Annotated in this window: 46 protein-coding genes, 1 rRNA gene and 1 riboswitch (2 of these 48 only partly in view); of the genes, 5 read left to right on the forward strand and 42 right to left on the reverse strand. The window is 35.5% G+C overall.

What is annotated here, in order from left to right; genetic code table 11:
* From C1724_RS22310 to queC, 4 genes are all read right to left on the reverse strand, one after another.
* Nucleotides 1–1,023, reverse strand: a 16S ribosomal RNA gene (locus C1724_RS22310) (it extends 526 nt beyond the left edge of the window).
* A gap of 509 nt (nucleotides 1,024–1,532) precedes the next feature.
* Nucleotides 1,533–2,258 (reverse strand): 7-carboxy-7-deazaguanine synthase QueE, encoded by a 726-nt coding sequence (gene queE / locus C1724_RS22315; protein ID WP_142386584.1) that lies wholly within the window; start codon nucleotides 2,256–2,258, stop codon nucleotides 1,533–1,535.
* Nucleotides 2,251–2,739: a 6-carboxytetrahydropterin synthase QueD gene (gene queD, locus C1724_RS22320; RefSeq protein ID WP_102348954.1), complete on the reverse strand. Its 489-nt coding sequence runs from the start codon at nucleotides 2,737–2,739 to the stop codon at nucleotides 2,251–2,253. Before queD ends, queE begins: the two co-directional genes overlap by 8 nt.
* Nucleotides 2,729–3,403 carry a 7-cyano-7-deazaguanine synthase QueC gene (gene queC, locus C1724_RS22325; protein WP_102348955.1) on the reverse strand — a complete coding sequence of 225 codons (675 nt, stop codon included), beginning with the start codon at nucleotides 3,401–3,403 and terminating at the stop codon, nucleotides 2,729–2,731. The genes queD and queC overlap by 11 nt, the downstream gene beginning before the upstream one ends.
* Before the next feature lie 55 nt (nucleotides 3,404–3,458).
* Nucleotides 3,459–3,503, reverse strand: a riboswitch (PreQ1 riboswitch).
* A 276-nt stretch (nucleotides 3,504–3,779) separates the two neighbouring features.
* On the opposite strand from queC, the gene C1724_RS22330 reads away from it, so the two are divergent.
* The gene (locus tag C1724_RS22330; RefSeq protein ID WP_102348956.1) at nucleotides 3,780–5,495 is read left to right on the forward strand and encodes a sensor domain-containing protein; all 1,716 of its coding nucleotides are present in this window, start codon (nucleotides 3,780–3,782) and stop codon (nucleotides 5,493–5,495) included.
* 63 nt (nucleotides 5,496–5,558) lie between these two features.
* Here the strand turns inward: C1724_RS22330 and C1724_RS22335 are convergent, their stop codons facing one another.
* The 5 genes from C1724_RS22335 to C1724_RS22355 all read right to left on the reverse strand — a co-directional run bounded on the left by C1724_RS22335 (nucleotide 5,559) and on the right by C1724_RS22355 (nucleotide 13,355).
* Nucleotides 5,559–7,646: an S-layer homology domain-containing protein gene (locus tag C1724_RS22335; protein ID WP_102348957.1), complete on the reverse strand. Its 2,088-nt coding sequence runs from the start codon at nucleotides 7,644–7,646 to the stop codon at nucleotides 5,559–5,561.
* Between the two features lie 30 nt (nucleotides 7,647–7,676).
* Nucleotides 7,677–9,503 (reverse strand): LysM peptidoglycan-binding domain-containing protein, encoded by a 1,827-nt coding sequence (locus C1724_RS22340; protein WP_180994412.1) that lies wholly within the window; start codon nucleotides 9,501–9,503, stop codon nucleotides 7,677–7,679.
* Between the two features lie 153 nt (nucleotides 9,504–9,656).
* Nucleotides 9,657–11,846, reverse strand: a complete 2,190-nt coding sequence (locus C1724_RS22345; protein ID WP_102348959.1) for an SEC-C metal-binding domain-containing protein — start codon at nucleotides 11,844–11,846, stop codon at nucleotides 9,657–9,659.
* Between the two features lie 387 nt (nucleotides 11,847–12,233).
* A complete protein-coding gene (locus tag C1724_RS22350; RefSeq protein WP_102348960.1) occupies nucleotides 12,234–12,800 on the reverse strand; it encodes a maltose acetyltransferase domain-containing protein in 567 nt (188 codons plus the stop codon).
* Between the two features lie 213 nt (nucleotides 12,801–13,013).
* A complete protein-coding gene (locus C1724_RS22355; protein WP_102348961.1) occupies nucleotides 13,014–13,355 on the reverse strand; it encodes a zinc ribbon domain-containing protein YjdM in 342 nt (113 codons plus the stop codon).
* Between the two features lie 564 nt (nucleotides 13,356–13,919).
* Here C1724_RS22355 and C1724_RS22360 point away from each other — a divergent pair.
* Nucleotides 13,920–15,335 (forward strand): hypothetical protein, encoded by a 1,416-nt coding sequence (locus C1724_RS22360; RefSeq protein ID WP_102348962.1) that lies wholly within the window; start codon nucleotides 13,920–13,922, stop codon nucleotides 15,333–15,335.
* A gap of 110 nt (nucleotides 15,336–15,445) precedes the next feature.
* On the opposite strand, the gene C1724_RS22365 is transcribed toward C1724_RS22360, so the two are convergent.
* Entirely contained in the window at nucleotides 15,446–15,958 is a 513-nt protein-coding gene (locus tag C1724_RS22365; RefSeq protein WP_102348963.1) for a type 1 glutamine amidotransferase domain-containing protein, read from the reverse strand.
* Between the two features lie 180 nt (nucleotides 15,959–16,138).
* Here C1724_RS22365 and C1724_RS22370 point away from each other — a divergent pair, with 180 nt between their 5' ends.
* Entirely contained in the window at nucleotides 16,139–16,432 is a 294-nt protein-coding gene (locus C1724_RS22370; protein ID WP_102348964.1) for a hypothetical protein, read from the forward strand.
* 104 nt (nucleotides 16,433–16,536) lie between these two features.
* Here the strand turns inward: C1724_RS22370 and C1724_RS22375 are convergent, their stop codons facing one another.
* From C1724_RS22375 to C1724_RS22410, 7 genes are all read right to left on the reverse strand, one after another.
* On the reverse strand, nucleotides 16,537–17,997 hold the full coding sequence (locus C1724_RS22375) for a CoA-acylating methylmalonate-semialdehyde dehydrogenase (protein ID WP_102348965.1): 1,461 nt from the start codon (nucleotides 17,995–17,997) through the stop codon (nucleotides 16,537–16,539).
* Nucleotides 17,998–18,043: 46 nt separating this feature from the next.
* Nucleotides 18,044–20,017 carry a TRAP transporter permease gene (locus C1724_RS22380; protein ID WP_102348966.1) on the reverse strand — a complete coding sequence of 658 codons (1,974 nt, stop codon included), beginning with the start codon at nucleotides 20,015–20,017 and terminating at the stop codon, nucleotides 18,044–18,046.
* 43 nt (nucleotides 20,018–20,060) lie between these two features.
* Nucleotides 20,061–21,200: a TAXI family TRAP transporter solute-binding subunit gene (locus tag C1724_RS22385; protein WP_102348967.1), complete on the reverse strand. Its 1,140-nt coding sequence runs from the start codon at nucleotides 21,198–21,200 to the stop codon at nucleotides 20,061–20,063.
* A 285-nt stretch (nucleotides 21,201–21,485) separates the two neighbouring features.
* Nucleotides 21,486–21,839, reverse strand: a complete 354-nt coding sequence (locus C1724_RS22390; RefSeq protein WP_102348968.1) for a Rieske (2Fe-2S) protein — start codon at nucleotides 21,837–21,839, stop codon at nucleotides 21,486–21,488.
* On the reverse strand, nucleotides 21,817–22,938 hold the full coding sequence (locus C1724_RS22395; RefSeq protein ID WP_102349025.1) for an amidohydrolase family protein: 1,122 nt from the start codon (nucleotides 22,936–22,938) through the stop codon (nucleotides 21,817–21,819). The genes C1724_RS22390 and C1724_RS22395 overlap by 23 nt, the downstream gene beginning before the upstream one ends.
* 55 nt (nucleotides 22,939–22,993) lie before the next feature.
* Nucleotides 22,994–24,304 (reverse strand): glycine/betaine/sarcosine/D-proline family reductase selenoprotein B, encoded by a 1,311-nt coding sequence (locus tag C1724_RS22405; protein WP_258000501.1) that lies wholly within the window; start codon nucleotides 24,302–24,304, stop codon nucleotides 22,994–22,996.
* Between the two features lie 21 nt (nucleotides 24,305–24,325).
* Nucleotides 24,326–25,606 carry a glycine/sarcosine/betaine reductase component B subunit gene (locus C1724_RS22410; protein WP_180994414.1) on the reverse strand — a complete coding sequence of 427 codons (1,281 nt, stop codon included), beginning with the start codon at nucleotides 25,604–25,606 and terminating at the stop codon, nucleotides 24,326–24,328.
* Nucleotides 25,607–25,777: 171 nt separating this feature from the next.
* On the opposite strand from C1724_RS22410, the gene C1724_RS22415 reads away from it, so the two are divergent.
* Nucleotides 25,778–26,662, forward strand: a complete 885-nt coding sequence (locus tag C1724_RS22415) for a LysR family transcriptional regulator (RefSeq protein ID WP_102348972.1) — start codon at nucleotides 25,778–25,780, stop codon at nucleotides 26,660–26,662.
* Nucleotides 26,663–27,165: 503 nt separating this feature from the next.
* On the opposite strand, the gene fabF is transcribed toward C1724_RS22415, so the two are convergent.
* From fabF to C1724_RS22430, 3 genes are all read right to left on the reverse strand, one after another.
* On the reverse strand, nucleotides 27,166–28,404 hold the full coding sequence (fabF, locus tag C1724_RS22420; RefSeq protein WP_102348973.1) for a beta-ketoacyl-ACP synthase II: 1,239 nt from the start codon (nucleotides 28,402–28,404) through the stop codon (nucleotides 27,166–27,168).
* Nucleotides 28,405–28,429: 25 nt separating this feature from the next.
* Entirely contained in the window at nucleotides 28,430–29,368 is a 939-nt protein-coding gene (locus C1724_RS22425) for a beta-ketoacyl-ACP synthase III (protein WP_102348974.1), read from the reverse strand.
* A 245-nt stretch (nucleotides 29,369–29,613) separates the two neighbouring features.
* Entirely contained in the window at nucleotides 29,614–30,132 is a 519-nt protein-coding gene (locus C1724_RS22430) for a phosphatidylglycerophosphatase A family protein (protein ID WP_258000502.1), read from the reverse strand.
* A gap of 106 nt (nucleotides 30,133–30,238) precedes the next feature.
* Here C1724_RS22430 and C1724_RS25835 point away from each other — a divergent pair, with 106 nt between their 5' ends.
* Complete coding sequence (locus C1724_RS25835; RefSeq protein ID WP_180994415.1) at nucleotides 30,239–30,382, forward strand: hypothetical protein; 144 nt, start codon at nucleotides 30,239–30,241, stop codon at nucleotides 30,380–30,382.
* A 55-nt stretch (nucleotides 30,383–30,437) separates the two neighbouring features.
* Here the strand turns inward: C1724_RS25835 and C1724_RS22435 are convergent, their stop codons facing one another.
* The 22 genes from C1724_RS22435 to C1724_RS22540 all read right to left on the reverse strand — a co-directional run.
* Nucleotides 30,438–31,526, reverse strand: coding sequence for a toxic anion resistance protein (locus tag C1724_RS22435; RefSeq protein ID WP_374703480.1), 1,089 nt, complete (start codon nucleotides 31,524–31,526; stop codon nucleotides 30,438–30,440).
* A 40-nt stretch (nucleotides 31,527–31,566) separates the two neighbouring features.
* On the reverse strand, nucleotides 31,567–33,183 hold the full coding sequence (locus C1724_RS22440; protein WP_102348975.1) for a YceG family protein: 1,617 nt from the start codon (nucleotides 33,181–33,183) through the stop codon (nucleotides 31,567–31,569).
* A 35-nt stretch (nucleotides 33,184–33,218) separates the two neighbouring features.
* The gene (locus C1724_RS22445) at nucleotides 33,219–34,013 is read right to left on the reverse strand and encodes an HAD family hydrolase (protein ID WP_102348976.1); all 795 of its coding nucleotides are present in this window, start codon (nucleotides 34,011–34,013) and stop codon (nucleotides 33,219–33,221) included.
* Nucleotides 34,010–35,119, reverse strand: a complete 1,110-nt coding sequence (locus C1724_RS22450) for a cysteine protease StiP family protein (protein ID WP_102348977.1) — start codon at nucleotides 35,117–35,119, stop codon at nucleotides 34,010–34,012. The genes C1724_RS22445 and C1724_RS22450 overlap by 4 nt, the downstream gene beginning before the upstream one ends.
* Nucleotides 35,112–36,518, reverse strand: a complete 1,407-nt coding sequence (locus C1724_RS22455; RefSeq protein ID WP_308410517.1) for a phosphoribosyltransferase family protein — start codon at nucleotides 36,516–36,518, stop codon at nucleotides 35,112–35,114. The genes C1724_RS22450 and C1724_RS22455 overlap by 8 nt, the downstream gene beginning before the upstream one ends.
* A complete protein-coding gene (locus C1724_RS22460) occupies nucleotides 36,460–37,650 on the reverse strand; it encodes an HpcH/HpaI aldolase/citrate lyase family protein (protein WP_102348978.1) in 1,191 nt (396 codons plus the stop codon). Before C1724_RS22460 ends, C1724_RS22455 begins: the two co-directional genes overlap by 59 nt.
* Nucleotides 37,651–37,810: 160 nt before the next feature.
* Nucleotides 37,811–38,521 (reverse strand): TerC family protein, encoded by a 711-nt coding sequence (locus tag C1724_RS22465; protein ID WP_374703483.1) that lies wholly within the window; start codon nucleotides 38,519–38,521, stop codon nucleotides 37,811–37,813.
* A gap of 111 nt (nucleotides 38,522–38,632) precedes the next feature.
* Nucleotides 38,633–39,211 (reverse strand): TerD family protein, encoded by a 579-nt coding sequence (locus C1724_RS22470; RefSeq protein ID WP_102348980.1) that lies wholly within the window; start codon nucleotides 39,209–39,211, stop codon nucleotides 38,633–38,635.
* A gap of 94 nt (nucleotides 39,212–39,305) precedes the next feature.
* The gene (locus C1724_RS22475; protein ID WP_102348981.1) at nucleotides 39,306–39,887 is read right to left on the reverse strand and encodes a TerD family protein; all 582 of its coding nucleotides are present in this window, start codon (nucleotides 39,885–39,887) and stop codon (nucleotides 39,306–39,308) included.
* 36 nt (nucleotides 39,888–39,923) lie between these two features.
* Nucleotides 39,924–40,535, reverse strand: coding sequence for a TerD family protein (locus C1724_RS22480; protein WP_102348982.1), 612 nt, complete (start codon nucleotides 40,533–40,535; stop codon nucleotides 39,924–39,926).
* A 387-nt stretch (nucleotides 40,536–40,922) separates the two neighbouring features.
* Entirely contained in the window at nucleotides 40,923–41,318 is a 396-nt protein-coding gene (locus tag C1724_RS22485) for a phage holin family protein (protein ID WP_102348983.1), read from the reverse strand.
* 232 nt (nucleotides 41,319–41,550) lie between these two features.
* Nucleotides 41,551–43,902 carry a UvrD-helicase domain-containing protein gene (locus tag C1724_RS22490; protein ID WP_102348984.1) on the reverse strand — a complete coding sequence of 784 codons (2,352 nt, stop codon included), beginning with the start codon at nucleotides 43,900–43,902 and terminating at the stop codon, nucleotides 41,551–41,553.
* 317 nt (nucleotides 43,903–44,219) lie between these two features.
* Entirely contained in the window at nucleotides 44,220–44,705 is a 486-nt protein-coding gene (locus tag C1724_RS22495; protein WP_258000503.1) for a pyridoxamine 5'-phosphate oxidase family protein, read from the reverse strand.
* Nucleotides 44,706–44,987: 282 nt separating this feature from the next.
* A complete protein-coding gene (locus tag C1724_RS22500; protein WP_102348985.1) occupies nucleotides 44,988–45,167 on the reverse strand; it encodes a hypothetical protein in 180 nt (59 codons plus the stop codon).
* 22 nt (nucleotides 45,168–45,189) lie between these two features.
* Entirely contained in the window at nucleotides 45,190–46,596 is a 1,407-nt protein-coding gene (locus tag C1724_RS22505; RefSeq protein ID WP_180994416.1) for a UbiD family decarboxylase, read from the reverse strand.
* Between the two features lie 106 nt (nucleotides 46,597–46,702).
* Nucleotides 46,703–48,565 carry a TRAP transporter permease gene (locus tag C1724_RS22510; RefSeq protein WP_102348987.1) on the reverse strand — a complete coding sequence of 621 codons (1,863 nt, stop codon included), beginning with the start codon at nucleotides 48,563–48,565 and terminating at the stop codon, nucleotides 46,703–46,705.
* Between the two features lie 429 nt (nucleotides 48,566–48,994).
* Nucleotides 48,995–49,900 carry a LysR family transcriptional regulator gene (locus C1724_RS22515; RefSeq protein WP_102348988.1) on the reverse strand — a complete coding sequence of 302 codons (906 nt, stop codon included), beginning with the start codon at nucleotides 49,898–49,900 and terminating at the stop codon, nucleotides 48,995–48,997.
* Between the two features lie 53 nt (nucleotides 49,901–49,953).
* Nucleotides 49,954–50,889 carry an AEC family transporter gene (locus tag C1724_RS22520; RefSeq protein ID WP_102348989.1) on the reverse strand — a complete coding sequence of 312 codons (936 nt, stop codon included), beginning with the start codon at nucleotides 50,887–50,889 and terminating at the stop codon, nucleotides 49,954–49,956.
* A 70-nt stretch (nucleotides 50,890–50,959) separates the two neighbouring features.
* Nucleotides 50,960–54,403 carry a pyruvate carboxylase gene (gene pyc, locus C1724_RS22525; protein ID WP_102348990.1) on the reverse strand — a complete coding sequence of 1,148 codons (3,444 nt, stop codon included), beginning with the start codon at nucleotides 54,401–54,403 and terminating at the stop codon, nucleotides 50,960–50,962.
* 254 nt (nucleotides 54,404–54,657) lie between these two features.
* Nucleotides 54,658–55,965, reverse strand: a complete 1,308-nt coding sequence (locus tag C1724_RS22530; RefSeq protein WP_102348991.1) for a TRAP transporter large permease — start codon at nucleotides 55,963–55,965, stop codon at nucleotides 54,658–54,660.
* On the reverse strand, nucleotides 55,962–56,516 hold the full coding sequence (locus C1724_RS22535) for a TRAP transporter small permease (protein ID WP_102348992.1): 555 nt from the start codon (nucleotides 56,514–56,516) through the stop codon (nucleotides 55,962–55,964). Before C1724_RS22535 ends, C1724_RS22530 begins: the two co-directional genes overlap by 4 nt.
* 98 nt (nucleotides 56,517–56,614) lie before the next feature.
* A protein-coding gene (locus C1724_RS22540) for a TRAP transporter substrate-binding protein (protein WP_102348993.1) crosses the window boundary here: on the reverse strand, nucleotides 56,615–57,671 show its 3' portion. The gene runs 8 nt beyond the window's last position; the window shows 1,057 of its 1,065 coding nt (coding positions 9–1,065); its start codon lies off the right edge, out of view; it ends in the stop codon at nucleotides 56,615–56,617.

A 57,671-nucleotide genomic window follows, 5' to 3' on the forward strand; every position in this document is an offset into this window, starting at 1 on the left:
ATCTCTAGAAGTAGCAGAGGATGTCAAGACCTGGTAAGGTTCTTCGCGTTGCTTCGAATTAAACCACATGCTCCACCGCTTGTGCGGGCCCCCGTCAATTCCTTTGAGTTTCAGTCTTGCGACCGTACTCCCCAGGCGGAGTGCTTAATGCGTTAGCTGCAGCACTGAAGGGCGGAAACCCTCCAACACTTAGCACTCATCGTTTACGGCGTGGACTACCAGGGTATCTAATCCTGTTCGCTCCCCACGCTTTCGCGCCTCAGCGTCAGTTACAGACCAGAGAGTCGCCTTCGCCACTGGTGTTCCTCCACATCTCTACGCATTTCACCGCTACACGTGGAATTCCACTCTCCTCTTCTGCACTCAAGTTTCCCAGTTTCCAATGACCCTCCCCGGTTGAGCCGGGGGCTTTCACATCAGACTTAAGAAACCGCCTGCGCGCGCTTTACGCCCAATAATTCCGGACAACGCTTGCCACCTACGTATTACCGCGGCTGCTGGCACGTAGTTAGCCGTGGCTTTCTGGTTAGGTACCGTCAAGGTACCAGCAGTTAACTGGTACGTGTTCTTCCCTAACAACAGAGCTTTACGACCCGAAGGCCTTCATCGCTCACGCGGCGTTGCTCCGTCAGACTTTCGTCCATTGCGGAAGATTCCCTACTGCTGCCTCCCGTAGGAGTCTGGGCCGTGTCTCAGTCCCAGTGTGGCCGATCACCCTCTCAGGTCGGCTACGCATCGTCGCCTTGGTGAGCCGTTACCTCACCAACTAGCTAATGCGCCGCGGGCCCATCTGTAAGTGATAGCCGAAACCATCTTTTATTCTTAAACCATGTGGTTCAAGAGATTATCCGGTATTAGCTCCGGTTTCCCGAAGTTATCCCAGTCTTACAGGCAGGTTGCCCACGTGTTACTCACCCGTCCGCCGCTGAATCAGAGGAGCAAGCTCCTCATCATCCGCTCGACTTGCATGTATTAGGCACGCCGCCAGCGTTCGTCCTGAGCCAGGATCAAACTCTCCGAAGAACAGGATGTTCAAGTGTCGACGTTCACAACAGGATGTTGTGGACTTTAGTCGACCGAAAAGGGTTTGATTGCTCAAACTTAAAACTGACTTGGTTGTTGAACTAAAGTTCAACTTGTTTTGCACGCTTGACATTTTGTTTAGTTTTCAAAAAACATCATTTTCTCATTTCGCTTGTTGCAGCGACAAGAATTAGTATATCACATCAACTTCGCGGAAGTCAATATATTATTTCGAAATAATTTAGTACTTCTTTTTTTATACTAGCTCTTTTTTAGCAACATATTACATAATACAATCCAAATAATATAAAATCAAGGAAAAACTAATGTTTTTTTTAGAAAAATTTATTTGAGATAGATTTTTTGTAAGACAGAATTAAACCTTACTAGGTATATTCGTAGAAGTCAATGAAATTATTTCATTAAGTATTTTATTTAATTTTAAAAATAAACGCTCAGATTTATATCCAAGCGTCCAATTTTTAAGTAAGTAGCATCTCAAGAAAATACTAAACTCCTCGCTTGTTTCCCCACACTAAGGCGTGAAGTTGTGGTAAAACTCGAACATCTTTCATATGAGAACTATTAATAACTTTATTAATAAGCCATTCATATTTATTAAGTAATATATTCGTTAGTTTGTGATTATCCTGCATACATAGGTCACTATTGCCAACTTGTAGAAATAACGGATACACCTTGTGATACCGCCTATAAATTTGATTGGCATAATCAAAATCATCATCATCAAAAATAACAATCTTTAGGCTAGCATTTTTTCGATATTTTTCTAATTTTGTAATGATGTCATCTAATATGTTAAAGTCTGTTACCATACCAGAGCTTGGTGGTTTAGGTGATAATGTCAAGTCATCAATATCAACCATCCATGGCTGCCATTTAGAACCCTGGGTTTCAAGGGCTGTTTTGATCCCGTTTTCCTTAAGTAGAGATAAAAGTTCTCCCAAATCAGATAACAATGCAGGATTTCCTCCTGAAATTGTAACATGATCAAAACTACCTTTCCCTAACTCATACAGCTTATCGTATATTTCTTCGGCTGTTATTAGTTGGATACTATTCTTGGCAGATCCATCCCAGGTAAAAGCAGAATCACACCATTTACATTTATAATCACAACCAGCCGTTCTTACAAACATTGTCTTTCTTCCGACAACCATTCCCTCACCTTGTATCGTAGGTCCGAATATCTCTAGCACAGGAATTTTAGTCAATATCCATCCACTCCCTTTTCACTTCAGCAAAACTTGTGGGAGTTTCAAATAAACGTACGAATTCTACTCTTGCTCCACAGAATCGCTCTTGTCTTTTCTCCAACGACTCTTTCATTTTTTCGTATATCCAGACAACCATATTTTCAGCTGTTGTATTCATTTTGGGAAGTGTTTCGTTTAAATATTTATGATCAAGATAAATCTCAATATCCTCCTTCCAGATCTTCTTAATATCAGAAAAATCAATGACAATTCCAATTTCGTTAACAAAGCCACTTATACCAAAAATGATTTTGTAAGTGTGTCCATGTAAGTTTTTGCATTTTCCATCATAGCAATGTAAGTGGTGTGCTGCGTCAAACGTAAACTCCTTACTTACTAACACTCGTTTGTTATGATACTTTAATTCAGTTGACTTTATATCCTTATCTATTTTTTGTAAATTATCCACTATTCTAAAACCAAATATACTATTTTCCATAATACATTCCACCCTTGTGAGTGTTTAAGTATTCATTTAGGCCTGCTTTTCTTAATTTACAGGCAGGACATACACCACATCCGTCTGAAATAATACCGTTATAGCATGTAAGAGTTTTTTCACGGACAAAATCTAATACATTTAGTTCATCAGCCAATTTCCAGGTTTCTGCCTTGTTTAACCACATTAATGGGGTATGAATCACGAAAGACTCATCCATTGATAAATTCAATGTAACATTTAACGATTTAATAAAGGCATCCCTACAATCAGGGTACCCACTAAAATCTGTTTCACAAACGCCTGTAACAATGTGCCTAAAACCTATTTGTCTAGCTAAAACCCCTGCAAATGATAGAAACAACAAATTTCTGCCGGGAACAAATGTGTTCGGCAATTCTCCGCTTTGGCCGTCTCTAACTTCAATGTCATCTCTTGTTAATGCATTGGGCGCTAATTGATTTAACAAAGACATATCTAGTATATGGTGCCTAATACCTAACTCCTCAGCAATATCCTGTGCGCACTCAATTTCCAAACGATGGCGCTGATTATAATCAAAAGTCACAACCTGCACTTCTTTAAATTGTTTCAATGCCCAAAATAAACATGTTGTACTGTCTTGACCTCCACTAAATACAACAATTGCTTTTTCATTCTTCATAGTAAATAACTCCTTTGTACAAGAAAAACCAGCATTCCTAAGAAAGAAATGCTGGTTCTTCTTAGTTTTTTAGAGAGGGTTAAGCTAGAACCTCTACCGCATCTCTGCGGATTTTCAATAAGTTGTTTCAGCCATGGTAATTCTTGTTGAACTACCTGTGAAATGTAATTTAATTTTACTATATCATAAATAATCATATAAATCCCCTACTAATTTATTCAACAAAATTTCATTTAGTCTAAACATCATAAAGAAAATTGATAAAATCAAACAAATTACCACTGCTAAAAATACTCCTTGATAAAAACAGGTAATATATGGGAATACTTAAATCATTAAAAGTATACACAGTTAGCTTTCTCATAAGGTGGTACATATGTCAAATTTCGATAAACATCAAAAAAAACTTGAAATCTCTTCAGATAATAGAGGCGTTCTTTATCAAAAATTATTTGAGACACACTCCGTTCCCATTTACATCATTGATCAAAACGGTAAATATTTAGATTATAATAAAGGATTTGAAAACCTAACAGGTTATGGTCCAAAAGAGTTAATTGGTCAAGGTTATGAAATGATTATCCATCCAAGTGATTTAATAGCAGTTGAAAGCTTTTTTAAGTCTTCGTTATTAGGGGACACACATACAAGAGAATTTCGAATAATACATAAAAATGGAGGTATAAAAACAGTTTCTACTGATGCTGTTCCAATTACAAGCTCTAACAGGGAGGATCAAGGTATTTTTGTAATAGGCAAAGATATTACGGAGCAAAAAAGAGCACAGCAAGCTGCAGAATATATGGCTTATCATGATTTCCTATCTGACCTTCCTAATCGAAGATTATTTGAGGAAACACTCGATAAAGAAATAAAGTATGCCACAGAAAATACCAGCTGTTTAGCCGTATTGTTCATAGATGTTGACCGTCTTAAATTTGTAAATGATACATTAGGACATGACATTGGTGACAAAGTCTTAAAAAAAGTTGCTTCTACATTAAAATTATGTGTAACTTCTAAAGATTTAGTTGCAAGATGGGCTGGCGATGAATTTATTATTTTACTTACCAAACTAGATGATGCACATGGTGCTGAACAAATCGCACAAAAGATAATTCAAAGTTTTAATGAGCCCTATATAATAGATAACCTTGAACTATACATGACAGTAAGTATAGGAATTAGTATTTTCCCAGAATCAGGTCAAGATTTAAACTCCTTAATAAAAAGTGCAAATTTAGCTATGTACTTAATAAAAGAAAACGGCAAAAATAATTTTCAATTGTATTACCCACGGTTAAATACTCATACTTTCAGGACATTTTCCTTGCAAAATGACCTACGAAAAGCATTGGCGAACAATCAATTCGAGTTATATTATCAACCAAAAGTAAACGCGATAACAAGAAGGATTATTGGTGCCGAAGCTTTGATTCGTTGGAATCATCCCGAATTGGGTATTGTTCCTCCTAATGATTTTATACCTTTAGCTGAAGAATTTGGATTCATTATACCAATAGGGGATTGGGTCCTGAAAAATGTTTGTTATCAAATTAGACAGTGGGAAGGTGAAGGAATAGAGCCAATTCCAGTTTGTATCAATTTTTCGGTTATCCAATTCTTACAACAAGATTTTATTGGGAAATTTGCTGCAACTCTTAAAGAATATAACATTGAAGGAAAAATGATTGAAGTAGAAATAACAGAAAGTATGATTCTAGATCGAGAATATGAAATGGTAAAAACATTTGAATCACTAAAAAAGTTAGGCGTACATTTGGCGCTTGATGATTTTGGTACTGGATATTCTTCATTAAGCTATTTAAGAAAATACAAATTTGACACCATTAAACTCGACAGATCCTTTGTTAAAGACATTCATTCCAATTTAGAAAGTGCATCAATCATTAAATTTATTACAATCTTATGTAAAGAGCTAGACATGATCATAGTTGCAGAGGGTGTAGAGGAAGAAAAACAATTAATATCCTTACGGGATCTAAAATGTGATGTACTACAAGGCTATTTATTTAGTAAACCAAAGCCTATAAACGAGTTTAAAACGTTGTTAATTAATAAATATTGCTAAAACATTGTTTTGTTAAAGAAATAGGTATCCTTTTGGGATACCTACTTCTTTTTTTATTATCAGTTAACTTTTCTTACTAATTTCTTCTTTTATTTTGCTTAATGTTTGTGGTCCGACAATCCCATCTACACTTAAGTCATGATCCTTTTGAAAAGCAATTACGGCATCGTATGTCGCTTGTCCAAAATACCCTGTAATTTTCTCATCGAAATAACCAAGAAAGGCTAGATCTGACTGCAGACTTTTTACTTCTTCCCCATAAACACTCACTTTGAGTATACCTTTAGTATCTTTTTCTATTTGAGGAGCGATACGATTTAATACAGATGCCATCTGAGCTCTTGTTATTTTTTCAGTTGGTTTAAATGTTTGGTCTTCAAACCCTTTGAATATTCCATGTTGATTCATTTTTTTGATAGCTAACTGAGACCACCGTCCAGATTCTACATCTTTAAAATCTTTTACTTCTGTTACCATGGCTGGTGATTCTTCTAAAATCCGGTCAAGAATAACCGCCATTTCTTCACGTGTTACAGCCTCATCTGGAGCAAATCGTCCTTTTGCTTTTCCCTTCATTAAGCCATGTTGATTTGCAATTTCTATATCGTGGTTTGCCCAGTGTCCTTTATTTACATCAGCAAAGGTAGAAGTTGTTGGATCGATAGGTTGTTTAGCTTTTAAATTTAAAGCTCTTACTAAAATGGCAGCTGCTTCAGCCCTTGTTAACGTTTTGTCTGGGGCAAACACATTGCTTTCAATTCCATTCATCCACCCTTTACCCGAAATTGAAATAATGTCATTTTCTGCCCAATGCTTATTAATATCCCTAAATTTACTAGTAGGTGATGAAATTCCACTAGTCTGGTCTTTCTGAGTTTCAGGGATTGGAGCAGGTGCCACCAATTGATAATCATGATTTTTTACTAACATATCAAAGTTATACCATAAACTGGTATCCTCTTGCCCTAAACTCCAACTACCAGTACCCTTCAAATTGTATTTGTGAACAAGATCAATCTTCCTTGTTATAGATTCATTGTTCTCAAACCAAATGTGATATGTACCGGGCTTTAGCGCTTTACCCGCAATTGTTGTCACTGGATCGCTCGGTCCAATCGTAACGATTGCTTTTGGGGATTTTGCTTTCTCATCGTAAGTGACCTTACCATTATATTTTTTCACAAGCTCTTCAACGCGATAGTTGGAAATACCGTATCCTCCATAACTTTGCCCTTCAATCCAATACCGCCCAAAAAACGCAAGTCCTAATACGATTTTCTCGGGCGGAACTTCTTGGTTAATCGCATATTGTATCGATTTTTCTACCCAATCGTAACTTGCAACAGGGCCTTCTTCTCCACCTTGAAAACTTTCATCATAAGCCATAATCATTAAGTAATCAGCGTGTTGGGATAAAGCTTTATAATCATAAGAGCCATGCCAACCTTTTTTCCAACCTTGCGGATTGGCTGCCACTGCGACAGATACCTCTTTGTCCTCAGGTATTTTTTCACGTAGCAACCTCACTAAATCAGTATAATTTTCACGATCAGCATCAGTCACATTTTCGATATCAACATTAACACCGTCAAGATCGTACGTCTCAATCGCATCTGCAATTTGCTGCGCCAAATGTTCACGATTTTCAAGCGCCTCTCTTCCTAAGTTCCTGTCCCAATGATTAGATAAGAAAGGTACTACCTTAATACCTTGTTTATGCATCTCATTAACAAATTTAGGGTCCTTCAAGTCTGAAGATAATTTTAAACTTCCGTCCGAGTTAATATCAAAATAGCTCGGGGAGGTTACATTTAAATTCCCTTGTGTTCGTTCAACCTGTTTTATAAATGAATCAGTGGAACCAAAGTATAGGTAACTCATATTAAAATTAACTTGGTGTGCACTTGCAGTTTGTGTGTTTATATTCATAGAAATTGTCGTTAATAATGTTGCACCTAGCATAACTTTTACTGATTTTACTTTTATATTTTTAAAATTTCTATTTACAAACGCTCGAATTTTCTCGTCCTGACGTTTACCAAACGTATCTTTAATTCCTAATTCATTCGCAAATTCAGTCGAATTTGGTTCGATAAATAATATAACTGTGTAGCCATCCCCGTCTTTTACTAGGCGATATCTTTCAATCAAGAAAAACCCTCCTTCCTAATGAGATAATCATTACGTACCTGCAGCCACCTTAATTTTTGCTTGATGATCGGTATCAACTTTGCCGTCTTTATGGCGCGTGCTATTCTTAAAATGAATATCAAAATGTCCTTCAAAATTATTATCAGCTATATACTGAACATCATGTGGCATTGCACTCATCGAAGCTGCAATTTTCCTCCCATCAACTTCAACAATAACTGGCCGTGTTTTCCAAGACCAAGCTCCACCCCACACCTGTTTCATAGTCGCTGCGTCTGTAGCAGTTAATGGTTCACAATCAGCATGATTCGCACCTGTTGTTCTCTTAACCTTAAACGACTTACCCGTTTGAAAATCTGTTACCTTCGCTACTTTACCGATACCGAAAACATATTGTGCCTCAGTCCACCAATCAAGATATTCTCCATGTTTAGCACTTACTGTTTTCTGAACTGGAATATTGTGCACTGGAACCTTTATTATTTGACCAATAGATAGGGGACTTGATTGGGTCATCCCATTTGTTTTCAACAATTCCGACATCGGGACCCCATATTTCACGCTTAAATTCCACATATTATCTCCTTTTTGAATAATATGTGTATCATATGTGATGCTAGCAGTTCCTGTAGTTTGAGTTTGAGAGTTGGTTGTTGTAGGAGCTGGATTCAATTTATCATTAGTTAGTTTCAATACTTGTCCAACATAAATAGTATCCTTGGTTAACTGATTCCATTCTTTTATATTTGAGACAGATATATTAAATTTTCTTGCAATCGCTGACAATGAATCTCCAGATGTTACTATATACGTACTTGGGACCGAAGTTCCATTAGGTGTAGAAAGGGCAGAATCTGTTTGTATATTTAATTTTTGACCTACAAATAAAGCATCATTTGTTAGTTTATTATCTTGCTTAATTTGAGCGACAGTTGTATTAAACTTATTAGCTAAACTGTACAACGTGTCACCAGTCATAACTTGATATTGCAGATCACTTGTTGTTTGATTAGCAACCTTAGACGTCGTTAGGCCTGGTGTTTCCGATTGTTTAGGTATAGATTGAGGGATATTTAAAGTCTGCCCTACTGATATGTGATCACTAGTCAAATTGTTCATTGTTTTAATATCATTAACACTAATACCATATCTCTGTGAAATTCCCCACAATGAATCTCCGTTAACTACTTGATGTGTTTTCTGAGAGTTAGGTGACACAATATTAACTGTGCGTGTTTCTCCATTCCAATCCACGTTTAAGCCTAATGCAGTGCTAACAAAACGTAACGGAACCATAACAGTACCATTTACTAATATTGATGGCGGTACGTTTAATTTCTCACTATTTACATTTGCAACAGTAGAGCCCACTGTAAACGCTATTCGTGTATTTCCGCTGTTGATTCCAACTGTTTTAGAATCTCCGTTCCACCAAACCGATGCACCTAGTTTCTCTGCAACTCCTCGAATTGGAATATATGTAACTCCATCTTTTATGATTGGTGGTTGAGAAAAGGTTGTCGGCTCTCCATCGATGTTGATAATTACATCATTTGATTGCTCTGTAATCGCCCCATTATTTGAGTTCTCAGCGGCTAAAGTAGATGACTGATGATTGAGGGTTAAAGTTGCTATTAGGATAGACCCAAACATTATTTTAACAAGTCTAGCTTGTACATTACTCGCTACTCTGTTTCGAATGTATTGCTGTACTTGGCTTTCAATGCTTTTCGGAGTTCCTTCACGAACTCTCTCCCCTAATTCTTGTGCAAATTCGTATTTATTTGGATTTATATATAATATAATCGCATGACCATCTTGTGTTTCAACGATTTTATGTCGAAAAAACAAATCCATTCTATCACCTCCTTTATAAGATGGATTATTTATAGAAAAATAATGAAGGATAATTTTGGTATGATAAAACCTTAAATTTAGTGGATTGTTTTGTAAGGTGCGAGAACAGAAAATAGACCTATCTCGAATGAGATAGGTCATTAAATACTATATTTAAACTATTACTGATTGTTCATCTTCTATTGTCATATAATCCTTTGCACTTTGTGGGTAAACACGCTCCAAACTGACAATTTCCCAGTTGTCATTTACTTTCTTTCCAATTGTACCCTTAAGTAACATGCCAGTATGAACAAGTTTAGACTCTTTAGCAGATAAATTAATTTTATGTTTATCCATTAAATCGCTATCCAATGAAATCAAAGTTAGGTTAGAAGAAGAATTTCCTACCACTTCAAACAATCCACTTATACTCGCATTATAGCCAGAAACTGCTGTATGCTTTAAATGATCTAATTGATCTTTATCAGTATGATATTTTCTTTGATAATAATCGTTATAACAACTCAAGAAAGCAATTGCTTGTATGATTGGTTCTTCATAATATTGATTTAATGCTTTCACGACACTAGCTAACCTTGTGTTATATGTGTTATCAATATGCCTTGCAAAAGTATAAATAGTGGCGAATAGTGCTTTTGCTTGGCTGTTATTTGCATCTATATTTAAATCTAGGTAAGAATAAGCTATTAATTTCTCCCAGAAACCTTCAGTGCAATCACTCCAGCAGCTTATTTCCTCGTCGCATACATCAAAATAAGCAACTAGTATTTTTAATCCTGTTTCATATTTAGAGATCGTTGCTTTCGATTTCCCTTCAGTTTTTTCTTTAAAAAATTTTAGAATGTCATGACCATAAAATTTCATGGCTGAATTAATTGTCAAACCAAGTTGCTCAAAATATGGAAGATCACTTTCTAAAATATTCCCATCTCCGCTAGTTTGATTCCAGACTTTAATTGATGTTTTCCTAGTTTCATAATTGGTCACAAAAGGAGATACTGGCAATCCTAATTCATTACGAATCCAGTTAAAATCCTCAGTTTGTGGAGCAGCCCCTTTAAGTGTTAGAAAACTATGATATTCAAATTTTTGCAATAATGCTTCAAGTTCTTCAATTTTACCGCGTACTTTCATTTCACGCGGCGATAAACTGTTTGGCCCCATAAATGGCTTATTAAGGTCAAACCATCTTAATCGCGTTTGTGCGTAAAACGCAAAATGTTGTGGCGTATTCTCAGACAAAATATTATAGTAGCTTACATATTGGTCGGAATTAGGAATTCTATAAACAATTTCATCTCGTTTAGTTAAAGTGATATCGTTTTTATATTGTTCTAGCCAGTTTTCAAATTCATTTACCTTCTCCTTAGAAAAACCGGTAATGGTTATTTCGTTGTTATTCACAACAAGTTGGCCGTATGATTTTGATAAATAAATTGGATCTTCTAATTCACTATCTTCATAGCAATACCACTCACCAACCCAAACCATTTTTCCGTTGCCTTTATCCTCTTCCCATTCATCAATTTCAAAAGCTTTGTTCTTAAGAAGTTGTTCCACGACCTTGTCTTTATTTTTCACCTGATAAGTTAAAACTTGATTTGTAACGTCGCAAGACTTTGTAGAGAAGTTTCCATTCTCACCTATTACTATTGACAAAAGCTCTGGGTAAAAGTCCCTAACAACTTGCTCATATGTTTTATTGGTACTTGATAGTAGTCTATGTATTTCAGTTATTAAAGTTTCAGCAACCTCTGGCCCCGTCCAAGTTGATACCCCATTAATGTAGTAGCCATCATTAAACGGCTCCAGAAGACAGAAACTAATTTCCCAAGGTCGAACATTTTTAACATTTTCAGAATAGGGCATAAAGAACGTTTCATGTGTAAATAAATCCATTATAAACTTGCCTTCATCATTGTAGTTTATCGTTTTAATTACTTTTGGAACAAGCTCTATCCAATTTTCAAGAAGATCTTTTTCTTCCTTTGATAAAGATCTTCCTACTTCATTATAAAACCACTCAACTCCGCGGTAACCATTTGCAAATTCATGAAAAAATAACAGCCAAAATGTAACGTAAGACATCATGCTTTCATTTGAAAGATTTGCATTTAATCGTTTCTTAAATGTTTCTTTTAATATATTTTCTTCGTCAAATGTTAATTTAGTTGAAAGAAACGCTCTTAAGTTAAGCATCATTTGTTGTTTCAGTTCATCAAAACGATATTCCTTAAGCGCGCGAAGTTCGAATACACTTTCTTTTAACAAACAGCACTTCTTATACTTTTTACCACTCCCACACAGGCATGGGTCATTTCGTTTTATTCCCACAATCACTCATCACTTTCTATTCTAGTTTTAAATCTAACTCACTTACAATACAAGACACTCAAACAAATATGTACTCCCTTATAATACTAATATAAAATTCGCTAATTGTAGAGAGTTAAATTAAAATGAATCATTTACCCTTACTTTTATCTGCCAACTCGCATAGCTAAGCAGGGGGTTCTAGTACATAGTATCTCTGTATACCAAACTAACAAAATATTACTCTATTTGCCTATTTGAGATATTCTCCTAGCCTATCTAAGAGGAAAGTGAAAGGCTTAATCAGAGACTGATCCATAGATAAAGCCGATAAATTCACATCCTCTTTCTCTAGCAAAATCTTAGGTACTTATGAACCTTGCCTTCAAAAAGACTTTGAAAAAGACATACAACTTATACATGCGGTTTAATATGTTTAATGATTTTTGCTGGGTTTCCTCCGACAACAACATTATCCGGTACATTCCTACTTACGACTGCTCCAGAAGCAATCACTACATTATTTCCTATTTGAACTCCAGGATTTATAACCGCTCTTCCACCAATCCAGACATTGTGACCAATAAAAACAGGTTTCCCATATTCACTGCCTCCTATTCTTTCATCTGGATCTAATGGATGTGTTGCTGTATAAATGTGTACACCCGGTGCTATTAAACAGTTATCGCCTAATCGTATTTCACAAACATCTAAAAATATACAATCAAAATTGGCATAAAAATTCTCACCAACATGGATGTTATATCCATAATCACAACGAAATGTCGGCTCAATGTAAAGTCTTTTTCCAGCTGATCCAAGCAGTTGTTTTAATAACTTATTTCTTGTGTTCTCTTCTGTTTCACGTGTTTTGTTATATAATCTCGTTAATCTTCGGGCATTAATTCTATCTTCAGATAATTCGTTATCGTTCGGATTATAAAATTCACCATTCAACATTTTTTCTTTTTCGGTTTTCATTTTGGAATCTCCCCGTTTACAGATAATTTTCAATCATAATATTGAACAGCTAATCCATATCTTTCCCCTTAAATATATTTTAAAATTTTCTTAATCTACTTGAAAAAATATGCTTATAATTGAATACTATGTGCAATCAAAAAAATAAACGTTCATTAAGAATAATACATTTCCTAATAAACGTCTTATAAGTTTGTTGTATTAAACTATAATTTATCCCTTTTTAACAAATTCCGATTTTAGTTTCATTGCACCAAAACCATCAATTTTACAATCAATGTTATGATCACCGTCTACCAAACGGATATTTTTTACTTTTGTACCAATTTTTAAGACGGATGAACTTCCCTTTACCTTAAGATCTTTAATGACAGTAACAGTATCACCATCTGTTAAAATATTACCATTTGCATCTTTAACAAGGAGTTGATCTTCATTACTTTCAGTTTGAGTTTCTAATGACCACTCATGGGCACATTCAGGACAAATTAACAAATTTCCATCTTCATATGTATATTGTGAATTACATTTGGGACAATTTGGTAAGCTAGCCATATTCTTATTTTCCTCCTTCAGATGTATGCACTAAACTGACGATAAATCAGCATTATGTATTTATTACAAGATAGCTTGATAACCACAGCTTATCATAAACTCCATTTTTTTAGAACAGTAACTAATGAAAGTTTTGTACTTTTATATAGGTGAACAATGATTTTAAAGCCATGAGGACAGACCTATCGGGTTGGTTAATTTACTATGCTGTGCTTTGAAAACTAAAAACATAGGTTCTGCGTTAATCTGTTTATAGTTCTTGAATGGATGTTGGAATAACTCACCATTGGCTACCTTGATTTTTTTACATGCCACCAGTTTTTATAAAACAAATTGAATTTTTAAAATTTTTCGTTATCAATTACAAGACCATTATGGTATGCTATAGAAGTCACAATCTACATTTTACATACAGCATCCCTCTTATACTATTCAATACCTTCATCAGTGTATTTACTTTCTATTCATCTTACATTACAGGCACTCGGAGATTAAGTTCTTGAAAAGCACGATTATGAACAATTGCTAAATTCCTAGAAATAAAGAAATAAGGAGTTCATGTTTATGAAAAAAATCTCAGCATTGATATTTACTATTTCGATTTGTGTGTATAGTATTCTTCACTTCATAAATTTAGGCTATCCTTTTGCCCTCAGCTCTTTCCTTCTTTCACTCATTGGCTTTATCTCACTCTTATCTGGCTTAATTACTCTACATATAAAAAAAATGGCTATTCCTTTATTTTTGGTTATTGCTATGCTTACAATTACATTTGCAACTGACCTACCACTAATTGAAAGTATCCTTGAAGGAACAACAGAAATGAGCGGATTAATTTCACTTTTATTAATTGTGCCGATGATTAGTTGGACATTACGTGACGAGCCTTATATTGAATCAGTTATGAGTTGCGCTCGCAATATATTAAATACAAGCCAAAAATTTTATTTTGGGATGCTGGCAATTACACAAATTATTACCTACTTTTTACTATTTGGTTCAATTCCTATGGTATATCAGTTAGTCAACGATTTTCTTAGTGGTAAAAAAGGGGAAGCGTGGGATAACTATCGCAGTACAGCCCTTTTACGCGGGTTTGCATTGACAACAATGTGGGTCATCAGTATGCCTAGTTTCGTATTTGCTGTTGATCATTTAGGTGCGTCTTTAGGAATATCTATTTTACAAGGTTTTATCATTTCTTTATGCGGTATTTTGTTGGCTAGTTTGTTTTTACGTTTTCAGGAAAAACGGTATGGGATCGATTTGACTTCAGGAATAAAAGAAGAGATTCGGAGAATTGTAGACAATTCTACATCAATTAAAGATGCAAATAAAAAAGCACTGCAATTTGGTTTATTATTTATCTCGTTGTTTGGAAGTATTATTATTATACACAGTACTTTGAAATGGGAGCTTTTAGTTGTTATTCCACCTGTGATTGTAGTTTGGACATTTGTTTATTTCTTGGTTAAACGTAAAAGCACAAAATTCTTGCATCATTGTAAACAGTACATGTTTAAGGATATGCAGGGTCAGGCACAGCAGTTTAGCATAATGCTATCAGCTGGCATGTTTATTTATGCAGTCAATCAATCCGGTCTTGGCCATACCCTAGTTGATTTAATCTTCTTTATAGCTGATTCAATACCCTTTATTAACGTGCTTTGGATTATCCCTATCGTAGTTATTTTATTAGGCTATCTTGGTTTAGGACCATTAGTAGTAATTGTTTTGGTAGCAGGAATCTTGGAACATGTGAGCTTACCTTATCCACCAGAGCTTGTAGTATTATCAATTACATCGGGTAGTGTTTTGTCAGTTTTGCTGTCTCCATTTATCTTACCTGTAATAGTGCTTAGTGCTGCTAATGGGTTGAGCTTGTTTAAGAATGGCTTACGTTTCAATTTCGGGTATGCAATTGTTTTTTATATAATTGTCCAAACTTATTTACAAATTATGATTCACTTAAAAGTTTGAATACTTGAACTTATCCAACACGAAATACATGGACCTTCTAGAAGAAAATCCATGTGTTTTCGTGTTGATTTTATGCAATGTCAGTGTATGACCTTTATGTTTAATGTAAGTTATGTAAGTTTTGCTAGTAACTCACGAATAAAAGCAGGTTCGTCCTTTGGTGTACGTGAAGTTATTAGGTTTTCACTCACTACAACCTCTTCATCTTTATAATTCGCACCAGCCAGTTTTACATCATCTCGAATTCCTATATAACAAGTAACAGATTTGTTTTTTAGAATATCTGCACTAATCATAACTTGTGGTCCGTGACAAATACCAGCTATGATCTTATTTTGCTCGTTTGCTTCCTTTACAAATTGTACGATGCTGTCATTAACTCGCAATGCCTCTGGTGCTGAACCGCCTGGTATTACTACTGCATCATATTCATCCGCTTTAGCATCTGCAGCAGCTAGTTCCGCTGTATAAGATACTGTACCTTTTTTACCAGCACACTGAATTCCTTTTTCTAAACCAATGATGGTTGTATCATAACCCGCTTCTTTCACTGCATCATACGGATTTTTCATTTCTGAATCTTCAAAGTTATTAGCTAAAAGAAAAGCTACCTTTTTTGTCATGCTTATTACCTCCAAATTAAATTAGTTATATTGAAACTATAATAGAAATGTCCCGTGTTTTTCAATCTTTTTGTCTTGTAGCTAACATTGTCTATTTTTGCGCTTGCCCAGGAAATTAGGAAAAAATTTCACCTCACATAGAACATTACGTTATAATAAAGCTAAAAAAGGGCGCTCACAATGAATTCAAAAGATATAGAAAAAAAAATCATAGAAAATTATCAAACTGATGAAAAGATGATGATACTTGTATATGCTCAATGGTGTATAAATAATGAACTTGATCCAGAAGAATTATATAATCGTGCATATCCACCTCAACAAGCTAATTCGGCATTAAGACAAGCGTTGGACGTGGTGGTCTCTAAAGAAGAGAGCGCCGAAATTCATGACGAAACATTACTTAATTTATTGTCGGTATTTGGTAACGACGACTTGGCTTTTGTAGTAATGGAAGAACTAGAAAAAAAATAGTAAGATATAATGGATATTGCCACATTAAACAACAAAACCGACCAAAACGAGGACTGTTTGGTCGGTGGTATTAGTTTAATATTGCTGACGTCTATCAAGATTTTTTACCATCTGGAGGTTATCATTTTCTTCCTTGTATAAAATTCAACTCCATCTTGGCCATTGGCATGAAGATCGCCGTAGAAAGAATTTTTCCACCCAGAAAATGGAAAGAACGCCATTGGTGCTGGTACACCTACATTTACTCCTAACATACCTGCATCAATTTCTTCTCTAAACTTCCTTACGTGCCCTCCATCTTTGGTGTAAATGCATGCTCCATTAGCAAAAGCTGATTTATTCGTAAGCTGAATGGCTTCATCTAAATCACTTACTCTGACAATATTTAAAACAGGAGCGAATATTTCATCCTTCCATATTTTCATTTCTGTTGTCACATGGTCAAAAATAGTAGGCCCTACAAAAAATCCTTTATTAGAAACTACTGCATCTTTTCGTCCATCTCTTACTAATGCTGCCCCTTCATCTATACCTGATTCAATATATTGGATTGTTCTTGTTTTATGCGCTTTATTTATAACTGGTCCTAAAAATACACCATCATCCAATCCATTACCAATTTGTAGCTCGTTGGATGCTTTTATTAATTTTTCAGTTAATTCCGCTGCAATGTCACCCACAGCAACTACTACTGAACATGCCATGCATCTTTCTCCAGCTGACCCAAATGCTGAACTAATAATTTGGCTAACTGCAGTTTCTAAATCTGCATCCGGCATAACAATTGAGTGATTCTTCGCACCAGCTAAAGCTTGAACTCTTTTTCCATATGAAGTCGCAGTTTTATAAACGTACTCTGCTACCGGTTGGGAGCCAACAAATGAGATCGCTTTTATACCTGGATGTTCAAGTAATCCATTCACAACATCTCTAGCTCCATGTACAATATTTAATACACCATTAGGCAATCCTGCCTCTTGAAAGAGTTCTGCTAGTCTATTCGCCAGTAAAGGTGTTCGTTCTGAAGGTTTTAAGACAAATGTATTTCCACATACAATTGCTAATGGAAACATCCAGCAAGGCACCATCATAGGAAAATTAAATGGTGTAATACCCCCGACCACACCAATCGGATAGCGGTACATGCCAGACTCCATATTTTCAGCTATATCTGGTAATTGTTTTCCCATCATCAATGTAGGAGCTCCAGCTGCAAACTCAACACACTCGATCCCACGAAGAACTTCTCCATAGGCTTCATTTATACTTTTTCCGTTTTCCTTCGTAATTAGGGCCGCAAGTTCATTTTGATGTTCAACTAATAATTGTTGATATTTAAATAAAATTCTCGCCCTTTTAGGAACCGGAGTTTTACTCCAAGTAGGAAAAGCTTTCTCTGCAGCTTTAATAGCCACATTTAAATCCTCAATATTTGAGTATGGAACAGCGCACAGTGGCTCCTCTGTTGCCGGGTTTCTAACAATCTCCTCTTCCCTAGATAAGGGAGATACCCATTCACCATTTATAAAGTTTTTTAATTGGATTACGTCAGTTTTATTCACCATATTTCTCCTCCAAATGATGGGATACATGATCCCCATTATCAATACTTTAATCTGTTAAACTTAAATTTGGATTGTTTAAATCTTCCCCATCTTTACCTTTATTTTTATTAAGTCTCCACTCAAGCATTAAAAAAACTACGGTAAGCACAAGTGCAATAGTATTGAGCAACCAACTTAATGAAAATGCGCTAATTGGAATCATTAAGCAAATGCCTAGTATGCCAACAATAAATCGTTTGATCATACTTATCGCACTAAAAATATATCCTTCCACTGCAAATGCTAATAATATACAAGCAATAATCGCAGTAATAATAGTAATTGCTACATTCGTTACTGAATTTCCGTCCACTACTTTTAATAGCAATGACGGTGAATATACAAACATAAAAGGAATCAAATATGCTACCAAGCCCAATCTCATTGCTTGGAAACCTATCTTATGCGGACTCTCTTTCGCAATTGGCGCGGCAGCAAAACATGCAAGCGCAACAGGAGGTGTAAAATTTGAAATGATAGAAAAATAGAAAACAAATAGATGTGCTGCGATTGGCTCTACTCCATGTTCGACAATTGCCGGCGCGACTAAAACAGCCACTAATGTATATGCAGCGACTGAAGGCATTCCCATCCCCAATATAACCGAAACAATTGCGGATACAACTAGCAAAATAAAAAGGCCGTTCTGAGCAACTTCACTCAACATCATTGCAAGATTAAAGCCAAGTCCAGTTATTCCTGTAATCCCGACAACAAGCCCAGCTGCAGCAAGAACCACACCAATATCTATTAATGTTTTACCTGTATCGAGAAAAACATTATAAATATTTTTTAATACTTTCGTTCTAACATCACGCTGAATTAATAAAAACACTAATCCAAAAAGAGACGCATAAAGTCCGGAAATGGAAGGTGTGTAGCCTTTAAAGAATAGAGTGTAAATTAAAACTACAAATGCTGGAATAATCACCCAACCAGTACGAAACACTTTTCGCATTGAAGGAAGTTCACTTGCAGACATTCTACGTGTATTACTTCTTGCTGCGATTAAATCAACCTGAGCAAATGTACAAATATAATAAAGAACAGCTGGAACTAAGGCCGCCAAGGCAACTTCCGAATATGGAATACCTAAAGTTTCTGCAATAATAAATGCGGCTATGCCCATTACTGGCGGCATAATTTGACCACCTGTTGATGCAACAGCTTCTACTGCACCCGCTTGCGCTGACGTATAGCCGTTTTTTTTCATTAAAGGAATTGTTACATTACCTGTTAACATTACATTTGTTACTGGTCCACCGGTTATCGTTCCTACCAAACTAGAACCTAGAACAGATGCTTTTGCCGGACCACCTCTAAATCTACCAAAAGCAGCCAAAGCAAAGTTATTTAATATATCACCACCGCCAAATCTTAGTAAAATTTGACCAAATAATATAAACGATAAAGCAATAGTTGAGGCAATAGCTAATAAATTAAATAGGCTATTGGGATCGAGATATAAGTAGTTAAACAATTGACTTAATGATGTCTCACTACCTTTAAGAACTCCTGGAAAAGAAGGAGCAAAAAATCCATATAACATAAATGCCAAAACAACAATCATTAGAGCTAGTCCTACCGTTCTCCGAATCGCTTCCATTACAAGCAAGATTGCAATTACACTCAGGATGATTCTTTCTGTTGTAACATATCCAAATGTTAGTATAATATCTGGATAATAGATAACTACATAAAAGCCGACGATCAATCCTAGAACAGCCATAATCATGTCATACCAAGGGATTCTATCTTTTACAGCGTTTTTACCTGCTGGTACTCCTATAAAGACAGCTGATAGCAATAACGCTAAAAAGAAACCAACATATTGCTCTTTGTATAAAGTAATTCGTAAATATTGGTGAATTCCCAGTATATACAAAATACCAGATACCGGTATTAAGAAAAGGACCGCCTGCCAGAAAAAACTGGCAGGACGGCTATTGAAAGTTCGAAAGCGTAATTCCTGATTATCCATAAAATCCCTCCGCTTCTAACAACTCAACTCTGTTTAGAAAACGTTACTTTGTTAGCTCCATTAATTCTTGTTGAATTTTTTCAGTCTCATCATTCCAGAGTCCTTGTTCTTTAAAAAACTTAATTACTCCTGGATGGTAAGGTACACTTGGCTTTGGATCAAACATGAGCTCTGGAGTCCATGACTCTAACCAACTAAAGATTGGGTGAAGTTCTTCATAATGTTCCCATAGTGCTTTTACCATATTATACGCTGCATCTTCAGATAACTCCGCTGATACTGCTAACATTAATGGATACTGTCCCCCTATTGTATCTTCTTTTAAGTAACCTTCATTAAGGACTTTTAACTCCGCACCTGCTACTCGTGAAGATAGCTCTTTTAATACATCTTCAGAAACAGTATTTACTTGATCTGGTGAAAGATTATCGATAAAGTCTAATGGTTTTAGTCCAACGGCATTATCGGCTTCTACAACTAAAGCCGTTGTAGGACCAAGTCCAAACGCTGCATCCACACGACCATCACGAAGTGCCTCAATGCCCGCAGCTGCACTTGGTACAGGAACTTTTACTACATCATCCCAACTTAGTCCATTCATGACTAAGAGAGATTCAACTATATTACTTACAACAAGGTTACCGGCATAATCAGATGCAACTTTTTTCCCTTTTAAGTCTGCAACAGTTTCAATTCCTGAATCTGCTTTTACTACCGCACCAATAGTTGTTGTATAGTTACCACGCACTAATGTACGAAGATTTTTATTAGCTTGGAAACCATTTTCTCCTTTTAATGCCCAAACAGCTTCTCCATAAGAGATAAAGCCCATGTCAATTTCACCACTATTTAACATAGGCATCCACGCAGCTGGACCTGCAAACGGCTTTACTGATACATTCATGTCAGAATTAGAGCTAACAACACTAGCTATACCTGTAGTAACAGTATTAAATGCCGAACCATTCGGACTTGTACCAATACTTAGAGTAGTGGTTTCACCTTTAGAATCTTCTTTTGGAGCCGAATCATTGTTGGTAGCAGATTCAGAAGAATTAGTAGAATTAGAAGAACCATTATTAGATGTTGAAGAATTTTGACTGGTCGAACTACATGCAGTCATTATCGCAAAAATAAGCATTATAACCATTACTTTTCCTATAATTTTATTAAAATTATGCATTTAATCTCCTCCTATTTTTAACGTATTTAAACTACTTCCTACAATTTTTATTTATAATTCAATTAATAAATATGTAAGTCACCTCCTAATAGAATAATAAGATTGGGGTGGATCCTTATCTAGTTAGCGCTTTCATTTGTTTTCGTCTTTTCTATTGGCTAGCGCATTTTTTGGAATATTCTAACTTCATTTAAATTTAACACATACCTATTACTTAAACCAATCGATGTTATCTATATTATTTATTTGTTTTGTCGATAAACAACATATTAATAGTATTATTTGCTATTTTAATAGGAGGCAGATATCTTCACCATCTACTTCGACAGGATAGCCTCTAAGTTTTACATCGGGTTCAGCAAGGTGTTGACCCGTTTCAAGATTAAATTCCCAACCATGCCATGGACAACGAATAATTTGATCATCATTTCCATACTTATACTCATATACCATGGAAGGTAGACGTGTACCTGTAATTCTTCCTTTACAAATAGGTGCAGCCGCATGAGGACAGAAGTTTCGCCAAGCAAAATATTCTCCATTTACGTGAAAAATACCTATTTCCATCCCTTTAACCTCAACTATAATACGTCCATTTTTTTTAATTTCAGAAACCTTAGCGACTGGATACTTCGTCATTTGGTGTCTCCTCCCCGCTATTTATAACCTTCTCATCAAAAAAACCATACAAATCATTAGCATTTTTCCATAGCAGTTTTTCTTTCATATCTTTTGGGAACGGGGCAAATACCATATTTGGATTATCAAAATCCCAATGTGGATAATCGGAAGAATACATAGCTATATCATCTGCTCCACACATTCTATATAATTCTACGATGTCCCTCGGATTGTGAGACTCTTCAATTGGTTGCGTTGTCAAACGAATATGTTCTTTTATATATTCAGATGGGAATTTTTTCAACCAAGGTACTTGATCGCGTAATGCTTTATGATTTTTATCCATTCTCCACATTAAATGAGGAAGCCAAGCTACCCCACCTTCAATAGCTACGAATTTTAATGTAGGGAATTTTTCAAAGACACCTTCACATACCAAACTATTAACATGTGCCATATAATTAATGGGCAACATATTATGATATTCTACATATCTAGTAGGATACCCGGCTGGTGTAGGTGGTCCTGCAATACCAAGTCCTTCGGTCCCCGGATGAATAGCAACGGGTAACCCATGACGTTCTGCCGCTTCATAAATCGGATGATAAAATCTTTGTCCGTATGGAATTCTAGCAGCGCTACACATAATAACTTGAACAATGTCAGGATGCCCTCCCACACGGTCAATTTCCTTTGCTGCAGCAATAGGATCCGAATTATTAATCAATAATGAACCTTTAAATCTTGAATCAAAAGGTAACCATTTTTCAATAAGCAAATCATTGTACGCACTTGCAACAGCATTCCCAAAGTCCGGATCAATGTATATAGAAATCCCATTTAAATTTGCTGAAGTTAATATACCAATATCGATGCCATATCTATCAAAATGATCTTTCAATAAATATTCTGGATCACTTGCAGGCGCACCACCATTCTCTGGTGCAGCATCTTTTCTTAAAACGCCAACAGGACTCCACCATGTATTCGGGATATTAATACCACTACCAATATCCAGCCATTGTTGATGCCAAGCCTTTGGTAAGTATGGTAAAAGCTCTTCTCGGCTAACAAGCGCATTATGAACATCCGTATCAATTATTCGTGGTTTATTCATCATTACACTCCTCCTAAGGTTTGCTAATAGATTTAAAGTATTTGTGCTCTTCCTTTTAGGTCATAACCTCTAATATTGTTGGTTTATCTACTTCTGTTTTTAAAGCTTGTATAGCCTTATTAATAAGTTCCATACGTAAATTAGATTCTTCTTTGATAGTTATATTTGGGTTTCCTGTTGGATAAAGGACACTACTCGAAGGAACAATACGATTGGCTCCTAATGCCATAGCAACGTTTATCATAGTACAAATATGTGCAACAGGTATTGATTCCCGTTCTAACTCTTTAGCCATCACTGCACCGCAGCGAGTACTAGTACCTCAGGTTGAGGTTAGAATTACTGCATCTACTCCATCTTTTTTAATAATGGCCGCAATTTCTTTTCCAAATGTTGCAGCATCCTCGATAGCTGTTGCCACCCCTGCTGTAGAATAAATATATGGGTGTAGCTTTAATTCTCCAGACTTTTCTTTTTTTCTTAAAACATCTAATGGTACAAGCCGATTAGGATCTTCTATAACATAGCGGTTATCATATCCAAAATGTCTAATTTCAACTAAATCGCTTGTCAATTCATCTAACCCGTCCACATTAATTCTGCACCATCGTTTAGATCTTCCTGACGGCATACCTTCGGGGTTTCCTTTAAGCACCAACCCTCCATCAGTCACTAATGCTATTCGGAAATCTTGTTTATTTAGTGAACTTGCCGGTTTCACAGTTTCATAGCTTATCATCGATACTTCACTATGATATTTTTCGCCTCTGAACTTAGCGAGTGCCATATTAATTGCTCGTTCAGCTGCATTTTCTTTACAAACTATATTATCTTTTAAACCTTTTGAATATAATTTCTCTTGATCCGACTTTTCTAATGTATGGCCCCTTCCTAACTTAAGTAGTATTCTGCCCATTTCAGGCAAATCATTTTTCATATTTGCAGCTGTTTTTCCTGTTTTTAAGATATTAATATCTTTTCGAAACGTATTAAGTACTGGACTTTCCGGTGCTAATCCAGTAATTACAGGTATTCCTAAATTTTCTTGAACAGCTTGGCAAACTGCAGAACAAGCTTCACTATACCTTCCAGCCGCAAATGCAGGTCCTGCAATAAGAGCTTCTGGCTCGTATTCCCTTATTAGTTCTAGAATAGAGTTTAGTGCACTTGAATTTTCAACGTAATAATTATCACCACAAACAACTGTTCCTATCACTTCAATGTTTCCATTTGAAGTAGATTCTAGTAATCTACCTGGTCCAACACTACCATCTATTTTAAAAGGAGCTAAGCCAGCATGTTCTTCTCCGCCTTTACCAGCAAAAAATTGGTTAATATAATGTACTACTTTTAATGCTTGGGTCATAATATCCCTCCTTTACCAGTATTAAATTTCAACCATTGCAATATGGGAGGTTCCTAGTTGATTGATTGCTCCACTTATTTCACGACAGCGAATTTGAATGGCAGCGTTTGCAGGTTGTGGTTTATCGTCTTTTTTATCGGTAAACGGGCCAACTGTTTCACCGCCGATCACTCTCTCTTGTGATGAAAGGTCTACCCAAGCGTCGTTCACTCCGACTGACACTACAGCATTTGCGCTTAATGAGTGCGCAGTTAGTGAATCCTGGATCGTTCCATCGCCCAAATGTGACCATACTATTGCTGTTGTACACACTCCAAGTTTTTCTAAAGTTTCAACCGTTGTCATTAAATCTGATTCAGGAATGCCGCCACCAACTTTCGTAATAATGGCAATATCTGCATCTAAAATAGTTGATACGAGGTGTGATGTCATTTGTATAGACCGTTCTCGTTGTGACCTTGTAATGTGGGCCGCACAAACAACCACTCCTCTAAAATCTAGCTCTTTCCCATGCCTTTTATACAGACCCTCTATAACCGGGTTGTTTTGGTATGAGTATGTGTCTATACAAAGATTCCAATATGGCGAAATGACAGCACCATCTAAAACTTCATTTGGATGCAATATGGTAGGAAGAAAACCTGTAAGATCATCTCCGTACAGAATCGGTTCACCTCTCTCGGATCTCTGATGGGACGCGAGCATAAATACATACGCTACTTTTGGTAACTTTATAGTAGGAGGGTTTAATGAATAATTTACTACTTTTTCTGGAGACATCATCCCAACTTCTTTTGCCACATATGTTCCTATACGAAGTCCAATCTTCTTAAGTGCTCTATAATATTCTGCCTGACTCATATTTGTGGATTTGGGTTCAGCTTGAATAGCAATATGGCAATGCTCTGACTGTGGTGTTAATAGAGCACCAGGACCAGACTTATCTAGAATTTTATTGTAAGGGCTTTGCCGACTATTTAGTACAAGAATGGAAAAATTGGTTAATCTCGCCGAATTTCCGTTTCCTACAGGTTGAATTGGATCAATAAAACCAGGGTAATTAGAGGCCCCCTCATCTAACCTACTATAAGCTGGCATAACATCGAATATATTAACGACCCTTGTAGCTGTTCCTGGAGAAACAATTTCAAAGTTTGAAACTTCTAAATCATTTAAATCACCACAATTCTTTAAATGAGCTATAACACTCTCTTTACTTACAATCAGCCTTCCATTTATATATTCTATTTTCTCCCCCCACTCAATTTGTTGGATATGATACTCATGTAAAGTTAATTGCAAACTATGACCTCCTTTATTTTCTGTGTCACGTTTTAAAAATATTAAGTTTATTTAAATTTTTCTGAAAAATATATTACTAATTTAACAAAACTAATTGATCTATACAAGCGATTATATTTATAATATTTATATACAATATCTATAAATCAAAAGGGGCGTGAGCTTTTTAGCATGGAATTACATCAAATTGAATATGTAATTGCTCTAGAAAAATATATGAAATTTTCTATTGCAGCTGATGAGATTCATATTTCACAGCCAACATTATCACATCAAATAAAAAAACTTGAAAAAGAGCTTGGAGTCGACCTATTCGTCCGGAATACTCGTTCTGTTCAACTCACGCCTGCCGGTGAAGAATTTTTAAAACACGGAAAGAGAATCTTAGGAGAAATCGATTTGCTAAAAAATGCAATGGTTGAATTTACAAATCTAAATAAAGGACATATAAAAATAGGAGCTTTACCGATTATTACATCATTAGGCATAACACCCATACTTGCTGCCTTTCAAAATGCCTTTCCCGGTATTAATATGGAAATACGTGAAGAGGATAGCGATCGACTAATTAAAAAGATGAATTCAACAGAAATTGAAGTGGCTTTTATTGATTCAGCCATCATCTCAAAACAAGATCAAGATTTTGACTTTTACCCCTTAATCAATGATAAATTGGTCGTGTATCTCTCTAGTTCACATAAATTGGCCAGAAAAAGGTATGTAGAATTTTCCGAATTGTCAAACGAAAGGATATTGACGGTAAGTGGTTTACGCAATCTAGTAACTCATACTTGTCGTAACGTTGGATTTGAACCAAATATTATTATTGAAAGCAGTCAAGTCCAAACAATAAAGGGGCTTGTTGAGGAAAACGTAGGAATTGCATTTTTTTCATCAAAAATTGCATCATCTCTATTAAATGAAAAAACAACTTATGTGGATCTTTCAATACCAATTATGCGAGTAACGGGTCTTGCGATTGCAAAAAACAACAATCTACTAGTAACACAGTCTTTTAAAGATTTTGTATTAAGTAATTACTATGTCCAAATATAAATAATCTCTTTTTAGCGATTAAATAAAACAAAGTAAACCGACCAAAACATCTCTGTTCCTGGTCGGTTCATAATTTATGCTTTAGCTGTAACCTAAACGATAAAATTTCTTCGTTATTGGATAACCGATACCCGTACGATTGTCTGTAATCAAGGTTTATTTTTTCACCTATTACTTGTAAAGTTTCATCGCTTACTATAAATTTCAAGTCATCAATACTTACCTTTTGATCTGTTAGGTTTGGTTCATCCAGAACCAATGCGTATTCTGCATAGATACTTCATGAACCAATAAATGTGGCATGTATACGAATGGCCTTTTGTTGGTTATTCTCAATTTTTAATTGTTGAATCGCATTCTTCGTCACATTAAACTCCATTTTATGTTACTCCTTTCCACGCTGTTATTAAAGCTCTACAACTTGATACTACTTAATATTGCAATACTACTGCACAAGTTAGAAAGGTAGTAGACCATCCACATCTACTACCTACCCTTCTTTATTATGCTAACTTTTTAAATATTAATGTTGCATTGTGTCCTCCGAATCCAAGTGAGTTTGACAATACTATCGTACCATTATATGGTTTAGCAACATTAGGAACATAATCCAGATCTAGTTCCGGATCTGGTGTTTCATAATTAATAGTCGGAGGGATTACTCCATCCTGCATTGATAATAGAGAAAAAATTGCTTCAATGGCACCTGCGGCACCTAACAAATGTCCTGTCATCGATTTTGTTGAACTAATAGAGAGGTTATAGGCATGCTCGCCGAATACACCTTTAATTGCATTTGTTTCGAATAAATCATTATAATACGTACTTGTTCCATGTGCATTTATATAGTCCACTTGCTCGGGAGAAATCCCAGCATCTTTCAATGCTAACTTCATTGCACGTTGTCCCCCTTCACCATTTGGTGCAGGCGTTGTAATATGGTAGGCATCACCAGTAGCTCCGTACCCAATAAGTTCACCGTAAATTTTTGCACCACGTGCAACTGCATGATCAAGTTCCTCTAAAATAAGAATACCTGAACCTTCAGCAATAACAAAACCATCGCGATTTTTATCAAATGGGCGACTAGCATTAATGGGATCAGGGTTTGTTGATAGTGCAGTCATGTTGCTAAATCCTGCAACCGTCATCTCCGTAATTGCCGCTTCCGTGCCACCAGCGATCATAACATCTACTTCACCATTTTGAATGACACGAAATGCATCGCCAATTGAATTAGCTCCAGACGCACAGGCTGTTACAGAGCAATTATTAATTCCTTTTGCACCTAGCTCAATTGATACACGACCTGCCGCCAAATCTGGAATTAACATTGGAATAATAAAAGGACTGACCCGTTTAGGTCCTTTATCTAAATAGCGTTTATGTTGGACTTCGAATTCATCTAAGCCACCAATTCCCGATCCAATCCAAACACCCACACGCTCAGGATCCACAGTTTTTCCAATTTGCAGGTTTGCATCTTCAACTGCCATTTTACTGGCAGCAACTGCAAACTGTGTAAATCGTCCCATTCTTTTTGCTTCCTTACCATCCATATAAGCATCAGGTTCAAAACCTTTTACTTCCCCCGCGACTTTTACATTAAATTTCTCAGGATCTATTTTCCTAATAGGTGCTATGCCAGATACGCCACTTTTTATCTTTTCCCAAGTTGTAGAAATGTCATTTCCTAATGGCGTGATTGCACCGATTCCTGTAATAACAACTCGTTTTTTCACATTTGCTCCCCCATTCCTAAAAAGGTTATTTTCCCCATTTTATACAAACTGCCCCCCATGTAAGTCCACCGCCAAATCCAACCATAACAATAACATCATCATCTTTGATGTTTCCATTTTCAATTTCACTGAAGAGGGCCAATGGTATAGAAGCTGCTGATGTATTAGCATGTTGCTTGACCGTAACAGATACTTTTTCTTTATCTAGGCCCAGCCTTTCCCTAGCTGCATCAATGATCCGAACGTTCGCTTGATGTGGAACAAGATAATTAACCTCTTCCTTCGTAAGTCCTGCTTTTGCAACAACATTTAAACTAGTCTCAGGCATTTGACGAACGGCAAATTTAAATACTTCTCTACCATTCATAAAAACTTTATTATTATCTATTAACAAATGTTTTCCACCTGAACCGTCTGCACCTAATTCAAAAGATAATATTCCTCTATCTCCCGAAACCTCACTTAGTACAACAGCACCTGCACCATCACCAAAAAGTACGGAAGTTGAACGATCCTCCCAATCCAATACTTTTGTAAACTTTTCACTACCAATGATCAACACATTCTTATATGTATTTGTCTCAATAAATTGTTTACCGGTTACTAAGGCATAAACAAACCCTGAGCAAGCTGCACTTAAATCCATTGCAGGTATATTGTTAATACCTAGGGCTGCTTGCACCATACATGCAACAGACGGAAAAGGATAATCCGGAGTTGCTGTTGCAACTAATATTAAGTCAATTTCTGAAGGATCTAGAGCAGCATCGATAAGTGCATGTTTTGCCGCAATAATGGCCATATGTGAAGTATCAATATCATCACTAGCAATCCTGCGTTCTTCTATACCTGTACGAGTGCGAATCCATTCATCGTTTGTATCAATAATACTTTCTAAATCATGATTTGTAACAACCCGATCAGGAAGATACGTACCTATCCCGATGATACCAACACGTTTCATTCAACCACCCTATCGTTATTAAACTTATCCCCGTTCTGTGGGGATGGAGAGTACCACGAAGAGCCATTAGACCCCCAGTGTATTACTATAGCTAAAACCACCACTGAATGCAGCACCATTTTATGACTAGGTCATAATATCTCCTATTAATATATATTATAAACGTTTTCAAAGAAAGGTTGAAGAGCAAATTTTAAAAAGTGGCAATAGAAGGCTTGATAGCCGAATCCTATGCATTCATTTATTTAACTGATCTCAACGCCTTCCTCCCGGTCTCTCACACCATGTGCTAATCTGCTTGCGGCAGCTGCTGCAATAGCACATATAAGATCATCTAAAAATGTATGTACTTGATCTCCATCATGTTCATCCAGTTCTTTTATGATTCCTATTTTTTGTTTATCTAGATATCCAAAGTTTGTTAGTCCGATAGATCCATAGACATTAACAATAGACAAGGGAATAATTTCATCTATTCCAAATAGTGGCTCATCTGTTTCAACTAAATATTGCAGCGGCTCTGGTAATAAATTTTGTTCTGCTAAAGTGTCTAATGCTATCCCCGTAAGAACCGCATGAATTGTTTCACGTTTATCCAGTACTCTTTCAACATTATAACTGCATTCTTCAATCGTTAAATCAGGTATGTATCTTTTTTGAATTTCTAGCACTATCTTAGAAATATCCGTAATATCTACACCACGACTATTTAACATTTCAATTGCTTTACTTCGCATTTTTTTTGTTGTCATTGATTTAGCCATAATTCTTCTCCTCATTTCTCTTAAAGAACCTTTATCACGATTTACCACCGATTGAATACTATAAACAATACCTATTACTTTATTAAACATAAAGGGGATTAACTTTATGAGATTTAAACAGCAGCAACTGGACCAAAAAGCACTAGATGCTTTAGATGATTTAGAATCAATTGCCCACTCTAAGTGCGCTATTTGGGGTGAGTATTTCTTATTTTCATTATTATTTTTAGCTTATTTGTTAGCTAATTAATTTCATCTTATTTATTAGCGAAAAGAGTCCTCCTATACGGAGGGCTCTTTTCATGTTATTGACGGGCAAAGTTTTTCATATTATCTTGTAGCTGAAGAATCCGTTTTGTTCCCTCTTCTCGTAGGCGTTTATTCTCTTCCTCAATGGCTCTAGTTTCTTGCATACCTTTCATTATTGTATTCCAGGACTCTTCAATGGTCTCAATTTTAATGCTTGGTCTGCCTGAAAGCTTTGCAATTTCAACACTTTGATTGGCAATGTTTTGAGCGTTTCTCGTTAGCATTTCATTTGTACGACGGTCAAGTTCGCTCATTGAATCAGCTACTAATTTTTGACGTTTTGCGGTTACAGCCTGAATAATGCCATTTTTAAAGATCGGTATTGTAATTACAAAAGCTGAGTTAATTTTACCGATTAATTTCGTATTACCACGCTGTAGCAAGCGAATTTGAGGTGCAGTTTGGAGCGCAACCATCCTTGCCATCTCCAAATCATAAATACGTTCTTCTAATGTCTGAATGCCATTCTTTAACGTATCCAACTGTAATTGTGCCATTTGATCACCACCAGCAGCTTTTTGCTCAAGCAAAGTTAATTGCTGAGTAGCTTCCTCTAGCTTAATTTGACCAGCAACAATGTATTTCTCTAACGACGTAAAGTAATCAAAATTATTTTGGTACATCTCATCTAGTGTCATTGTTGACTTAGTCATTTCATCTTTATATTTCGAAATTTCGACATGAATCTTTTCAATTTCTCCACCTAATGTTTGATATTTCCCAAAAATCTTTTCAATCATATCGTTACTACGCTTAAATATTTTAGAGAGCAACCCTTTTTTTGGTTCTTCGAAATCTTTTTTATCAAACTTATCCATAATTTTTCCTAATTGCTTTAACATTTCACCCGAATCTGTGACACTTGTTGTTCTAATCATAGACAGAATGCGATCTGAGAATTGCGAGATTTGAATAGCTGGCTCTTTACCAAATTCTAATATAGCCATTTGATCTCTAACATCTATCTGCTGGGATATCTTTTGCACCTCTTGCTCTTGCCGTAGCTGTAGCCTAATATCATTGGCTTTTGCTTCTGTGATTATTTCAGTATTATTTAAACTATCTGTCGTTATTTCGTTTGACATATATATCCACTCCTCGTATTTTGTTTACAAACCGAGTACATTAAAATTTTATCGACTTTAATAACTTTTGGATAAAATTCGGTTCCTTAAATTCTTGCTCAAATGACATCTCCTCAAGCCAATGTGTATCAAATGCATTGGAATCAATATAATTTTCAACACAGTTATGCCCTGGTGGATTATATAATACAATATCAATGCCATATTCATTTAAAAGTAACAATAAAGCCGCATCAGATCGTGAAAGTGTTCCATTTAGCTCCGTATTATACAAAACGAGTTTCGGGACTTCCTGTGAAAAGTCAAAAACCTGCATTAAATTTAAAAATTGGGCTGGAATGTTTATTGCATGTGCAAATAAGTAAAGCTTAATTTGATCAACAGTTTCTGAATTTTTTTGTAATAGCCTAGGGTTTGCACACATATTCGAAATAGTATGGGCCAGCGCATTTTGCGTTCCACTTGGCAAATGCTTATATTGCCACCAATTTGACCGTTGCATTTTCTCAGGATCTAGCCTTCCGTTACTATTTAATGAATGCTGATAATGAAATTGTTGGTTAACATTAATTTCTTCCGTAAAGGGAAACTTTCGTATGAGCACAGTATTTTTGTAGTCAGATAGGGTTTGGAGCCGATCCCAATATTCTTTTTTATTTTTAGATACTCCCATGACTTTGGCAAAAATTGTTGGTATTTCAACCACTTCTTTTGTTGCATTAAATCCCGGCCGAATGAAAGCCCGCTCTTTCGCTATTAAGAACAACTCATCATAGGTTGTTTTTAATGTGACTGAACTTGGAATATGATTACGGAATTGCCATGGCTTATACAACTGAGACCCTTCATGATGTAATACATTATCCATTTCTTTTGTTGCCCGATATGCGACTGTCGATTGCCGTTCAGGTTTTTCAATCGGAAAAGGCTGTAATTTCGCTGTTGCAGGATACGTAACAATTTGCGATATATCATTACCAGGATCAATTTCTTGGAATTGATCCTTCCCTTCTGGATGAAAGATCAGAACATCACAGCCAATAAGCATTAAGTAGTAAAGGAAATATAGTTGACTTTTTGTAGCATCCCCATACCATATAACGTGGGGCATTTTTACTTTAACATCAAACCCCTCAAGCCACACATGTAGATGATTCCATGTCCATTTTATTAAATCAACCAGTACTCTCCTAAAATCTGGATCGTTAAAACCTTCCGTATGTTTATTCTTGAATGACTCAAGTACAGTCATCAACGATTGTCTTAGGTGACGGCGCATCGCATAGTTGGAGTGAGAAGGAATTAATCGTTCTCCATCTAAAAATGCTACGAAACGGTTAACAGACAATCCATTTTCCTTTTGATTAATCATGTGAATTCTTTGAATTGCTTGGAATCGTTCTGGTTGTATAGATTTGTCTAAACATTCGCTTAGTATATGGACTTCTTCACGATTGGACAATTCATGAAGATCAATAAAATAATCAGTTTCATCATAGGTGGTACCTAGTATTCTTGCGGACAACTGGCTAAAATGTAATTCACTTTTATTTATTTCATAAGGTTTTCTATCAGGAAGAGGTAAAAATAAAGAATCTTTCCATTTATCACCGTCTATAATTGATTGACTTATTTTGATACTGTGATATTCGTGCATGGTATCCTCCCCTCTTTACTCCTCTAAATTAACTTTTAAAATTTCATAAAGGCTCTATTTAGTACTAATTCTATAATATCATTTGATGCACCCATACCAAATGATTTCGTTCTCTGAACAGATGAATCATACTGTAACACTTCTCCATGTGCAGGAGAAACTCCGTAAGTACTATTTCTTATTAAGTCATAATCTAATAATGAATCACCCGCTCCATAAACTTCCTCTATCTTTAGTTGTTGACAAAGATATTCAACGGCATTCCATTTATTGATAGGATGAGGAATAAAATAAAGTTTTCTTCCTTGCAATGATGTTTGCCAACCATGATCATGAGCCCACTTCTTGATTGAAACCAGCTCATTGTTAGGAAGTTTATTTCGTTTAATGATAAGATAGATAAACAGCTGCTCTGCATCCCTAATTTGTTCAAGCCAATCAGCACTTGAAAGGCTTTCAATTTTTTTTATCATATCTATGATTGGCATGCATTTGTGTAATTCTTCATGGATGAAATCAGTCCATTCCTTAATTATCATTCCTTGTTTCAAAATCGTAGCACCATTACTCGTTATAGCATATTGAGGGATGATTTCATTATGGAATAATGAAATTCTCCTATATTGTTCAGCAGTCCGGGTTGTGACCGGAATGAATAACAATTCGTCAGTTAGTTTCATTAAAGCTATTTTTGTTGCGGTTGAGATATATGAAACTTCTTTCCCGTTATATGTTTCTATTAATTCATAGCCTTCGTTTGTGCCATACGTATCAATCATATGACTAGAATAAATTAACGTGCGGTCAAGGTCACTTGCAAATGCTCTCATCGGTCACTCTCCATTGGTTTAATTAAACCACAACAGCCATACGACATGTTTGCATATTTAACAATCTGTACTCCCCGCTCTTCAGCAAGCATTAAAATATGTTCTAAGTTGCTTGCTGCGTTTGGGTGAACTAGTATCTTCCACGGAACTCTGCGGAGCAATACGCGCGTTGTTTCTCCAACACCAGGTTTAATAAGATTAATATTATTTAATCCGAATTCGTGTTGAATTTTCTTAATTGATTGAAGACCATACCAATTTGGCAGTGTATATGCAGCTTTTTGTTCAGCTAGTTTGAGAGGTATCAATTGCAGCATTTTTGAGAACTGTTCTGTTATCATGTCAACATAAAAGTTAGATACGTCCTCATTTGCTAACTCTTGGTAATACTTTGCTCCGTGAAAATCATCCACACCAATCCATTTAGAATTAAGAACAGTCCGACTTACTAGTCCAGAAACAGTTGAGTTTAAACAAGCACTTGGAATCAAAAAATCTTCTCTAGTCCCAAATACTGTAGAGCAATAACCAGGGTCGGCTAACACCGCTAGCTCTGATGACAAATTGGTTCGATACTTTTCATTAAAAGCTCCAATCGCTAATTGAAGCTCCTTTGAAATTGCACCTTTCCCTGTCCAGCCATCAATGAATGTAATAGATGCCTTTGGGTGTGAACGCAGCATAAATTTCACAGCATTCTCATCTATACCTCGACCGCGGATAATTGAAATACTATAATGTGGCAAAGATCTATTATATTTTAATTCTATATATCTTTTAATAAGGATACCAATTGGTGTACCGCCGCGCGCAAGACTACACAATATTGTTTGAAAGCCCCTGCTTTCAACTATTTGTTCGGCTACTATTCCAACAGCTAAAGCCACCTTAGCTTTATTTTCTTCTAAAGAATCAAAAAATAACTTCATATATGCATTTGTTGGTTTGTATTCAATTGGAAGCATTTCAGAATAATGAACTCCATTTTGAATGGCCTTTTCTCTTTCAAATGTATCTATTTCGATGGGTAGGTTAGATAAGTTTTTTAATAAAAAAATTACATCTTGTTCTGCATAGCTCCCCATCTTAATCAATGTATTACTCACTGTAAACACTTCCTTTACACTCATTCGATAACGTTACGATAGTAATAGAATGAATGCCACGATCTGCAAACCAATCAAATAATGGTTCGAGAGACTGATTAGAGACCTTCCCTTCATAAAATACGAACACCTCGTCATAGAAATTCACTGGAATATTATAAACATAATGTAAAACTTTTTGATTCTCTGGGTTATTAAATTTAAAACCATTCTTTACCGCATAATGCTCTTGATCAACCGGATGTATTGGACTTCTAGTTGTAGAATGATAGAAAATATTATCCCCCATTTGGGCCGAGATTTTCAATGGCAAATACATGAGTTCTCCTGTTCCCAAACATAGCGTTCTCTTCCCTGTACGTCGTTTTTTTAAAAGCTTTCCAGCTTCATTGCAAGCTGTTTCAATTTGTGCTATATCCAAATCCGAAATCCCGAATCTTCCGGTTTCTTTAATATATGGAAATAAATTCAGTAAATCTTGATTATTATCAGGTTGATAATCTAACGGTGTAAAAAAGCTAGAAATATTTATAGATCTCGTCGTTAAATCTTGAGCTTTCCTCTTATTTTCATAATTAGACAGTGCTTTATGAAGCGGCCTGCCACGAAAGTTTATCTGACCTGTTAATAAAGCTACGGTTGTAATAGTGACATCTAATTCCTTTTCCAGCTGTTTAAACTTCATTTGATCTTCCAGTGAACGCCAATCTAATATTGACAAAACCGCATATTCTTTCCGTGGATAGTTTCGATGGATTTCTCTTATGATATTAATAGTTGTTTTTCCTGTTGTCATTTCATCATCTACAAGTATGACAGGGGCATCCCTATTCTTTAATAGTTCAGCTGGAATATAACACAACTGGTCAACAGCATGTGAGTGTTCTTCCTTAAAATTAAGGGTTGGAGCAACATCGATAATTTCTTCTCTAGTCGTTGGAATAAAATAACCATTTTCTATCACATCAAATACGGCATGCCCCAGAGCTGTAGCGGTCTCCGCAAATCCTATAATGATTGGGTCTTGGCCTACATCCAATCTATGTTTTTTTAATAATTGATACGCAGCTGCAAGTTGCTTCGTGTCTTCAGCTAAAAATCCTTCAACAATTTTGCTCTTAGCTGGAATACTTTTTCCTGTTTTTTTTTCATAATACTCTATGGCTAATAACCCTGATGTAAGTAAAGGCTTATATGGGTGAACAGGGATATGCTTGCCTAACACTTTACTTACAAAAAGGAATCCCCTTTTTTTATTGATTCTAGCTGCCATATTAAACAACTGTTCAAAAGGAATATTTAGTTTATTTTCAACTACTGATACAGACATTTCCATGTTCTCAAGGATTGGTAGTATAAGTGGATTCTGTGAGCAGGTCGATAAAGCTATGGTTTTCATGATACACCCCATATATCTTAGATTTAAGAATGATTTTATTGGCCCATTTATAATGGGGTTTAATTTCATTCATTTTATTTGAAAATGTACTTTTTAATACACCAACATTGCCGTCAGCATTTTGAATAATACTAACTGCATCTAAATATTCTTCCTTCGAGATCACATTCAAGCTTTGAATAATTTTTAAATGCGACGGATGTATAACGGTTTTACCATTCAATCCATTTGCTAAATCAAGAAGCGTTTCTTTAATTAAACCATCCGCGTACTCATTTAACAGCTGCGTACGAAACCTTAAGCCTTCCTCTCCATAGAGTTCTCTAAATGGAGATTGTCGTAATTGTGGTTTCAATATTCTTGTTGAACTATCGAAGTATTCCCAAACTGGACCTGATATCACAAACTTCCTACCAAATAAATTGATAATATCTGTGATCAAGTCTCTAATAATTGCAATATCGTAAATGGTCGTGTTGCAATTTCTACGAATTCCGTATAATCCGCAAAGATCAGTAGCACCGATGCGAATATTTAAAATCCTATTTTCATATTTTTCAAGAATTCTACTCATTGTAAGTAAGTTATCCATTCTTACTTCTTTATAAAGTAAATCTGGTGTTTCCAATATCGGCATCCCATATAAATGAATATTATGTAATTTTGAGATATCTTCCAAACATTCTAGGTATTCAATTGCATTTGCAACAGTGAATTTTGGAAACACGAAACCTGTAATTATATCAATTGAGTCGCCTAATCGGTCGGCAATCAAGCGCATTTGGTCCGCAGAACGAATTCTAATAAAGATAAGCGGTAAATCTGCTAAATCTAGTACTTTATGATCAAGAGCTGTGTAGATATTTTGAATATGTTTTACCACACGCTCCTCTGCAACGTCGGTCTCTGCATCCCCAATGGAATCTTCCAAACAGATGACCATTGAACAAATTTCTTTATACTTTTTTGTTATGATAAATTCCGAAATATCTCCACGCGTAGCCGGCATATACAAGGTTGCACCAAGAGCATAGTCTAAAAGATGTTTAGCAGATAATTTTGTTATAGCCACAGGTTTTTTATAAAAGATTCCTTCCTTTTGTAATTCAGATAAAAAACTAAAATACTCCAAAATCTCACCTCTTATTTTATATACAGACAACAACATTCCTTATGTTCTTCGTTATTACTACAGGTAATTTCTGATTATTGAAAAAAGCAGATTGTACAAAAAAGAAGGAGTTCTCAAATATCTCCTTCTCGTCTATATCTATCAAATCTTACTAGTATCGTTAAACTGGTTCTTTCTCTTGCTCTTTTTCTTTTGATTTTCTCATTTGGTGAACAATAAATGTTATGATAAATGTAATAACTAAAATACTAAAGAAAACGATATGATGGACGTGTATTCCAAAGACACTTGCAAACATTTTGGCAGCAATAATTGCAATTAATATAAAAGCCGTTGTTTCTAATTCAGGAATTTTATCAATTAACACTAAGAAAAATTTCGCTACAGTTCGCATTAATAAAATTCCGATCATTCCACCAAGTAATAGGACCCAAACCTGATCTGAAACTGCCAAAGCTGCAAGAATACTATCTGCTGAAAAAGCCAAATCCATTAATTCTACTGAAATTACGGTTGCCCAAAATACGCCGAACGTACGTACAAGCCAGCTATCCTTTTTAATGGTATGAGCATCCTCATCTCCTTCGCCTTTCCAAAAGTGTTTCACAACTAACCATGCTAAGTAGGCTGCTCCTAAAACCTTAATCCACCAAAATTTAATTAAGAACATGCCTATACCGATGAATAAAAATCGGAAGAAGTAAGCACCAATTAAGCCGTATGTCAATGCTTTTTTCCGTTGATCTGGCGGCAGATGTTTTACCATTACAGCCAATACGAGAGCGTTGTCTGCAGATAATAAACCCTCAAGCACTACTAATGTACCAATATATCCCCAAGAGACCGGATCGGTTAAAACCTCAGCCCACATGGCCCAATCAAAAAACGAGGCATATGTTGCAAGAATTTCTTTTAAAATTTCCACTTGATGTATCCTCCCATTATAAAATGTTGGCCCCGCACTTTTTTGGTCAACAATCTATTATACTTGCAAACCGTAGTTTCGACAAAGATCTGCTAAACCACCTGAATATCCGCTGCCAACCGCACTGAATTTCCACTCACTTCCATGGCGGTATAACTCACAAACAACAACTGCCGTTTCAATAGAGAAGTCTTCCCCTAAATCAAACCGTAATAATTCACGATTGCTCGCTTCATCTACTAACCTAACAAATGCGTTGGAAACTTGCCCAAAGTTTTGGTTTCGTGTTTCCGCATCATGTATCGTTACTGTAATTCCGATTTTATGAACATAGTCTGGTATTTTTGAAAAGTCAACTAGCAGCTGCTCATCATCTCCATCTCCATGACCAGTACGATTATCACCCGTATGTATAACTGATTCACTAGGATGCTGTAAATTGTTATAAAAAATGAAATCCTCATCACGAGTACATTTATCGTTTGCATCAACTAGAAATGCACATGCATCCAAATCAAAGTCATTTCCACCATGATATTTATTAATATCCCATCCTAGACCAATTATAGCTTTTACCAACCCTGGATTGGATTTTGTTAAGTCTATCCTTTGCCCCTTAGATAACTGGATTGCCATATATGTAACCTCCAAAAAAATGTATAGTCAGAAAACAAGAAGGATATGCAATGTCCTTCTTGTTTTAATCTTACATTATTTTATTGTATAGAAATTAACCGATTTGCAAGCCGAAATCTGTTGCAATTCGTGCAAGGCCGCCTTGGTAGCCCGAGCCAATTGCCGAAAACTTCCATTCACCGTTATGACGATATAATTCACCTACAATAATAGCAGTTTCAATCGAGAAATCTTCACCTAAATCATAACGTATTAACTCTTCACCATTACTCTCATTGATAACACGAACAAATGCATTGGAAACTTGACCAAAGTTTTGATTGCGTGCCTCTCCATCATGTATTGTAATAACAAACGTAATTTTTTCGATATTAGCAGGAACAGCACTTAAATTCACATCAACTTGTTCATCATCACCCGCACCTTCACCGGTTCGGTTATCTCCCATATGTACGACAGAACCATTGCCGCCTTCTCGTTGGTTATAGAAAATAAAGTCTTGTTCAGATGCACATTTTCCTGCTGCATCCAATAGGAAGATACTTGCGTCTAAATCAAAATCATTTCCGCCGTCATATTTATTTGTGTCCCAGCCAAGACCTACGATAACTTTCGATAACCCTGGGTTCGTTTTAGTTAAATCAATTTTTTGACCTTTTGATAGTGAAATTGCCATTAATAAACACCCTCTCAATATATTATAATAAAAATTTTACATATATCCTTTTACGATATCCTCAAGACCTCGGTCATTCGTTCCTGTGCCAACAGCTGCAAATTTCCACTCGTCACCATGACGGTATATTTCAGCTACAATTAAGCTAGTTTTACCTGAATAGTTATCAGTAAGATTAAACTTTAGCAATTCTTCTTTATTGGACATGTTTACAACTCGAATAAACGCATTTTGGATCATACCAAAATCTTGTTTTCTACGTACACAATCATAAATATTAACAACAAACACCAATTTATTTACTTGTTGTGGTACTTTTTGAAGTTCAACAATGATTTGTTCATCGTCACCTGCACCATCTCCAGTGAGATTATCACCTTTATGTTCAACACTTCTACAAGAGCTATTCAAGTTACCAAAGTAAATTAAGTTCTTTTTATCAACAAATTTATCATTTTCTAACATGATAACTGATGCATCACAATCAACATTTGGCCCACTAGCGCCTCCACCTAACAATCCACCCAAAAAGCCCCCGCTTTTTTTAGGTTGAACAGGATCCCATCCTAGACCAATCATTATTTTGGATAATCCAGCATTCCCTTTAGTCAGATCAATCCTTTGACCTTTTTGTAATGAAATTGCCAATCTATTCACTCCTTTAGCAAAATATTATATATAAATCACCCTATGTGATTTATCACTGTTTTAAGTTCTTTACAAATTTCAATTAACAAAATAAACTCTGTAACTATATATACGGACTGGCCCAAGAAAGGTTTCAATATTTATGTAATAAATATTCGTCAACCTTATTTTACCAAATATCACAGCACTTGACCAATTATACATAGTTAATCACATATAAAACTCAGCCCAATTAAAAATAAAAACACCTTATATAATAAGGTGTAGGTTACAATTCAGATTATGACCACTTAGATTATATATAACGCAATAGGTTTCTATAATACCTTCAAATCACGCCGGTAATGAAGATTCTATAATATAATTAATTTGGATTACTATGATTTACTATTCTTTATTACCCTTTTTCTTTAATGCTTCTATTGCCTCCTTTAATACAGTTGGTATTGGCAAACCTACATTCCCTGCGTTTTCAATGATTGATATTAGTTCATTTATGATATAAAAAAATATAACCGTATCACGAAAGAAACTAGTACCGCCAAGAACAACATCTATACCATGTGCAACCGCAACTAATGCTAATATAATAATTTTCTTTGCAATCCCTCTAAAGCCAATCCTGCTATTTAACTTTCCATTGAATCCTGCAGCAATCAAGCCTGTCACATAATCAATCACTATAAAAATAACTAGTACCTGTAACAACACCGACCAGCCCCCAAAAAGTAAGCTCAAAATTGAACTGCTACCAACAATGAGAAGTTTAATGCTGTTCTCCACAATAAACACCTCCTTTTAAACATAAACTCTTCCCTTTATACACTATTCAGTGACAAAGGAAATTGTTTGTGCATGTCCCTATTTAATTTTAACTTTTTGTTTTTCTTAATTGGCTTACCCGCTTTGGCCCTCATCGATTATCGAGCCCACATAAGGTACAGCTATGCTTATTTTCACAGTAAAATACCCATGAGATTTATATGTAAATCTCATGGGTAAAAGGAGAATTTAATTATTTGTTAAGAGTTACTTCTTTGCTTCCTTTATTCATTTTACTTTTACAAATCGGACAATCCCTTTCTTCAAGATTTGCGTCCTCATATGATACGATCCTGATCCAAGCAAGACAGTCGTCATTGGTACAATCCCATACCAATGCAATTTCTTTTTGTAGTTTTTTTTCTTTTGGAACTGCAACTTGTTTTGGAGTAATCGTTTTTGTAATGGCAGCCTTTTCCACTGGTTTATACGGATCTAATATGAATCTAGATACATCAATACTTTTACCTTGGTAATAGCTAGGTGAACTAATATATAGCTCCTCTTCAGCACGTGTTATTGCCACATATGCTAAACGTCGTTCTTCTTCTATTGCCGCAGCTATCTTATCGTTATTAATTGTTGCATTAATTATGATATCTTTGCGATCATTAGCTTCTAATGATGAACTATGCGGCAAAATACTATCGGATGCTCCAATCAAATAGACAACAGGAAATTCTAAACCTTTTGATTTATGAATCGTCATTAGTGATATACAATCAGCATAAGGATCATTTCGGAGCATTTCCATCTGTTTATTTTTGCCAATAATTTTATCGATAAAATGAACATATTCAGAAATAGTATAAAATTGCTTAGCAGACGATTCAATTTCTGAAAGTGTTTCTTTCATTATTTCTTTGTGCAGTGTTACATTCTTTCTTTCATCTGTCTCTAAATATTTATCGTAAAAACTCCTTATTTCTTTAATGGCAGTGATCGGTTTCATTCGTTGTAACTTTCCTATTAATGCAAGCCTTTCGGTTATTTGCTTTTTTTGGAATGGTTTCAGATACGGTAACTCTAGAACATGCTGCAAGAGCTGTGTCTTAGGATGAACTAGCTGTTGCAATTGAATATATTCAATTGTTTGATCTCTGTTCAAATACAGTGTTGGCAAAATACCTTCAATAGCATCCATATCATGTGGATTTAGAGCAATTCTCAAATAGTCAATAACCGTTTTTACAAGTGATTGTTCATAAAAACTATTTCCTGAACTAAATGATATAAAGGGAATATTTTGAATGATAAGCTGTTCATAAATAGCGCGACTATTGCTCGCTGTACGATGTAAAATTGCGATATCCTTAAACTTTCGTTTTCCTGACTTAACATCTTTTACAATATTTTCAACAATGATTTTAGCTTCCTCATCTGTTGTACTCGCTCGAATAAAATTAGGTTGATATGCACTAGTATTCGTAGCTTTTAATATTTTAGAGTGACGACTTTCATTAAAAGAAATAACTTTATTCGCTAAGCCCACAATACTAGCAGTAGATCGGTAGTTAATGTCTAACGTAAAAGTTTTCGTGTTCGGAAACTCTTTTTTAAAGTCTAGTATATTAGCAATTACTGCTCCATTGAAACTATAGATTGTTTGGTCATCGTCTCCTACTACGAATAGATTTTGGTTAGACCGCGCAATCATTTTTATTAATTCAAATTGAACTGGATTTGTATCCTGCCATTCATCACATAAAATAAAACGGAACCTATTTTGTAATGATTGAACTATTAATTCATTTCCTTGCAACAATGAATATGATTCTAATAAAATGTCATCAAAATCAAGATAATGTTTGTCCCTTTTCCAGCCTTCGTATCTAGTCAAAATGTCTTTCATTTCTTTTTCAAGCGGAGTTTTAGGGGAGATGTTCTCAACCTTAATCATATTGTTTTTATAAGAAGAGAGAATAGCAAGTAACGTTTCTGGTTCGTATGCCTCAGCCAGTCCCATTTCTTTCATAATTATTTTGATCGTTGTTTGCTTGAGCTTTTCATTGGTAATTATTCTTTGTGTATATCCCTGACTCTTAAGTAAGCGCAGAAAAATAGAATGAAATGTTCCAGTTGTAACACCACGTATCATGTGTGGCGAAAGCCCAGGAAGTGTTGCCATTCTAGTTTTCATTTCATCGGCTGCTTTCTTTGAAAAAGTCACCAGCAATATATTTTTAGGATTCACTTTGTGGACAGCGAGTAAATAACCTGCTCTAGAAGTAAGTACTCTCGTTTTTCCGCTGCCTGCTCCTGCCAATACTAATGCAGGGCCAGTATAATGTCTTACTGCATTAAGCTGTGGCTTGTTTAATTTGATCCCCGCTTTTTCGAGGGAGCGAAAATAAAAAGCATCATTTTCATGATCGGCCACTAATTGTTCCGATGTTTCAAACTCCGCTAATTGAGCATCCTCAATCCTATTAATTGTTGCACCAAAGGGGCATTGTTGAAAAAGTTCAGAAGTCTGAGTCTTATCGTAAGTAAGTTCAGTTGTTTCTCCTAGATTAGTAGGAGACCATTCATTCGTATTTTTCATCACTAAAGCCAACTTTCTTATCATACGTGAATTTGCTATTAAATCATTTCTTTAATCAGTATACAATATTTTAAAGAAAAATTAAGTATCTCCTAACAATCGCTAACATTTACTAACTTCCATACAGATTACAAAAGATTATCTAACGAACATATCTGCGACGAAGAGACTAAGGCTAGCACGCGTAAACCGCCGACCGCTCAGAGCACTTTACGAATAATTATCCTGTTTTTAATAGAAATGATAGTTATGAAGTTAATTCGAATTAAAATGGATAAAAAAAAGCGATAGCAAATGCATCGCAGAATAAAAAAATATTAAGGTCCCACTAACAACGCCATGGTTGTTTCTTCCCATCTTTTTATAACGGTTTCAGGATCTTTTAAATTTATTTGTATACCTGATAAAATATCAGCATATTTAGCCACATCTTCTCGTAAGGAAACAATGTGTGCAGCAAAGCGTTCTAGTGAAATGTTATTAATTATTAATTCAGGCAGCCTTTGTAATGAAAGTCTTATATAATAAGCTTTTGCATTATAAACTATGACTAAAGTAGCTTGACCTGTTCTAATCATATTATTAGCTGTATTTGTATTAGGCCAAATCGCTAATCTAAACTCAGAATGAGTAAGAGCAACCACTTCCCCGACACTAATCATTGCTGCATGTGGCCAAAAATCTTCACTTACTGTAAGTAACATCATTGCCTCATGTTGTTTTCTTTCTATATTATTTCCATTTAATAATTGAAAAAGTTCTTGTGAAATTTTAATTTCCATAGCAACACATCCATTCTTCATAGAAAAACAAGCTCCCACCAATTATTAGTGAGAGCCCATTTTTACTTTTCATAGCTTTAGATATTTGTACGATAGCATTTTTAAAAGTTTAATTTAATAAAAACCTTATTAGAAAGAAAACTAGTTGATGGACTAATACTCACCCTAAACTAAGCTCTATTATATTCTAGTATTTAATAAAAGTAAAAGCTTTGAGGTAGTGCAACACCGACCAGCTATTATACGAAGACTCTCACCCAATGAAAACCTTCCCTTGAATACTTGATTGATTTAGGTTGAATATTAATTAACTTTATCTTCTTTACGTACTCCATCTCTTGCTAAAAACTCATTTTTGCAAAATGGACAAATTAGCTCAATATCCATATAAAGTAAATCATGTTCACAATAAAAGTTACCAGAGCATGATGTACAATTCACCCACAAAATTTTGTCCCCTAAATTTCCACCTGCTTTTGCCATTGCAATCACTCCTCATTTTTTTCTATTTTGAAAGTATAGTAGAATCCTTTTCATTGAGATAATCATCAAGTTCGATTCTATCCATTACGTCCGGCGGTACTCTGAATCTGGTAGGTGATGGCACTTCTGTTTGTTTTGTTGCATCAACTATAACCTTCCAACCTGCACCTGCATTATAGAAATGGTTTCGCGCACGAATTTTTTGTATATCTTTATCAGGATTTACATAGTTAACCGCTGCGAAACGAACATCAAATTCATTAAATGGATCAATATCATCATCAACGACTGTAATCCATTGTAATTGTGAATCAAACCCAAACGCTGCCATCCCTACGTTATAAGCTTCCCCTTCCGTTCTCTTCTTAATTGCAATATGACATTCTATTCGGCAACAACCTGAATATGGCATCTTAACACCAGTAATATTACCAAACTGTTTTTGGAGCATGTTATAAAGACCACCTTCTTTGGCAATTCCTCCTAATAGCCAATGCTCAGGATGTCCAGAGAAGATATCTTGTAACACTGCATTTTTGCGCTTTGTAATTGCCTTTATGTTCGCAAGTTGTCGAAGACATTGAGGTTGATAATCACGCGTTACCTCGCCAAACGGATCGACAATTGTGCGAGCTCCAGGCTGAATTTCAGCTTCGATTAGAATTTCTGCATCTGCCGGTACTAAGAAATCTTCTCCCCATGTTTCACTTGGAACTAATCGGACAGATTCTTGAAGAAAAGCACCGATTGTCGCGTAATCATCGTTTCCAAATGGAACACGAGCAGCGGCCCCTAATGTAAATGCAGGATGATGACCGATAATACTAACAATTGGTGCTGCTAAACCACGCTCTTCATATTTAGTTAATATTCTTTCAAGATGTGGTGAATGTATTGATACACCTGCAGTATCAGGACCTTTTGGAAATACCTTTGTAAAAGAAACGTCATAAAATCCTTCATCCGGGTCTTTCATTACTAACATCATCGTTAGAACTGGACTAAGATCCATTTCATAATGGCGGACAATAGGCAGTTTTTCAATGTCAATATCGACACCTTTTTGTATTTCTTCTTTAACTGGTGCTTCATTAGCAGAAATAATAATAGGTTTAATTTTTTCTAACTCACGTTTGGCATATTCTAAACTAACCGCCATGCCACCTTTTATTGCCTCTCCACCTATTTGTTGACCAATTCGTTCTCTCGTACCAAAAAGATTGGAAACTACTGACATATCTGTTGATTCATCATGATTATTTACAACATTTTTAAACCAAGGAATTCTTGTATCACCTTTTTGGTCCATTTTTTCTAATAATGCTGTTACTTCGAATTTGTGTGGAATTGTTTTCTTGTTTATTTCAACCAGTTCTGGAGATTCATTTCTTTTTAATTCTTCCAAATAACTTTGTAAGCTCTTAACCAAATTCAATCACTCTCCTGATAAATTTTTTAGTTTTGAATATTTAGACATCTTAGTTCCTACTATTGTTCTTTTGATAAAACTAGTCACTTTATAAGCTAAAAGGCTATTATAATTTAACTTCCTTATCAACTATGACTGATACTTTTTTGTTCTCTATAATTATAAAAGCAAGCAAAATTGCTATAGCTATAAAGTCGGTTACCAAACCTTGATGAATAAGTAAAAGCGAACCTATGAGAAGACTAGTACGCTGAATTGTACTCAATTTCCTCTTTGCATACCCCATTAACGCAATCGAAAACGAAATAATACCAACTAGGGCTGTAACAATGGACCAAGCAATTAATAGTCCGTTTTCCCCTTGTAGTAACAATGCATTGTTGAATACAAAGTAGAACGGGATAATATAACACGGAAGTGCTATTTTCAACGCTAGCATGGACGTTTTCACTGGATCAGCTCCAGCAATCGCTGCTCCTGCATATGTTGCCAATGCCACCGGTGGCGTAATCATTGACATTGTCCCAAAATAAATAATGAAAAGATGTGCTGCCATCGGTAAAATACCCAACTCTATAATTGCAGGTGCTACAAGAGTCGCTAACATGATGTAAACTACTGTTGTTGGCATCCCCATTCCAAGAATAATAGACACAACCATTGATAAAACAAGCAGTAGAAAAACATTTTCACCTGAAATGGTAATCAATACACTAGATAAGCGGTTACCTAAACCTGTCAATGTAAGTACTCCAACAACAATCCCCGCTGCACCTGAGGCAACTGTTAATAGCACAACGCTTTCGCCAGCACTTTGTAAAGATTCAATAATCCCTTTAAATGTTAAACGATTTTTAGGTTTTAAAAATCCAACAATTATAACCGATGCAATTCCTAGCAAACCTGAAAACGTTGGCGAATAGCCATTAAGAAGAAATGAAATTAATATAATAAATGGAATTAAATAATACCATCCATTTTTAATCTCTTTTAATATATTTGGTATCTCACTTTTAGGTAACCCTTTTATATTATTCATGGAAGAATAAATATAAATATTCGCTGAAACTGAAATAAAATACATAATCGCAGGTATTAGCGCAGCCAACATAACTTGGGAATATGGTATTCCTAAAAAGTCAGCCATAAGGAAAGCAGCAGCACCCATAACAGGCGGCAAAATTTGTCCACCATTTGAAGCAACAGCTTCTACTGCCCCAGCCATTTGTGGGCTAAAACCTGTTTTTTTCATAGCTGGTATCGTAATCGTACCAGTAGTTGCTACGTTTGCAACCGAACTTCCTGAGATGGATCCCATTAAGGAACTAGAAAGAACAGAGATTTGTCCTACACCACCACGGTATCGTCCTGCAATAGCTTTAGAAATATTAATTAAGAAATCACCGGTACCAGTTTTTTCAAGAAAGGCACCAAAGATAACAAAGATAACAACATAACGGAACATTGTTGCCAACGGCAATCCATAAAAACCACCGCTACTAAGATAAAGACGGTCCATTATGCTAGACCAATCATATCCTCTATGCATAAGCAGCCTTGGTAAATAAGGACCTACAATGGCATATAAGATAAAAATTACCGCGAGTATCGCCAACGGAAGTCCCACGATACGACGAACAGCTTCTAACAATACAACGAGTGTTATGATCCCCATTATGATTACTGTGGTAGAAGGTACTCCTGCTTGTAATTGAATTGAATCGTAAAATAAAGATAAATATACACCCGGAACAATACTTCCAATTACTAAGATGAAATCTACTATTTTGAATATGAGATTATCAGAACCTTCTTTGAGAGGTTTCGTAATAAACACATAAACAAGGGTTAACATTAAAAATACAGGTAAAATTCGACCCTCTGAACTAAAATGAAAAATTTGAAAAGCTAAAACTAATACAGAGATGAAGATACAAATGGCAGACGCTATAACAAGATTTTTTTTCATCTGATTATCAACAACTCACTTCCTTTAGTAGATTTGAAATAAACACTAGCATTCTTTTATTTAATATTACAAGCTTCTGCAAGCTAAAAAATACAAATTCCTATAAGTGATAAGCTTTTGTAAAATTTCATTTGATACGCCCCCCTTTATGTATATCTCAGTGTCAAATAGTTTCAAATTTTATAAACGTTGACTTAGTTGCAATAACTAAACAATTAATGATGATTTCCGACACATCCCGCCTTCTATAACGAATATTTTGACTATTTTTATTATTGCACATATTTAAAAAACTAACAAATTCAATTTATTCATAGTAGATATAGAGAAAATCTATATGTTATTACTAGCTATTCATTATTTAAATAACAACCGCTAACAAAAAAAGGCTCTCAAAAAAGCTTGAGAGCAGTGACTGTTTTAAAAGTATTAAAATCCAAACAAAGTCTTCGTAGTTTTAATAATCGTTTGCTTTATTTCCTCAGTTAAATCTAAACCAAATAGTATATATATAGATGTTTGTGGAAGTAACTCTTCTAATGAAATTTCTACTAATGTTCCCCTTCCTAAATCCTCTTTAACCATATTATGTTGAAGGAAGGCAACACCTAATCCTTTTTGAACCATCATCTTAATCCAACTTAAATTATCGATTTCAACTTTTTTATAGTCAGATAGTTGATTGTTTTCTAAAAACGACTCAATTATTTTTGTAGATAATAAATCCCGGTCATAAATTATAATTCTTTCATTCATTAATTCTCCAACACAAATTCTATTTTTTTTAGCTAATCTATGGTCAGGACTACATACTAGGATGTTTTTTTCATCAACAATATGAATTGGATCAAATTCTCGATATTTGTTTATAGCTTCGTGTGTGGAATATATAAATCCAATATCAACTTCATGTCTCTGTATTCCGTCTATAGTACTTTGGACCATATTTTTCGGAAAAATATTTACTGCAAATTCTAATGATGGAAAATCGCTATAAAGAGTTCCCAAAATTTCTGGCATAATGTCCATTCCCATATGATTAGGACAGGATATATTAATTTTCCGTTGCTCTAACTCATTATCTAATGCAACACATCCCTGTTGGATTAGCTTATAAGCTTCCTTAAAATAAGGAAAGACCTTTTCACCGTATGTAGTTAATTTTACCTTTTTACCCTCAACTCGAGTAAATAAAGGCTTCTTTAATTCCTTTTCTAGCTGTTGAATACGTACGCTAATTGACGGTTGTGATATATATAATTGTTCACTTGCTGCAGAAAAACTCCCAGTTTCCACTATTTTCAAAAAGGCTTCTATATACTTCAATTCTACCATATATATCCGAACTCCCTTCCTTTTTGAAATAATAATGCAGCTCACTCTTTTTCCTATATCCAAATACTACCGATAAAGAAAATTAGAGGTATTGTTAAAAGAGATAGTAGGTTCGTAAATAATGTGTTCATAACCCCGTAATTTTCATCGGCATTATAGAGCGCTAAAATGATTGATGCAGATGTAACTGCCGGCATTGCCATCTCAACTAGTAATACTTGTTCAACTTCGTTGGATAACGATAGCATAGAAAGTGCAATGACACCTAGCAATGGAAAAATAAGTAGTTTAAATGTCACGGGAATTGCAATGAGTTTAGCTGATATCTTTTTCTTTTCCCTAATTATGGTCATCGTTAACATTCCGATATAAAACATTGCTAACGGGCTAGATGCACCTGCAAGTGTAGCAGTTACGTCCTTAATAAAGAAACCCGGATTAATTTGAAAAACAGTAATCGTTAAACCGATTACAACTGCTACATTAGGAACTGAAATCATCGATTTTAGATTGTTTAGCGTGAGTTTAGTCTTCCCGCGGATCATTAACGCCCCCACTGTCCAAAGGGTTAAAGACATCCCTGCATCAAATACAGCAGCAAAAACAGCTCCTTTTGCACCAAATAAGGCTGCACAAAATGGAATACCAATTAATCCAGTATTTCCAAAAATGGCTAAGAAACCTGTCTCACGGGCCTTAAGTGAATCTAATCCTATAGACTTTCCAAAAATATAACCTAATAATAAACCGGCTAAATTAAAGATTAAAGAAAATATAAAGATCATAACGATCTGCTGCATTAAATGATCGTCAATTTCCACTTGTAGAAATCCGTGTAAAATAATAGCTGGTAATGCAATATTAATAATAACAAAGATCATGAACTTTCTTACATCAGCTGAAAACGAAATTTTATAAGTTAAAAACATACCTATTCCTAATAAAACTGCTAATCTCATAATCGTTACTAATAATACAGAATAATCCATATATCCCTTCCTTTCTTCAACAGTAAAAATGCTCTGCTGTTGACAGAGCACTTTCACCTGTATATCAATCTTAAAATTCTAGTAATAAATCCCCTGTTTGGATCGCATCACCATTCACGACATGAATATCTTTCACTACACCGTCAAATGGGGCTTGAACCGTTGTTTCCATTTTCATCGCTTCGGTAATGATCAGGTGATCACCTTTCTTAACCTTTTCGCCTTTTTCAACAAGAACCTTAATAACAGTTCCAGGCATAGTAGCACCTATATGATTTTCATTTCCTTTTTGTGCTTTCTGTTTTACAGCTGTCTCTGATTTCACATTGTTATCTTTAATAACAACTTCTCGCGGTTGACCGTTCAATTCAAAATAAACGACCCTTGTGCCATCATGCTGTGGCGCTCCAACAGATACAAGTTTAACAATCAATGTTTTACCTTGTTCAATCTCAATTTGAATTTCTTCTCCTAAGCGTAAACCATAGAAGAATGATAATGTATCAAGTACAGATAGGTTTCCATATTGATCATTATATTCCTGATATTCATCAAAAACTTTTGGATAAAGAACATAGCTTATAACTTCATTTTCTGATACTTCACGATTTAGTTTATTTGTTAGTTCAGCCTTTATCTTTGAAAAATCAACAGGCTCTAATTTTTCTCCTGGACGCACTGTAATTGCTTCACGTCCCTTTAGAATAATCTTTTGTAGTTCAGCAGGGAATCCTTGATATGGCTGTCCTAGAAATCCTTGAAAGAATTCTACAACCGAATCTGGAAAATCAAGTGAATTTCCACGCTCATAAATATCCTCTTCTGTAATATCATTTTGTACCATGAATAAGGCCATATCACCAACAACTTTGGATGAAGGTGTAACCTTTACAACATCACCGAACATATCATTTACTTTACGATAGGTTCTTTTTACTTCATCCCAGCGACCTTCTAAGCCGACTGCTTTTGCTTGCTGTTGAAGATTGCTGTATTGTCCGCCTGGCATTTCATGCATATATATTTCTGGATGAGGTGCTAACATGCCTGATTCAAAATCTTTATAATATTTACGAACATCTTCCCAGTAGTGTGTTAACTTTTCCATTGATTCAATATCAACAAGCGGTTGACGCTTATTCCCCTGTAATGCATAGTACAACGTGTTACCGCTTGGTTGTGAGGTTAAACCTGCCATTGAACTCATTGCCACATCAACAATGTCGACGCCTGCTTCAATAGCCTTCACATATGTCATAATGCCATTGCCGCTTGTATCGTGTGTATGCAAATGAATTGGAATATTCACAGTTTCTTTTAAAGCCGATATTAACGAATATGCAGCCTGCGGTTTTAATAAACCGGCCATATCTTTAATTCCTAAAATATGTGCCCCAGCATTTTCAAGCTCTTTTGCCATGTTTTTATAATAATCTAAGTTATATTTAACACGGCTGGTATCTAGAATATCACCTGCATAACAAATAGATGCTTCTGCAATTTTGCCTGTATCTCTTACTGCCTCAATGGCTGGAATCATACCAGTAACCCAGTTTAGGCTATCAAAAATTCTAAAAACATCAATCCCGGAATCAGCTGAACGAGAAACAAATTCCTTTATTACATTATCAGGATAGTTCTTGTAACCTACTGCATTTGATGCTCTTAATAGCATTTGAAACAAGATGTTTGGAGCCTTTTCGCGTAAAATTTCCAAACGTTCCCATGGGTCTTCTTTTAAGAATCGATAACTCACGTCGAAGGTTGCACCGCCCCACATTTCCAATGAAAATAAGTTTGGCAATAGACGAGCGGTTGGCTCAGCAATTTCTTTTAGATCTTTAGTTCGTACACGAGTAGCTAACAGCGATTGATGTGCATCCCTAAATGTAGTATCAGTTAGTAAAACTTCTGGCTGCTCCTTAATCCAGTTCGTTAAACCCTCAGGACCTTTTTCATCAAGTATTTGTTTAGTACCATATGGTATTGGTTCAAGTGTACTTACCTTTGGAATACGTGGTTTTGGTAATAAAGGTTTTTTCTGCTTTTGCACACCGCTAAATCCATTAACAACAGTTGTACCAATGTAAGATAATAATTTTGTACCACGGTCCAATTTTTTAGGAAACTCAAAGAGCTCTGGTGTAGTATCAATGAAAGACGTATTATACCTCCCACTTAAAAAACTTTCATGTGTCATAACATTTTCTAAGAACGGAATGTTCGTCTTTATTCCACGGATTCTGAATTCTTTCAAGTTACGAACCATTTTTTTCGCAGCATTTTCATATGTCAATGCCCATGTTGATAGTTTAACAAGCAAAGAATCATAATGAGGTGTAATGACTGATCCTTGGAAACCATTACCTGCATCCAAGCGAACACCAAAGCCACCACCTGAACGATATGCCATAATCTTACCTGTATCAGGCATAAAGTTATTTTCGGGATCCTCTGTTGTAACACGCGACTGAATTGCATAGCCATTTGCGATAATTTTATCTTGTTGTGGAATGCCTACCACAGCTCCATGTAGACTATTTCCCGCCGCTATCAAAATTTGTGATTGAACAATATCAATACCAGTAATCATTTCTGTAATTGTATGTTCTACTTGCACACGCGGATTCACTTCAATGAAATAGAAATCATTTTCTGTAACTAAAAACTCTACTGTACCTGCATTTAAGTAGTTAACATTTTTCATTAATTTAACAGCTGCATCACAAATGTTCATCCGCAATTCTTCAGATAAGGACACACTTGGTGCAACTTCAACTACTTTTTGATGGCGTCTTTGAACAGAACAATCTCTTTCATATAAGTGAACAATATTACCTTCATGGTCTCCTAGAATTTGCACTTCAATATGTTTAGGATTTTCAATTAATTTTTCAACATAAACATCATCTTGTCCAAACGCTGCTTTTGCCTCCGATTTAGCTCGGTTAAAGTTTTCAACTAATTCTTCTTCATTTCGCACAATACGCATGCCGCGACCACCGCCACCTAAAGCAGCTTTGATCATAATTGGATAACCATGCTGTGCACAAAATGCTTTTACTTCTTCTGTACTTGCAACAGGTCCATTTGTACCAGGAATAACAGGTATATTCGCTAACTGAGCTTGTTCTCTTGCTTTAACTTTATCACCAAACATTTCGAGGTGTTTAGGTTCTGGACCTATTAACACAATCCCTTCCTCTTGGCAACGCTTAGCAAATTGAATATTCTCTGATAAAAAACCATATCCAGGATGAATTGCGTCCACATCATTTGCTTTTGCAATTTCTAGAATACCTTCAATATCTAAATAAGCATCAATCGGTTTTTTATCCTTTCCCACTAGGTAAGCTTCATCCGCTTTATAGCGATGGTATGAGCCTGTATCTTCCTTGGAGTAAATTGCTACAGTACGTATATCCAGTTCAGTACATGCCCGGAAAATCCGAATGGCAATTTCTCCTCTGTTAGCTACAAGAACTTTATTAATTTTTCTCTGATTTAAAGTCACTTAACTTCCTCCTAACCATTTTAGTATTTCTATTTTTAAATAAGTCATTATCTTCATTAAAGTTTAAATAGTGTATTTAAACTGAATTTTCGGATTTTTGGGAGCGCAATGATATTATAACTTAAATGTTGTGTTTTTCCTTTAGATTTTCAAAAAATATATATTTCACCGCAATAAGGACTATTCATTTAATCCATATCACGGTGAATTATCCCGTCTCATTGGTTTTACCCTTCTTTCAAACTTTTTGCGATTTAATCATTCGTTAAATTTGGCAAAAATGTAACTATTTCTGGGAAAATGATTAGAATAACAGTAAAAACTGCCATTGCTATAACCGCTGGGACAACACCTTTAAAGATCTTTTCAATCGGTACATCTTTAACAACCCCACTAATAATATAAACACTTAACCCTAGCGGTGGTGTTAAGACACCTATATTAATAACCATTACCATGATGATTCCAAACCATAATCCATCAAATCCTATCTGGGTAATGATTGGATAAACGATTGGCAAAGTTAGAACCATAATAGCAATTCCTTCTAAAAACATTCCCAAAATTAAGTAAACAATTAAAATCATCGCTAAAATGATGTATGGAGAAACATCAAGTGATGTAACCTTTTCAGTCATTGTCATCGGAATTTGACTTAAAGCTAAAAATCTACCAAAAAGTGAAGCTCCAATTAAGATTAAAAACAGCATAACAGATAAACGGATTGTCTCGTCTAATGAGTCCAATAATTTAGCCCAAGATAATCGTTTTGAAACTAATGTTATTATAAAAGCACCCATTGCTCCTATTCCACCAGCTTCACTAGGTGTAAAAATCCCTAAATAAATTCCACCAATACTAATAATGAATATTAATAGAAATGGCCATACACTGCTTAATGATTTTACCTTTTCACCCATTACAGCAGGTTCTTGTTGTCTTGGAGCTATTGAAGGATTCATTCGTACTTGAATGTTAATCATGATAATAAAAACTAACGTCATTAAAATTCCAGGTACTAATCCCCCAATTAATAATGGACCTATCGGTTCCGATGTAAGTGCTCCGTAAAGGATTAAAATTACACTTGGCGGAATAAGGACACCTAATGTACCACCTGCAGCTACGGCTGCTGTTGAAAATGTTGTTTTATAATTGTACTTATTCATTTCTGGGATCGCAATTTTTGCAAGCGTTGCTGTCGTTGCATTTGATGAACCAGAAATAGCTGCAAAGATAGAACTTGCACCAATTGTTGCAATTGCTAAACCGCCGCGAAAATGGCCAATCCATTTATCAACAGCATTAAATAGGTCACTTCCCAAACCAGTATTGGACATAAACATACCCATCAAAATGAATAGGGGAATTACACTTAAACTATAGCTATTTGCTGTGCCAAATGCTGATGGTCCTAACTGTGCTAAACCTACATCCCAACCATTTAGTAAAGATACGCCTACAAATCCGACTAGGAATAACGATAATCCAACAGATACTCTTAATAGAATAAGGATAAGTAAAACAACAACACCCAATGCTCCAATCATTTCAGGACTCATGCCTGCACCACCTTTAAAATAGACTTAACGATGTCAAGGATAAACGTAAGCGTAAACAATATTGCTCCGATGGCAGCAAATATAGTAAAGAAGTATAACTGTAAGCTTAAGTCCCCGGTTAACTCACCACTAGCCATTAAACGTTTTGTGTATTCAAATAATTGCCATGATGTTAAACATAAAAGAACAAAGATGATCGAAGAAGAAACAATATTTAAGATTTCCTGGGCCTTAGCTGGAAACTTATTTGTTAAAAAATCGATTTCAATATGATCTTTCGTTATTTGTGTCATACCTAAACTAAAAAATACAATCAGGGCAAGTGCCAATCCTGTTAACTCAAACGCACCTGTAATTGGCTTATTAAAAAAATATCTTCCTGCAACATCAGCAGTCGTTAATAACATCATCAAGAAGAGAATCACACTTGATACTTTGTGAGCAATATGATTCAACAAGTATATAATTCTATAAATTTTATTAGTATCTTTTCCCCAAGGAATCTCTGCTCTAGCTTTTGCAGTAACATCCACATTTGTTTCCGTTTTCATAGTTTTCACCTCAAGATAGATAGATATATAATAAAACTTGGCTGCGCCCGTATAACTTGACGCTATGCCAAGTCTTATTTAAAAACACTTTACAGTGATTAATTTTCTGAAATCAATTTTACAGCTTCATCATAGATTGCTTGTCCAGGTATGCCTTTTGCTTCCATATCAGCAATCCACTTTTCCGCTACAACTTGTGATGCGTCTTTATATTTTTGAACTTCCTCATCCGGTAGTTCAATAAATTCAACGCCCATTTCCTTTGCTTTCGCTTCAGCTGCTGCTTTTTGACCGTCGTATGCTTCACCGGCTTTTTGTGCCATTTGGAGACCAACTAATCCTTCAATTGTTGCTTGGTCATCAGCAGGTAGCTTGTCCCAACTGCCTTTATTCATCACAGTATAATATAAATTTGTATTAAAATTACCAAGTGTTACATAATCAACTACATCGAATAAATTAAAGTCAGCAATAGCTGAAATTGGTAATACACCGCCATCAATTACACCTTTTTGTAGTGCATCATACATTTCTGGAGCTGGTAGTGAAACCGGAGTTGCCCCCCAAGATTCAATCATGCCACTACCTTCAACAGATGGAGTTCTTAATTTTAAACCTTTAACATCTTCAAAACTTCTTACAGCCTTGCCTTTTGTAATGATCATATATGGATCAACCGCATGAAACCACAGTGGCTTTACCTCTGAATACTCAGCTTGAATTTCTGGAAATGTTTCATATAATTTTTGAGCAACGACACTTAGTTCTGCTGCGTTGCCATCTGTCATAAATGGTAAATGAAGGACAGAGTGTACAGGAAATTTGCCTGCATTATAACCTTGAATTCCCCAACCAGCATCCATGATCCCAGTTACAACGTTATCATAAGTTTCTTTAGGTCCGCCTAAAGCGCCACCTGGATAAATGTCAAATATAACTCTGTTTTCTGTGGCAGCTGCAACTTCTTCAGCCCAAGCTGTTTTTACATCATCTTGAACATGATCTGGTGAATTCATATGACCTAACTTAAATTCGAATGTTTCACCTGAACTACCTTTACCTTCCGGGCTTGGTTCTGAACCTGTGCTAGATGAACTACAAGCAGATACTGTTAACATCATTAAAACGATAAAACTTACAAAAGGAATTCTATAT

The sequence above is a fragment of the Bacillus sp. Marseille-P3661 genome, from assembly GCF_900240995.1.
Lineage (GTDB): Bacteria > Bacillota > Bacilli > Bacillales > Bacillaceae_J > OESV01.

Coding starts and splice junctions, on each gene's coding strand:
- queD (WP_102348954.1), bottom strand. CDS start 2,739: ATGGAAAATAGTATATTTGGTTTTAGAATAGTGGATAATTTACAAAAA.
- queC (WP_102348955.1), bottom strand. CDS start 3,403: ATGAAGAATGAAAAAGCAATTGTTGTATTTAGTGGAGGTCAAGACAGT.
- C1724_RS22330 (WP_102348956.1), top strand. CDS start 3,780: ATGTCAAATTTCGATAAACATCAAAAAAAACTTGAAATCTCTTCAGAT.
- C1724_RS22340 (WP_180994412.1), bottom strand. CDS start 9,503: ATGGATTTGTTTTTTCGACATAAAATCGTTGAAACACAAGATGGTCAT.
- C1724_RS22350 (WP_102348960.1), bottom strand. CDS start 12,800: ATGAAAACCGAAAAAGAAAAAATGTTGAATGGTGAATTTTATAATCCG.
- C1724_RS22355 (WP_102348961.1), bottom strand. CDS start 13,355: ATGGCTAGCTTACCAAATTGTCCCAAATGTAATTCACAATATACATAT.
- C1724_RS22360 (WP_102348962.1), top strand. CDS start 13,920: ATGAAAAAAATCTCAGCATTGATATTTACTATTTCGATTTGTGTGTAT.
- C1724_RS22365 (WP_102348963.1), bottom strand. CDS start 15,958: ATGACAAAAAAGGTAGCTTTTCTTTTAGCTAATAACTTTGAAGATTCA.
- C1724_RS22370 (WP_102348964.1), top strand. CDS start 16,139: ATGAATTCAAAAGATATAGAAAAAAAAATCATAGAAAATTATCAAACT.
- C1724_RS22375 (WP_102348965.1), bottom strand. CDS start 17,997: ATGGTGAATAAAACTGACGTAATCCAATTAAAAAACTTTATAAATGGT.
- C1724_RS22380 (WP_102348966.1), bottom strand. CDS start 20,017: ATGGATAATCAGGAATTACGCTTTCGAACTTTCAATAGCCGTCCTGCC.
- C1724_RS22385 (WP_102348967.1), bottom strand. CDS start 21,200: ATGCATAATTTTAATAAAATTATAGGAAAAGTAATGGTTATAATGCTT.
- C1724_RS22390 (WP_102348968.1), bottom strand. CDS start 21,839: ATGACGAAGTATCCAGTCGCTAAGGTTTCTGAAATTAAAAAAAATGGA.
- C1724_RS22395 (WP_102349025.1), bottom strand. CDS start 22,938: ATGAATAAACCACGAATAATTGATACGGATGTTCATAATGCGCTTGTT.
- C1724_RS22415 (WP_102348972.1), top strand. CDS start 25,778: ATGGAATTACATCAAATTGAATATGTAATTGCTCTAGAAAAATATATG.
- C1724_RS22425 (WP_102348974.1), bottom strand. CDS start 29,368: ATGAAACGTGTTGGTATCATCGGGATAGGTACGTATCTTCCTGATCGG.
- C1724_RS22430 (WP_258000502.1), bottom strand. CDS start 30,132: ATGGCTAAATCAATGACAACAAAAAAAATGCGAAGTAAAGCAATTGAA.
- C1724_RS25835 (WP_180994415.1), top strand. CDS start 30,239: ATGAGATTTAAACAGCAGCAACTGGACCAAAAAGCACTAGATGCTTTA.
- C1724_RS22435 (WP_374703480.1), bottom strand. CDS start 31,526: ATGTCAAACGAAATAACGACAGATAGTTTAAATAATACTGAAATAATC.
- C1724_RS22440 (WP_102348975.1), bottom strand. CDS start 33,183: ATGCACGAATATCACAGTATCAAAATAAGTCAATCAATTATAGACGGT.
- C1724_RS22445 (WP_102348976.1), bottom strand. CDS start 34,013: ATGAGAGCATTTGCAAGTGACCTTGACCGCACGTTAATTTATTCTAGT.
- C1724_RS22455 (WP_308410517.1), bottom strand. CDS start 36,518: ATGAAAACCATAGCTTTATCGACCTGCTCACAGAATCCACTTATACTA.
- C1724_RS22465 (WP_374703483.1), bottom strand. CDS start 38,521: ATGTGGGCTGAGGTTTTAACCGATCCGGTCTCTTGGGGATATATTGGT.
- C1724_RS22470 (WP_102348980.1), bottom strand. CDS start 39,211: ATGGCAATCCAGTTATCTAAGGGGCAAAGGATAGACTTAACAAAATCC.
- C1724_RS22475 (WP_102348981.1), bottom strand. CDS start 39,887: ATGGCAATTTCACTATCAAAAGGTCAAAAAATTGATTTAACTAAAACG.
- C1724_RS22490 (WP_102348984.1), bottom strand. CDS start 43,902: ATGAAAAATACGAATGAATGGTCTCCTACTAATCTAGGAGAAACAACT.
- C1724_RS22495 (WP_258000503.1), bottom strand. CDS start 44,705: ATGAAGAATGGATGTGTTGCTATGGAAATTAAAATTTCACAAGAACTT.
- C1724_RS22500 (WP_102348985.1), bottom strand. CDS start 45,167: ATGGCAAAAGCAGGTGGAAATTTAGGGGACAAAATTTTGTGGGTGAAT.
- C1724_RS22510 (WP_102348987.1), bottom strand. CDS start 48,565: ATGAAAAAAAATCTTGTTATAGCGTCTGCCATTTGTATCTTCATCTCT.
- C1724_RS22515 (WP_102348988.1), bottom strand. CDS start 49,900: ATGGTAGAATTGAAGTATATAGAAGCCTTTTTGAAAATAGTGGAAACT.
- C1724_RS22520 (WP_102348989.1), bottom strand. CDS start 50,889: ATGGATTATTCTGTATTATTAGTAACGATTATGAGATTAGCAGTTTTA.
- C1724_RS22530 (WP_102348991.1), bottom strand. CDS start 55,965: ATGAGTCCTGAAATGATTGGAGCATTGGGTGTTGTTGTTTTACTTATC.
- C1724_RS22535 (WP_102348992.1), bottom strand. CDS start 56,516: ATGAAAACGGAAACAAATGTGGATGTTACTGCAAAAGCTAGAGCAGAG.